The 57,671-nt window shown below is 55.7% G+C and carries 46 protein-coding genes, 1 tRNA gene and 1 pseudogene (2 of these 48 running past the window's edge); 20 read left to right on the forward strand and 28 right to left on the reverse strand.

All coding sequences use genetic code 11. The features are described from left to right. The 5 genes from NR302_RS15910 to NR302_RS15930 all read left to right on the forward strand — a co-directional run. A protein-coding gene (locus tag NR302_RS15910; RefSeq protein WP_258143916.1) for an MFS transporter crosses the window boundary here: on the forward strand, positions 1 to 402 show its 3' portion. Its footprint begins 1,005 nt before the window's first position; 402 of the gene's 1,407 nt are visible here — the last part of the coding sequence; its start codon lies beyond the left edge, outside the window; the stop codon is at positions 400 to 402. 412 nt (positions 403 to 814) lie between these two features. Beyond that, positions 815 to 997, forward strand: a complete 183-nt coding sequence (locus NR302_RS15915) for a general stress protein (RefSeq protein WP_007893075.1) — start codon at positions 815 to 817, stop codon at positions 995 to 997. A 513-nt stretch (positions 998 to 1,510) separates the two neighbouring features. Further along, entirely contained in the window at positions 1,511 to 3,793 is a 2,283-nt protein-coding gene (locus NR302_RS15920; RefSeq protein ID WP_258143917.1) for an autotransporter outer membrane beta-barrel domain-containing protein, read from the forward strand. 168 nt (positions 3,794 to 3,961) lie between these two features. Then, positions 3,962 to 4,579, forward strand: coding sequence for a glutathione S-transferase family protein (locus NR302_RS15925; RefSeq protein WP_258143918.1), 618 nt, complete (start codon positions 3,962 to 3,964; stop codon positions 4,577 to 4,579). 10 nt (positions 4,580 to 4,589) lie between these two features. Beyond that, positions 4,590 to 6,632: a pyridoxamine 5'-phosphate oxidase family protein gene (locus NR302_RS15930; protein WP_258143919.1), complete on the forward strand. Its 2,043-nt coding sequence runs from the start codon at positions 4,590 to 4,592 to the stop codon at positions 6,630 to 6,632. 18 nt (positions 6,633 to 6,650) lie between these two features. Here NR302_RS15930 and NR302_RS15935 read toward each other — a convergent pair whose 3' ends face one another. After that, positions 6,651 to 7,667: an NADP-dependent oxidoreductase gene (locus tag NR302_RS15935; protein WP_258145204.1), complete on the reverse strand. Its 1,017-nt coding sequence runs from the start codon at positions 7,665 to 7,667 to the stop codon at positions 6,651 to 6,653. 91 nt (positions 7,668 to 7,758) lie between these two features. On the opposite strand from NR302_RS15935, the gene NR302_RS15940 reads away from it, so the two are divergent. Beyond that, on the forward strand, positions 7,759 to 8,655 hold the full coding sequence (locus NR302_RS15940) for a LysR family transcriptional regulator (protein WP_258143920.1): 897 nt from the start codon (positions 7,759 to 7,761) through the stop codon (positions 8,653 to 8,655). A 58-nt stretch (positions 8,656 to 8,713) separates the two neighbouring features. On the opposite strand, the gene NR302_RS15945 is transcribed toward NR302_RS15940, so the two are convergent. Both NR302_RS15945 and NR302_RS15950 read right to left on the reverse strand, forming a co-directional pair. Beyond that, a complete protein-coding gene (locus NR302_RS15945; RefSeq protein ID WP_374990647.1) occupies positions 8,714 to 9,628 on the reverse strand; it encodes a hypothetical protein in 915 nt (304 codons plus the stop codon). Between the two features lie 537 nt (positions 9,629 to 10,165). Continuing rightward, a tRNA-Phe gene (locus NR302_RS15950) sits at positions 10,166 to 10,241 on the reverse strand. A gap of 195 nt (positions 10,242 to 10,436) precedes the next feature. Between NR302_RS15950 and NR302_RS23695 the strand changes: the two genes are divergently transcribed. The 5 genes from NR302_RS23695 (at position 10,437) to NR302_RS15980 (ending at position 15,098) form a co-directional block, all read left to right on the forward strand. Next, positions 10,437 to 11,759, forward strand: coding sequence for a PAS domain-containing methyl-accepting chemotaxis protein (locus NR302_RS23695; RefSeq protein ID WP_308713552.1), 1,323 nt, complete (start codon positions 10,437 to 10,439; stop codon positions 11,757 to 11,759). A gap of 453 nt (positions 11,760 to 12,212) precedes the next feature. Continuing rightward, positions 12,213 to 13,436: a SpoIIE family protein phosphatase gene (locus NR302_RS15965; RefSeq protein ID WP_258143922.1), complete on the forward strand. Its 1,224-nt coding sequence runs from the start codon at positions 12,213 to 12,215 to the stop codon at positions 13,434 to 13,436. A 9-nt stretch (positions 13,437 to 13,445) separates the two neighbouring features. Beyond that, positions 13,446 to 13,997, forward strand: a complete 552-nt coding sequence (locus tag NR302_RS15970; protein ID WP_154155184.1) for a SiaB family protein kinase — start codon at positions 13,446 to 13,448, stop codon at positions 13,995 to 13,997. Positions 13,998 to 14,004: 7 nt separating this feature from the next. Next, positions 14,005 to 14,391 carry a DUF1987 domain-containing protein gene (locus NR302_RS15975; protein ID WP_258143923.1) on the forward strand — a complete coding sequence of 129 codons (387 nt, stop codon included), beginning with the start codon at positions 14,005 to 14,007 and terminating at the stop codon, positions 14,389 to 14,391. Continuing rightward, positions 14,391 to 15,098, forward strand: coding sequence for a GGDEF domain-containing protein (locus NR302_RS15980; RefSeq protein ID WP_154155521.1), 708 nt, complete (start codon positions 14,391 to 14,393; stop codon positions 15,096 to 15,098). The genes NR302_RS15975 and NR302_RS15980 overlap by 1 nt, the downstream gene beginning before the upstream one ends. On the opposite strand, the gene mrdA is transcribed toward NR302_RS15980, so the two are convergent. The 11 genes from mrdA to NR302_RS16035 form a co-directional block, all read right to left on the reverse strand. After that, positions 15,099 to 16,973: a penicillin-binding protein 2 gene (mrdA, locus tag NR302_RS15985; protein WP_154155180.1), complete on the reverse strand. Its 1,875-nt coding sequence runs from the start codon at positions 16,971 to 16,973 to the stop codon at positions 15,099 to 15,101. Between the two features lie 188 nt (positions 16,974 to 17,161). Further along, positions 17,162 to 17,875 (reverse strand): purine-nucleoside phosphorylase, encoded by a 714-nt coding sequence (gene deoD / locus NR302_RS15990; RefSeq protein WP_008103284.1) that lies wholly within the window; start codon positions 17,873 to 17,875, stop codon positions 17,162 to 17,164. Between the two features lie 33 nt (positions 17,876 to 17,908). Then, positions 17,909 to 19,132 (reverse strand): phosphopentomutase, encoded by a 1,224-nt coding sequence (deoB, locus tag NR302_RS15995; protein WP_154155177.1) that lies wholly within the window; start codon positions 19,130 to 19,132, stop codon positions 17,909 to 17,911. A gap of 94 nt (positions 19,133 to 19,226) precedes the next feature. Continuing rightward, on the reverse strand, positions 19,227 to 20,549 hold the full coding sequence (gene deoA / locus NR302_RS16000; protein WP_258143924.1) for a thymidine phosphorylase: 1,323 nt from the start codon (positions 20,547 to 20,549) through the stop codon (positions 19,227 to 19,229). A 62-nt stretch (positions 20,550 to 20,611) separates the two neighbouring features. Then, positions 20,612 to 21,391 (reverse strand): deoxyribose-phosphate aldolase, encoded by a 780-nt coding sequence (gene deoC, locus NR302_RS16005; RefSeq protein WP_154155174.1) that lies wholly within the window; start codon positions 21,389 to 21,391, stop codon positions 20,612 to 20,614. A gap of 291 nt (positions 21,392 to 21,682) precedes the next feature. Next, complete coding sequence (locus NR302_RS16010; protein ID WP_258143925.1) at positions 21,683 to 22,462, reverse strand: TatD family hydrolase; 780 nt, start codon at positions 22,460 to 22,462, stop codon at positions 21,683 to 21,685. Beyond that, entirely contained in the window at positions 22,459 to 23,511 is a 1,053-nt protein-coding gene (locus tag NR302_RS16015; RefSeq protein ID WP_154192536.1) for a patatin family protein, read from the reverse strand. Before NR302_RS16015 ends, NR302_RS16010 begins: the two co-directional genes overlap by 4 nt. A gap of 179 nt (positions 23,512 to 23,690) precedes the next feature. Then, entirely contained in the window at positions 23,691 to 23,852 is a 162-nt protein-coding gene (locus NR302_RS16020; protein ID WP_007893192.1) for a DUF1328 domain-containing protein, read from the reverse strand. Positions 23,853 to 23,945: 93 nt separating this feature from the next. Next, the gene (gene osmY, locus NR302_RS16025) at positions 23,946 to 24,560 is read right to left on the reverse strand and encodes a molecular chaperone OsmY (protein WP_008103296.1); all 615 of its coding nucleotides are present in this window, start codon (positions 24,558 to 24,560) and stop codon (positions 23,946 to 23,948) included. Between the two features lie 261 nt (positions 24,561 to 24,821). Then, positions 24,822 to 26,411, reverse strand: a complete 1,590-nt coding sequence (gene prfC, locus NR302_RS16030) for a peptide chain release factor 3 (RefSeq protein ID WP_061720497.1) — start codon at positions 26,409 to 26,411, stop codon at positions 24,822 to 24,824. Between the two features lie 259 nt (positions 26,412 to 26,670). Continuing rightward, positions 26,671 to 27,774 (reverse strand): amidohydrolase, encoded by a 1,104-nt coding sequence (locus tag NR302_RS16035; RefSeq protein WP_258143926.1) that lies wholly within the window; start codon positions 27,772 to 27,774, stop codon positions 26,671 to 26,673. A 238-nt stretch (positions 27,775 to 28,012) separates the two neighbouring features. Here NR302_RS16035 and ftnA point away from each other — a divergent pair, with 238 nt between their 5' ends. Further along, entirely contained in the window at positions 28,013 to 28,519 is a 507-nt protein-coding gene (ftnA, locus tag NR302_RS16040; RefSeq protein WP_008103301.1) for a non-heme ferritin, read from the forward strand. 98 nt (positions 28,520 to 28,617) lie between these two features. Here the strand turns inward: ftnA and NR302_RS16045 are convergent, their stop codons facing one another. The 5 genes from NR302_RS16045 to NR302_RS16065 form a co-directional block, all read right to left on the reverse strand. Further along, a complete protein-coding gene (locus NR302_RS16045; protein WP_258143927.1) occupies positions 28,618 to 31,461 on the reverse strand; it encodes a bifunctional diguanylate cyclase/phosphodiesterase in 2,844 nt (947 codons plus the stop codon). Positions 31,462 to 31,663: 202 nt separating this feature from the next. Next, positions 31,664 to 33,400: an iron ABC transporter permease gene (locus NR302_RS16050; protein ID WP_258143928.1), complete on the reverse strand. Its 1,737-nt coding sequence runs from the start codon at positions 33,398 to 33,400 to the stop codon at positions 31,664 to 31,666. Positions 33,401 to 33,402: 2 nt separating this feature from the next. Then, positions 33,403 to 34,392 (reverse strand): ABC transporter substrate-binding protein, encoded by a 990-nt coding sequence (locus tag NR302_RS16055; protein WP_374990631.1) that lies wholly within the window; start codon positions 34,390 to 34,392, stop codon positions 33,403 to 33,405. A 25-nt stretch (positions 34,393 to 34,417) separates the two neighbouring features. Continuing rightward, positions 34,418 to 35,485 carry an ABC transporter ATP-binding protein gene (locus NR302_RS16060; protein ID WP_258143929.1) on the reverse strand — a complete coding sequence of 356 codons (1,068 nt, stop codon included), beginning with the start codon at positions 35,483 to 35,485 and terminating at the stop codon, positions 34,418 to 34,420. A 274-nt stretch (positions 35,486 to 35,759) separates the two neighbouring features. Continuing rightward, positions 35,760 to 37,460, reverse strand: coding sequence for a lysophospholipid acyltransferase family protein (locus NR302_RS16065; protein WP_258145207.1), 1,701 nt, complete (start codon positions 37,458 to 37,460; stop codon positions 35,760 to 35,762). A gap of 271 nt (positions 37,461 to 37,731) precedes the next feature. Between NR302_RS16065 and NR302_RS16070 the strand changes: the two genes are divergently transcribed. Then, positions 37,732 to 38,352: a response regulator transcription factor gene (locus NR302_RS16070; protein ID WP_258143930.1), complete on the forward strand. Its 621-nt coding sequence runs from the start codon at positions 37,732 to 37,734 to the stop codon at positions 38,350 to 38,352. A 35-nt stretch (positions 38,353 to 38,387) separates the two neighbouring features. Here NR302_RS16070 and NR302_RS16075 read toward each other — a convergent pair whose 3' ends face one another. The 6 genes from NR302_RS16075 to NR302_RS16100 all read right to left on the reverse strand — a co-directional run bounded on the left by NR302_RS16075 (position 38,388) and on the right by NR302_RS16100 (position 44,078). After that, positions 38,388 to 39,092: a proteasome-type protease gene (locus tag NR302_RS16075; RefSeq protein ID WP_154192552.1), complete on the reverse strand. Its 705-nt coding sequence runs from the start codon at positions 39,090 to 39,092 to the stop codon at positions 38,388 to 38,390. Between the two features lie 17 nt (positions 39,093 to 39,109). Further along, positions 39,110 to 39,910 carry a transglutaminase family protein gene (locus tag NR302_RS16080; protein WP_008103316.1) on the reverse strand — a complete coding sequence of 267 codons (801 nt, stop codon included), beginning with the start codon at positions 39,908 to 39,910 and terminating at the stop codon, positions 39,110 to 39,112. Continuing rightward, positions 39,907 to 40,836 carry an alpha-E domain-containing protein gene (locus tag NR302_RS16085; protein WP_008103318.1) on the reverse strand — a complete coding sequence of 310 codons (930 nt, stop codon included), beginning with the start codon at positions 40,834 to 40,836 and terminating at the stop codon, positions 39,907 to 39,909. The genes NR302_RS16080 and NR302_RS16085 overlap by 4 nt, the downstream gene beginning before the upstream one ends. Next, complete coding sequence (locus tag NR302_RS16090; protein WP_008103320.1) at positions 40,830 to 42,269, reverse strand: circularly permuted type 2 ATP-grasp protein; 1,440 nt, start codon at positions 42,267 to 42,269, stop codon at positions 40,830 to 40,832. The genes NR302_RS16085 and NR302_RS16090 overlap by 7 nt, the downstream gene beginning before the upstream one ends. A gap of 110 nt (positions 42,270 to 42,379) precedes the next feature. Next, positions 42,380 to 42,994: a cupin domain-containing protein gene (locus NR302_RS16095; RefSeq protein ID WP_258143931.1), complete on the reverse strand. Its 615-nt coding sequence runs from the start codon at positions 42,992 to 42,994 to the stop codon at positions 42,380 to 42,382. 304 nt (positions 42,995 to 43,298) lie between these two features. Next, positions 43,299 to 44,078 (reverse strand): OmpA family protein, encoded by a 780-nt coding sequence (locus tag NR302_RS16100; protein WP_258143932.1) that lies wholly within the window; start codon positions 44,076 to 44,078, stop codon positions 43,299 to 43,301. Between NR302_RS16100 and NR302_RS16105 the strand changes: the two are divergent. Together NR302_RS16105 and NR302_RS16110 are read left to right on the forward strand one after the other, a co-directional pair. Beyond that, a pseudogene (locus NR302_RS16105) lies at positions 44,077 to 45,789 on the forward strand (flagellar biosynthesis protein FlhA); the annotation flags it as partial. The gene NR302_RS16100 and the pseudogene NR302_RS16105 overlap by 2 nt on opposite strands. A 185-nt stretch (positions 45,790 to 45,974) precedes the next feature. Then, positions 45,975 to 46,457, forward strand: a complete 483-nt coding sequence (locus NR302_RS16110) for a YlaC family protein (protein ID WP_008103330.1) — start codon at positions 45,975 to 45,977, stop codon at positions 46,455 to 46,457. Here NR302_RS16110 and NR302_RS16115 read toward each other — a convergent pair. From NR302_RS16115 to NR302_RS16125, 3 genes are all read right to left on the reverse strand, one after another. Continuing rightward, the gene (locus NR302_RS16115) at positions 46,454 to 47,866 is read right to left on the reverse strand and encodes a PLP-dependent aminotransferase family protein (protein ID WP_258143934.1); all 1,413 of its coding nucleotides are present in this window, start codon (positions 47,864 to 47,866) and stop codon (positions 46,454 to 46,456) included. The genes NR302_RS16110 and NR302_RS16115 overlap by 4 nt on opposite strands. A gap of 83 nt (positions 47,867 to 47,949) precedes the next feature. Continuing rightward, positions 47,950 to 50,040, reverse strand: a complete 2,091-nt coding sequence (locus tag NR302_RS16120; protein WP_258143935.1) for a bifunctional diguanylate cyclase/phosphodiesterase — start codon at positions 50,038 to 50,040, stop codon at positions 47,950 to 47,952. A gap of 156 nt (positions 50,041 to 50,196) precedes the next feature. After that, positions 50,197 to 52,299, reverse strand: a complete 2,103-nt coding sequence (locus NR302_RS16125; RefSeq protein ID WP_258143936.1) for a bifunctional diguanylate cyclase/phosphodiesterase — start codon at positions 52,297 to 52,299, stop codon at positions 50,197 to 50,199. Between the two features lie 548 nt (positions 52,300 to 52,847). On the opposite strand from NR302_RS16125, the gene NR302_RS16130 reads away from it, so the two are divergent. The 5 genes in view from NR302_RS16130 to NR302_RS16150 are tightly spaced (at most 38 nt apart) and all read left to right on the forward strand, a layout consistent with a single transcriptional unit that may run on beyond the window. Continuing rightward, positions 52,848 to 53,417: a spore coat protein U domain-containing protein gene (locus NR302_RS16130; RefSeq protein WP_008103338.1), complete on the forward strand. Its 570-nt coding sequence runs from the start codon at positions 52,848 to 52,850 to the stop codon at positions 53,415 to 53,417. A 38-nt stretch (positions 53,418 to 53,455) separates the two neighbouring features. Then, on the forward strand, positions 53,456 to 53,950 hold the full coding sequence (locus NR302_RS16135) for a spore coat U domain-containing protein (protein ID WP_154155515.1): 495 nt from the start codon (positions 53,456 to 53,458) through the stop codon (positions 53,948 to 53,950). Positions 53,951 to 53,974: 24 nt separating this feature from the next. Then, complete coding sequence (locus NR302_RS16140) at positions 53,975 to 54,673, forward strand: molecular chaperone (protein WP_374990648.1); 699 nt, start codon at positions 53,975 to 53,977, stop codon at positions 54,671 to 54,673. Then, positions 54,673 to 57,108, forward strand: a complete 2,436-nt coding sequence (locus NR302_RS16145) for a fimbria/pilus outer membrane usher protein (RefSeq protein WP_258143937.1) — start codon at positions 54,673 to 54,675, stop codon at positions 57,106 to 57,108. Before NR302_RS16140 ends, NR302_RS16145 begins: the two co-directional genes overlap by 1 nt. Next, positions 57,105 to 57,671, forward strand: partial view of a spore coat U domain-containing protein gene (locus NR302_RS16150; protein WP_154192636.1) — the 5' portion only. The gene runs 399 nt beyond the window's last position; the window shows 567 of its 966 coding nt (coding positions 1-567); it begins with the start codon at positions 57,105 to 57,107; its stop codon lies beyond the right edge, outside the window. The genes NR302_RS16145 and NR302_RS16150 overlap by 4 nt, the downstream gene beginning before the upstream one ends.

Genomic DNA, 57,671 nt, shown 5'->3' on the forward strand with positions numbered 1-57,671 from the left:
TTGATGATCAATGGCGCGATCAGTTTGGTGGCGATGCTCGGCTGCTTACTACTCAATCCTTCACTGGGCTACTTCGCCATTGCCGCGATTCTGTTTATCGGCGGGCTGTCGCGCTCGCTGCAGTTCAGCTGCTACAACAGCCTGGGCTTCGCCGATGTGCCGCAAAACAAAATGAGCGATGCCTCGGTGGTGTTCAGTATCTTCTTCCAGTTCAGCATGAGCGCGGGCATCGCGCTGGCGGCGTTGTTCCTGCGCGCTTCGATGCTGTGGCAGGAACATAGCGAGATCGCGCAGAGCGATATTCATATCGCTTTCGCCGGAGTGGCTTTGTTGGTGCTGCTGTCGCTATTTGACGTGTTGAGACTGGAAAAAAATGCCGGTGCGCAAGTGCTGGTAAAATAATATTCGCGCACTATTTAACGTTAAAAACATTAATAGTGCGCTTCGCTTAAAAATAATCACTTTCACATAAGGATTTATATTTTTTACACCCATTTTAAGATAATGACTAATGATGCGAATGCTTACCAAATCTTAAGTAAAAGACGAAACATCAGGAATGCTGATTAATTTCATCATATTGAAAGAGAAAAAATTTAAAGGCGAAGCGGTAATATATTTATATTGACCAGAGGCTCACGCAAAAATAATTATTACCCGCCTCTTTCACTCCTTTGCAGACAGAAAAATTCCTGAGCATTATCAAGGAAGATGAGATAACTCCTAATTACTCTTTGTTGTGCGTTAGGCTTTAACGACTAACCTTAAGTAGCAAGTGAAATATGCGTTATCCCCTTTATCTGAGGTATTGATTATGACAACACCACGTGGTGGTTCTGGCAATTTTGCCATGGACCCAGAAAGAGCTCGCGAAGCGGGTAAAAAAGGCGGCCAATTGAGCGGCGGGAATTTTCGAAATAATCCTGAACGTGCAATTGAAGCAGGACGAAAAGGCGGTAAGAAAAGCCGTCGTGTCGTCGATAAATCACCCGAATAACTTTGTTGCGGCTATTATAACTTATTAGCCGCAATCTTTTTATTATCAGAAGATAAATGCCGCCGGAAAATAACGCCCCGACTTTATAAAAAAAACACTTTGAGACGTTTCTCGTTGCTAATAATTGAGGTAATTGAATAACAAAAAATATCAAACCGCCATAAACCCTCAAAAAATATCGCACCAAATAATCTTCTTGTTTTTATTTTATCGCTCACCTAAACTCCGCAAAACATAATTCACCGCAACTATCACCACTATAAATCATAACTCTAATTAGTTATTTTTTACTTAAACAGTCTTCTCAGAACGGCAGAAATTTCAACTTCGCCGTGCGGGTGGCTCATATTCTGAATTTCCTGTTACTCATAAAAACATACCTCTGAACGGTGAGTATTCCTGCTGTACTTTTTAAACAACGGAGATCACGTGCACACTCAACGCCGCTTCAGAAAGATTATCAAAAATCACTCTATCCCATTAATTAGCATCCTATTAATAGCGAAAGTGTCCTTGCAAACCGCTAGCGCGGCGAGCAGTGTCATTGCGCCAGATAGCTATAGTCACATACTTAACTATTCGGACGATTACGTTATTAGTTCGGGTGACACTATTAATTCCAACTCAGCGAAAAATGACACACTTTCAATTAACGATCCCAACTTAGCGCTGTATGGTCCTGTTGAATCGGTTTCGTTACACAATTACGGAATCATCAATAATGGATTCAACACTCATAATTTAGCCGCCGTTTCATTTTTCACCAAAGACGGCAAGCTTGATAACAGCGGTAACATCAGCGGCTGGGACTTCAGCGTCATTATGGCTGGCGGAAAAAGCGCGATCGTAAACAACGGGCAAATCATTGCCAATAATGGCGTTGCACTGTTGAGCTTTGCCGATGAAACCGCGCTGCTTAATAACGGGGTAATACAGGGTTACACCAGCGCGATTGATGCGGAAAACAGCACGAGGGTACGGATTACCAACCAAGGCAATATCACTAGCCAGCAGCAGCCCGCTGTAATTCTTCACAGCGATAGCCAACTCCTTAACGCCGGTGTCATCGCCAGTCAAAATGCTCCCGCGCTATTACTAACCGGTTCTGGCAACGCCATTACCCTGAGTAATCACTCTGCGCTCAACGGCGGCAGCAATCTTGCGCTGATGAGCCAGGGCGAAGCTAACCAATTGATTTTGATAGGTGACGGCAGTGAGAACGGCAATTTCAGCGCCGACACATTTCAGCATGGATTGTCTGCCATTACCTCCACAGCCAGCAGCCGCTGGGCGCTTAATGGTGATGTGGCGGCCTGGGGCGCGAGTGATGATGTGATGACCATTGCCGGGCAGTTACAACTGGCGGGACATACGGTGATTGCCGGCGGTGGCGGCGCGACCGTGCAGCCGGGTGGACAATTACAGCTGATGAACGGCGGCACGCTAACGAGCAACCTCGTCAATAACGGCGAGATTAGCGTTAATCCGGGAAACAACCTTCACGGTAATCCCTTTGTGATCAATGGCAATTACACCGGTAATGCCAACAGCCAGCTCACCTTTAGCGGAGCTTTAGCGGGTGACAACTCGGCGCTAAATCCATTGGTGATCAACGGCAACACCGCTGGTACCAGCCAGGTTGCAATGATTAACACCGGCGGCAACGGTGCGCAAACCCAGCAAGGTATAACGCTTATCAAGATTAATGGCACTTCCGCTGCTAATGCCTTCGTGCAGAAAGGTCGTATCGTGGCGGGCAGCTATGAGTACTTTTTGCAGCAGGGAACGCCGAGTGCAGCCAACGATCAAAGCTGGTATCTGCGCTCTTCTTTACCGCCTGCAGCACCAATCATTAGGCCAATGGCTACACCGCAAACCAGCGCGATCCTGCGACCCGAAATGGGCGCTTATGCGGCGAACATGGCCGCCAGCAACACACTCTTTATCCATAGATTACAGGATCGTCTCACTGCGACTGCGGCGGGATCGTCAATGTGGTTACGTCAAACCGGTACGCAGCAGCGTGCGCAAGCGGGAAGCCAGCTTACTGATCGCAGCAACCAATATATGGTGCAGATGGGGGCCGATCTGCTGACGCTGCAAACCAGCGAACAGAGTGCGCTTCACCTCGGCGTCATGGCGGGCTACGGCAACCATCACGGCAAAACCACTTCACGTATCACTGACTTTGCCACTGAACATACACTTACCGGTTACAGCGGCGGTATCAGCGCCACCTGGTATGCGGATGAAGCTCGCCGTTTAGGACTCTACAGTGATAACTGGCTGCAATTTAGCCGCTTTGAGAATCACGTGAAGGGAGACGATTTAAGCGCTGAAACCTGGCGTTCGCAAGGCGTAACGGCCGCAACCGAATGGGGCTATCGGGCAGCATTTTCGCTGAGCGATCAAACCCAACTGCTGCTGCAGCCGCAAGTACAGATCGCATGGATGAATGTGCGCGCCAGCGAGCATCAAGAGCAGAGCGCCAGCTCAGTGCAATTCACCGGTGATGGCAATATTGCGACCCGCGTCGGCGTCAGAGTGGAGCTGCAAACGAGCCGGTTAACGCCCTACGTTGAAGCCAACGCCTTGCACAACAGCCGCGCGTTTGGCAGCCAAATGGACGATCGCGTGGTGGAAATTGAGGGAACGAAGCACATTGCTGAAGTGAAAGCCGGTATTCGCGCCGACCTGTTTTCTGGTCTGGAGATCGCTGTTGAGGGCAACGCGCAGCAAGGCACGGATCATTATCAAAACCTCGGCGGTGCGCTCACGCTACTAGCACATTTCTAAGAGTGCTTATTGCCCTCCGGCTGTTACGGAGGGCTTTATTGCCTCCCGCGATTCTTCCATTTTTCGCAACAATGACTTCGCTGATCAGGCTATTCTGCCGCTGAATTGTCTATGCGAACCTTAGTTATCGCCAGGGATCATCCCGAGCAACACCTAAGGAACCGCAACATGAAACTCTATCACTTCCCGCTTTCTGGTCATGCTCACCGCGCACGTCTGTTCCTGTCGCTGCTGGATTTGCCACATGAGGTTATCGATGTCGATCTCAAATCTGGCGAGAACAAAACGCCGGAATTCCTCGCCATGAATCCGTTTGGTCAGGTGCCGGTGCTGGAAGATGACGGCGTGTTTATTGCCGATTCCAACGCCATTCTGGTCTATCTGGCGAAGAAGAGCGGTCGCAGCGAATGGCTGCCGGAAGATGCACAAGGCGCGGCGGCAGTGCAGCGCTGGCTAACCGTTGCTGCCGGAGATATAGCCTTTGGTCCGGCAGCGGCGCGTTTGATTACCCTGTTTGGCCGCCCGTTCAATCCCGAAGAGGTGATTGGCCGCGCACATCTGGTGCTGTCACGCATTGAGAAGCATCTCGAAGGCCGTGAATGGCTGGTCGGCGATGGCCCGACAATCGCTGATGTCGCGCAATACAGCTATATCGTCGGTGCGCCAGAAGGCAATGTCGATCTATCCGGCTACCCGGCGGTAAACGCGCTACTGCGTCGCATCGAAGCGCTGCCAGGCTTTGTGCCCTTCCCGCAAACTGCGGCTGGCCTGCGCAGCATCGCCTGAGTCCACCATCATGAGCAAGAAACTGCCGGTTTGGCATCAGGGTGAAATCGCGCTGCAGCAGCAGGCGGGCGTGGCGGAACGCATGGCGGAAGTCGGCCAGCGGGTGATCCGCGATCACATGCCCGATCAACATCGAGACTTCTACGCGCAGCTGCCATTTATTGTGGCGGGCAGCGTTGATGCGCACGGCGATGCGTGGGCCACGCTGCTGGAAGGCCAACCCGGTTTTATCTTCTCACCGAATGCCACCACGCTGGATATTGAGGCGCGTCCGCATCAAGGCGATCCGGCGGCGGCGGGCATGCAGGATGGCGCGCCGGTTGGGCTGCTCGGCATCGAGCTGCACACCCGGCGTCGCAACCGCATGAACGGCGTGCTGCAGGCGATTGGTGGCGGTTTTCGCGTGCAGGTGCAGCAGAGTTTTGGCAACTGCCCGCGCTATATCCAGCTGCGTGATTTTCACTATGCACGCGATCCCGCCGAACCTTATCGCGGTGAGGTGGAAACCCTGAGCGCGCTGGATGATGCCGCCCGCGCCACCATCACCGCTGCGGATACCTTCTATGTCGCCACCTATGTCGAACGCCAGGTTGATGCCTCGCATCGTGGCGGTAAAGCGGGCTTCGTGCGCGTCAGCGAAGATGGCCTGCTGACCATTCCCGACTTCAACGGCAATCTGTTCTTCAACACGCTCGGCAACATTCACCAGAATGGCAAAGCGGGATTGCTGTTTATTGATTACACCAGCGGCGACACGCTGCAACTGAGCGGCGATGCAGAAGTGATTCTCGACTCGCCAGAGATCGCTGCCTTTCAGGGTGCCGAACGGCTGTGGACGTTTCGTCCGCGTCACATCGTGCGCCGTCGTGCCGCCCTCGCCTTGCGCTGGTACACGCCGCCGGATGGCGCTGCACCCAGTTCGCTGATGACCGGCGACTGGCAAGCCGCCGAGCAGCGCCTGCGTGCGGCGGAGCTGGCAGCGCGCTGGCGTCCGTTCAAGGTGATGAAGGTGGTGGATGAGAGCGCCACCATCCGCTCGTTTCATCTGATGCCGGATGATGGTGCAGGTTTAGTGCCGCATCTGGCTGGTCAACATCTGCCGATTCGCGTGCACCTGCCTGGAAGCGATAAGCCGCTGATGCGCGCCTATACACTTTCGGTTGCGCCGTCGGATGGGTTTTACCGCATCAGCGTCAAGCGTGATGGCGTGGTTTCGCGATATCTGCACGATCATCTCTACATTGGAGCTACGCTGGAAGCGCGTGCGCCGGCGGGTGATTTTACCATCGATGCCAGCGAACCACGTCCGGCGGTGCTGCTGGCGGCTGGCGTGGGCATCACGCCGATGCTGGCGATGCTGCGACATCTGATATTCGAAGGACAGCGCAAACAGCGCCTGCGCCCAACGTTCCTGTTTCAGTCGGCACGCAGCAAGGCCGAGTGCCCTTTCGTGCGCGAACTCGACCAGTTGCTGGCGGCGGCGCATGGCGCGGTGAGACTGGTGCGCGTGCTGAGTCAGACGGCGGATGCAGAAGCGGATATTGATTACGACTTCGCAGGCCGCATTGATATGGCGCTGCTCTCGCGGGTGCTGCCGTTTAACGATTACGACTTCTATCTGTGCGGTCCACCGCAATTCACGCAAGCGCTGTACAACGGGCTGCGCGCCTTCAATATCGCCGATGATCGCATTCACGCCGAGGCTTTTGGCCCGTCGTCGCTGCAGCGTTCCCGCGATGTGGTGGCCGAAGAAAAACCGCTATTGCCGGTAGCAACACAATCGGTGCCGGTGAAGTTTATGGATTCGCTGAAAGAGGCGCGCTGGACGCCAGATGCCGGTTCGCTGCTGGAACTGGCGGAAGCGCGTGGCCTAAGCCCGGCGTATAGCTGCCGCGCCGGACATTGCGGCAGCTGTAAAACCAAGCTGCTGCAAGGCGCGGTGACTTACCCAACACCGCCGAGCGCGCAAGTGGCGGATGATGAAGTGCTGATCTGCTGCGCAAGACCGGCGCAGCAAGACGGTGAGGTACAGGCGATTCAGATGGCGTTGTGAGACGCCAATTGCCTTAAGTCAGGCGTTAATCAGCACGATTTTTCCCTGAATACTGCCGCGAGAGGCGCGCTTATGCGCGGCTGATGCTTGCGCCAGCGGATAGGTGCTATCAACGATGATACGAATGATGCCTTGCTCAAGCAGGCGACCGGCTTCCACCAGTTGACGGCCACTGGAACGCACTTGTGTGAATGAAACGGTAATCTCGCTTTTGACGGCCTCTTCGTATCCCGAGAAGCCGATAGGATTCATCAGGAACAGCGCACCACCTGGCTTGATGACGCTGAGAAAACGCTCCATATTCGCACCGCCAACGGCATCAATCACCAGATCCACATCTTGTGCAACAGACTCAGCGGCGGTCTTGTTGTAATCGATAAACTCATCGGTACCCAGTTCGCACAGCAGTGATTGATGCTTGCCGGAGGCCACCGCGATGACGTGCGCACCTTGCCACTTTGCAATCTGCACCGCCAAATGCCCAACGCCACCGCCAGCACCATTTACCATCACCTTCCGACCTTTAAGCGGGATCGGAACATGCTGGAAAGACTGCAGCGGGTTCGGAGCATCGTGGCCGAGTTCGATCAGAAACTGCCACACGGTTAGCAATGACATCGGCGCACCGGCGGCCTCAACATGCGTTATCCCCGCCGGTTTCAATGCCAGTTCATTGGCAGGCACGCGCACGTATTCTGCATAAGCGCCGCTGCCGGTCATTATATCCTGCGGAAAACGCACCATCGCATAGACCTCATCGCCGATGCTGAAGCCCGAAACCTCATCGCCTACTGCGGTGACAACACCTGAGATATCGGTTCCCAAAATCATGGGAAAGACGGAGCTGGGTTGCCATTCCGGCGGCAGCGAACGATAGCCCTCACGCAGATGGAGATCCGGCGGATTAAGGCTTGCGGCATGCACGCGCACAAGCACCTCACCGGCTTCGGCAATCGGCCGGGGTGCATCTTCATAATGCAGAACGTCCGGACCGCCAAACTCATGCAATCGCACGGCTTTCATCGTATTAGTCATGATCATTTCGCTCTCTCATTGGTCTGATTGAGAAAGCGTACGACTATTACGCCTGATTGATAATAAGGCTCCATTTCGCTTTAATAGTGCCATGAAGGAACAAATAGGTTTTGAAAGACTCACTGGCTTAATTGCCTTCGCCCGTGCTGGATCTCTCGGCAGTTACAGCGCTGCCGCCCGTTCGCTGTCGGTTTCACCCTCCGCGATTAGTAAAAGCATCCAGCGTCTGGAGACGCATCTCGGCATAACACTTTTCACCCGCACCACGCGTTCGCTCTCCTTCACGCCCGAAGGCCGCGACCTGCATGAACGCGTGCTTAAGTTGCTGCGGGATGCTGAAGAGATTGAACAGATGGCGAAGTCAGCACGCTCCGAACCGGCGGGCACACTGCGCATTGCGACATCGCTGCCAATTGGCGTGCACATCATCGCACCTGCTATAGCCAGCTTTCGCCAACGCCATCCAAAAGTCATGATCGATTTGCGCATAAGTGATCAAATCTCGGATCTTGTGGAAGAGAGAATTGATATTGCGGTGCGCATCGGCGAGCTCGCCGATTCCTCGCTGATCGCCCGCCGACTCTCACCTTACCGACTCGGCTGTTATGCCTCGCCAGCGTATTTAGCCACGCATGGCATCCCGCAACATCCCGATGAGCTGGATAGCCATGAAACGGTCAACCTGCGCTATCAAAGTTCGGGACAAGTATTTCGCTGGCCGTTTCGCATCGGTGAGAAGGAAGTTGAAATCGTGCCGTCATCAGCTGTGATCGTTGATGCCAGTGAAGGCGTGCTGGCGGCAATTGCTGCGGGTGCAGGCATCGGCATGGCGACGAATTTTATGGCGGATGCATGGGTTAAGCGCAACGAATTGGTGCCGGTTTTGACCGATTTCGCCGTGGAGCGACACAATATCACCGCGATATGGCCTCAGAGCCGACGCAGTAATCCGGCGGTGCGTGCTTTTTTGGATATGCTGATGGATTAACGGAAGTTACTAAGACGGGAAAGTAATATTGCGGTAATAGTCAGTGGAAATATTTTCATTAAAAACTCATGGCCAGCCCCACGCCATATCCTTGCGTATTATTTCCGAACATATAACGTGCCACTATTCGTGTACGACTGATAAACACCGGATATTTACTACTATCAAGCTCGAGCCCAACACCCAATGAATTTAAACTATCGAATCCTAATTGGCCACGCTGCTCACCCAAATATTCAGTGCGTGCAGCTTCAAGCACATAGCGCAAAGGACTTCCTAATAACGTCCAATCTGAAACTGGAGCGCGACGACGTAAATAAAGCCCGAGATTTTCCGCAGTAGCACTCCCGCTTACGGCCTCAGAACTATTACCGAAACTATTGAGCTCTTGGTATGAGTATCGCAACTCAACATCAATATCCTGCTCTTTGCTAAATAATTCATAATCCAGCATTAGCGATCCCCCCAAGCCATACGCATTGAGGCGGCCACCATCCAAAAATTTGTAGTCTGCATCATTAAATTTTTTTTGCAGAACAAAAGCGCCAATACGGAGATCACTGGCCATTGTACCTAAGGTGAAATTTGCGATTGGTCGCAGGACCCAATTGCCGCCGAGTTTATCCGTATAAAGTTTTATATCCCAACCAATACCGCCAGTCGCAGTTAAGCTATTCCATTTAACCGGAATTTTTCGGCTTTCATTGCCATTAGAAACAACAAATTGAGGATCATAACGGCTGTAACCGAGTGTACCTTCGAGATAGAGAGGAAATTCCTCACTAAGCGTTGCACCGCCGCCAAACTGAGTAATTGAAAGCGAGTTTTTTTCTTTGGTGTCAGCACCGATATTGAGGTCACTTGCAGTGACATCCGGTACCACCGTATAGCTCATAAGAGAAAGGACAGCATTCGCGCGACTTTTTAGAGGGGTATCATCTGCAGCAAAACTGGTATAACTCGTTAAAAGCATTAAGCTAATTTGAATAATTGTTATACGAGAAATGAAAAGAGCCATGTTTTACTCCAGATGTCACACCCCACGACTGATCGTTTCTTATTGCATTACAGCACCGCATATTTAAATTAATTTTATTTTAGACCGGGCTATGCAACAGAAAGTTATTTTCATCATTATTTTTCTATAAAGTGACAAAAATCATAATAAGTAGTCACTTATTGGTGGGCGTTTAAAGGGGTGTAATTTTTAGAATCGGTGATGATGACTTCAATGATAATTATTTTTCGGTGCATGGTAAGTATTGAGAAGGAATGAAATTGGGAAATTCAGAGGTTTTTGCACAAGCGATGAGAAAGGAATACAAAGACTGTTTTATGCGGGAATGCTGAAAGATTCGCTAAGATTTGTAATACGTTACAGGATCGAAAAAAGGGTACTAGCGTTAACTAGTACCCTTTCTGGAAGGCATTGATGTTTAACTGTTGCTGTGAACACCACCTTCTTTAAGCACCCGTCAGAATTGTTACTTCTAACCAGCGCTTCAATGTATGGTGCCCGGACGCGGAATCGAACCACGGACACGGGGATTTTCAATCCCCTGCTCTACCGACTGAGCTATCCGGGCAACGGGGCGCATTAAACCCTACTCGCGCGGCACCGTCAAACGCTTTTCGGCAAAAATCAGCTGACTGATGCCTTTTAAAGCAACCTCCAGACCAACAGGTAAAAAATTATTCACCTATCGCTGTTATAGGTGAATTTTTAATCGCTTGTGCCGATAACCGAGCTGACATCCTATACCAATAATAAGGTTCGCCCCATGTTCAGCACAATTGCATCAGGAATCTTGTCACGTCTTGCGTGGCAAAAGCGCAGTAATAGCATGGCAACGCTCAGTTCGCTGCAAGACGCTATCGCTATGGTTGAATTCACTCCAGAAGGAAAAATCCTCACCGCTAATGAGCTGTTTCTTGAGCGCATGGGTTATACGCTCAAAGAGATCGTCGGCCAGCATCACAGCATGTTCTGCACCGCAGATTTGCTCAACTCGCCACAATACCGCGACTTCTGGCGACGCCTGAATCGCGGTGAAGGCTTCAGCGACAAATTCCTGCGCGTGGCGAAAAACAGCCGCCCTATTTGGCTGGAAGCCAATTACGTGCCGGTGCAGGATCGCAGTGGTCGGGTGATTAAAATCGTTAAACTGGCGAGCGATATCACCGCGCGCATCATGGATGCCCAAGAGCAGCGCGCCATGACCACCGCGATTGAGCGTTCGATGGCAGTGATTGCCTTCAATCTCAAGGGCGAAGTGTTGATGACCAACGATAACTTCCTGAAAACCATGGGATACAGCGCGTCAGAAGTGATTGGCGTACATCACAGCCAGTTTTGTCCTCCGGAGATGCGTAATAGCGACGAGTATCGCCGTTTCTGGCACAAGCTGAATCAGGGCGAATTTATCTCCGGCCAGTTCCAGCGCGTGAATAAACGCGGCCAAACGGTATGGCTGCGCGCCACTTACAACCCGGTGTTTAACGAAACCGGCGAGCTGTACAAAGTGGTGAAGTTCGCCACCGATGTCACCGCGCAGGTGGAGAAGAATCAGCAAGAGCGCGAAGCGGCGCAGCAGGCGTATCAAACCGCGCTGCAAACCAGCGAAAGTACGCGCATCGGTGCCACGGTGATTGAGAACAGCGTGCAAACCATGAATGATTTGGCGGGCGAGCTGCATGGCATTTCCGGCGACATCAACGATCTGAGCGAATCTTCAGACCGTATCGGCGCGATTGTCGAGAGCATTCGACGTATTGCCGATCAAACCAACCTGCTGGCGCTTAACGCAGCGGTGGAAGCGGCGCGCGCCGGTCAGCACGGTCGTAGTTTTGCCGTGGTCGCCAATGAAGTACGCACGCTGGCGGCCAACATCAATCGCGCCACCACCGAAATTGAGAACATGGTGCAGCAAAACCATACGCTGGCGGAGAAAGCGCTAAAAGGTATCGCATCGAACCTGAAACGTGCCGATCAGGGCGTGGTGCTGGCGAAGGAAGCTGGCGGCATGATGGCGGATATTCGCGGTAGTTCCAGCGAAGTGGTGCGCGCAATTGGGCACGTTACGGCGGCGCTGAAGGAGGAGTGATTTGTAGCCAGGTCGCCATGAATGGCGACCCTACGGGATTTATAGCGATGTTGAGTTAAGAATACGCACGACTGCTGCAGCGACGGTGTTGAGGCGACATCCCAAACCGCTGAACGATTGAAGGATTCCAGGGCGAGCCGCAAGGATGCGGCGAGAGGTGGCGCTGAGCAGGAGCGAATCGACACCGGTCCGTCAGGAATCGTGATTGAGTGAAGGTACCGCGAAGCGGCGGGTTGGGCTGGCGCAAGGCCCGGGAGTGCAGAGGGCGTGGCCAGACGCCCTCTGCTCGGTCGCCGCACGAAGTTACTGCAACTGCCTCAGCGTAGGGCGAACGAAAGTCGCTCGGTGCTTAACTGAGCGGCACTACTCCATGGATGGCGACCCTACGGATCATAAAAGTGTCACAGCCGCACAGTAATCTAAGATAATTCCTAATCAACGTCAGATTCCTCTATGCAGCTGCCTGATTTACGCGCAGGCCTTGCCTCCTTGTCGAGTCGTTCTCGTGCGCGATCGCTGTGCATTGCCGTGCCGTTTGTCAGTCCCGCGATGGACAACACGGCAGTGATGGCGTTGTTTACCGACCACAAAGATCTGATTGGTTTGCCGGTGATCGAAAACGGTACGCCGTTTGGCATGATTAACCGCCATATCTTCCTGTCGCAAATGTCGCGCCCGTTTTTCCGCGAACTCTACGATCGCAAAAGCTGCATCGCCTTTATGGATAAAGAGCCGCTGGTGATTGATGCCGATACCGAGCTCGATCAGGTAGCGCAGCAAGTGGTGGCGACCGGCGATAAATCGGTCACCGACGGCTTTATCCTCACCGAGCAAGGGCGCTACATCGGTATCGGGCTGGGCATCGATCTGATTCGTACTGTGTCAGATTTGCAGCATCAACAGCATCAGCAAATTTTGCAGAGCATCGATTACGCGCGCGTGATTCAGGACGCAATGCTCGATCGCTCAAAGCAGCAGATGGCGCAGCAGCTCAGCGATTGGTGCCTGCACTGGCAGCCGCGCGATGGCGTCGGCGGCGACTATTACGCCTTCCATCAGGATCAACACGGTTGGCTGGCGCTGATTGCCGACTGCACCGGCCACGGCATTCCCGGTGCGTTTATGACGGTGATCCTGCAATCGGCGCTGGAAAATGCGCTGCAGCAGAATCGGCGTGCGCCATCCGATGTGCTGCAATCGCTTAATCGCCATATCAAACAAACCCTTGGTCAGCTCAATGCTTCGCAGCAAACCTCGCTGTCGAACGACGGCTGCGATGCCATCGCGCTGCGCCTCGATAGCGAAAATCATCAGCTTTCATGGTCGAGCGCGCGCATGCACGCGCTGCTGCATAACGCTGGCGGCGAGGCGGAATCGCTGAAGGCCGACCGCGTTGGCGTTGGCTATACCGATACGCCGCAGGATTACGTCTGGCCGCAGCAGCAACGCACGCTCAATCCCGGCGACATGCTGCTGGTGATGACCGATGGCGTCACCGATCAGCCCGGCGGTGAACGTCACATTATGTTTGGCAAAAAGCGCATTCAGACGCTGCTGAATCACTATCAAACGCTGCCGATGCCGGCGCTTTCCACGGCATTCGAGCAGGAATTTCTTCGTTGGCAAGGCAACCAGCCGCGACGCGATGACGTCACCTGGTTTGGCTTCCGCTATTAGAGTCACGTTATGACACCAGCTTCGAACCTCAGCCGCGTCCCGCCCGACAGCGTGGCGCTGCACTACACCGGCCTCTTTTCGCCGCAGAACATCACTGCGATGGGCGAAGTGATCAAAGTGTTTCTTGAGAATCAGCAGGCGCCGGTCAAAGTTCGGCGTCGCTTGTTCTCCAGCTTTGTCGAGATCGTGCAAAACATCCTGCGCTATTCACAAGACAGCCGCAGCACCAGCCACGCCGAGCAGGATTTCCGCTTCGGCACGGTGACGCTGCACGTTGAAGGCGACAACTACGTGCTGGAGAGCAGCAATCAGGTGGATGAAGTCGCCTGTGAGCAGCTGCGCTACTGGCTCGACCTGCTGCGCACCATGAGCAACGAAGAGATTAAACAGGCGTATCGCGTGGGATTGCGTGCCGAGAGCCCCGCCACCAGCAAAGGGGCCAACATTGGATTATTAACGCTGGCGCGCGACGTCAGCGAACCGCTGGAGTATGAACTGCGTCCGTTGGCCTCCAACGGTTACGCCACGTTTTGGCTGAAAGCCACCATTCACCAGGATTGATCGATTGATGCAAAACCTTGTTATTGCTGCCACAGAGAGCACGCCCGAAGTGAGTTTTGATTTTGCCGCCGGCCAGTTTGCCCTGCGCGGTGAATCCTGGCCGGAGAACGCGGCGGCGTTTTACCGTCCGCTGCTGGACTCCTTAGAGAACTGGCAGCCGCAGCCGGGCGGCGACGTTGAAGTGAATATCGCGCTGCGCTACTTCAACAGCTCCAGCACTAAAATGCTGTTCAGCCTGTTTGACCTGTTTAACCAGCGTGCGCAGAGCGGGCAAACCGTGGCGCTCAACTGGTTCTTCGACGCCGAAGATGATGTCTCAGAAGAGTTTGGTCAGGAGCTGGCGTTGGACTTCACCGATCTGCAGGTGAATCTGCAGGCGGAAATGGCATCGTGATGGACCTCAACGAGCTGTTCCGCGAAGAGAGCGATGTGCTTAATCGCTCGCAGGATGTGGCGGCTCAAACCACGCTCAGCGCTGAGGATTATCGCGATGCGCTGCTGATGGTGAATCGCCATTATCAGCGCCTGATGCGTGAAACCTATCGCATGATCTCGCGCAGCGACCGCGCCGAGCGTGAGCTCAATCGCGTCAACGAACAGCTGCATCAGCTGGCGCAGGAGCTGGAGTACAAAGCCAGCCACGATCCGCTGACGGCGGTGTGGAATCGCGGGGCGATTATCCAGCGCATCAGCCAGACGCTGAGTAACGGCGCAGCGGCGCTGATCATTCTGGATATCGACCACTTCAAACGCATTAACGATGAGTTCGGTCATCCGATGGGCGATAAGGTGATTTGCGCTCTGGTGTCGCGCATTCAGGCGCACTGCCCGGAAGAAGCCAGCATTGGTCGCATTGGCGGTGAAGAGTTTACCGTGCTGTTACCGCACTATCGCCTATCCGATGCGGTAATTGTGGCGGGTGCGATTCACGCCTCGCTGAATGCTTCACCGCTGGCGGTGTTGCCCGGCCAGTTGGTGACCGCCAGCCTTGGCGTCAGCTACGGCAAGCCGGGATCCGATTTTGAGACGCTGTATAACAATGCCGATGTGGCACTGTACGACGCCAAAAATCATGGCCGCAATCGGGTGTTCTTCCGCTGATTACTGCGCGGCCGTTGCTACCGGCGGCGGTGTGGCTTCCGGCACAAAGATGTGGTCGAGAATATTACGCATCAGCGGCGCCGCCGTGACGCCTTCGTTGCCACCGTTTTCCAGAATCAACGCCACTGCCACTTTGGGGTCGTTAAACGGCGCAAACGCGGTGTAGAAGATATGGTCTCGCAGGCGCATTGGCGTCATTTTGGCGTTATAGATCTGGTTCTTTTTCAGGCTGAATACCTGCGAAGTACCCGATTTCGCCGCAATGCCGTACGGCGCGGTGTGGAAGTATTTGTAGCCGGTGCCGTTTGGCGCATTCGCCATGCCGAACATGGCGTGGCGCACCAGCGACCAGTACGGCGATTTGGCATCACCAATCTGCGGCTGCGGTAATTTTGCCTGATACGGCTGCACTACCGTGCCGCGCTGCGATTTCTCCAGCAGATGCGGATTAATGACGCGGCCATTATTCAACAGCGCCACCAGCGCTTTCACCATCTGGATCGGTGTCGCCACCCAATAACCTTGCCCAATCCCAACCGAAACGGTATCGCCCTGATACCACATCTTTTTGTGCACTTTTTGCTTCCATTCACGGCTGGGCAATAATCCGGCGTACTCTTCGTTGAGATCGATGCCGGTGGATTTGCCGTAACCAAACTGGCTCAACATGGTGTGGATGCGATCGATGCCCATCATGAACGCCACCTGATAGAAGAAGCTATCCGCCGACTCTTCGATGGCTTTCGTCACGTCCAGCATGCCGTGACCGGTTTTTTTCCAGTCGCGATATTTACGATCGGTGCCCGGCAGCGTCCAGGTGGGCGCGCCAAATATCGTGAAGCTCGGCGTGATGACTTTGGTCAGCAGCGCCGACATCGCCATATAGGGTTTTACCGTGGACGCCGGCGGATACAAGCCTTGGGTGACGCGGTTGATCAGCGGCAGGTCTTTATCCTGCAGCAGGGTTTTATAGGCTTTGTAGCTGATGCCTTTGACGAACGGGTTGGGATCGTAGCTCGGCGCAGAAACCATCGCCAGCACGCTGCCGTCGTGCGGATCTTCAATCAGCGCCGCCGCACGTTGCCCGGCCAGTTGGCTCTCGACATACTGCTGCAAATGCAGATCGAGCGTTAGCGTGATGTTCTGACCAGCAACCGGCGGCACCTCTTTCAGCACGCGCACGATGCGGCCGTGGTTATCCACTTCCACTTCCTGATAGCCGGTTTTGCCGTGCAGCAGCGATTCGTAATAGCCTTCAATGCCCTGCTTACCGATGTTGTGGTCCGCCGCGTAGTTCTCGCCAACGCCTTCTGCATTCAGGCGTTTGTAGTCGTTATCGTTGATTTTCGAGACGTAGCCGAGCACGTGCGCCAGGTCGGCGCCGTACGGATATTCGCGGTCCTGATAGGTATCAACGGTGACGCCGGTAAAGCGGAATTGATTGACGGCGAAGCGCGCCACTTCTTCGTCAGTCAGTTCCGCTTTCAGTTCAACCGGCTTGTAGCGGCTGTTCTGTTTGAGCTCGTGCTCGAAGGTTTCAATCTCTTCCGGCGTGAGATCGACAATCGGCGTCAGCTCTTTCAGCGTTTCCTGCATGTTGTCGATTTTGTACGGCGTGATGTGAATGTCGTACCAGCTGACGTTGCGCACCAGCGGAATGCCGTTGCGATCAAAGATCAGCCCGCGCGTGGGCGCAATCGGGATCATTTTGATGTCGTTCTCGTTGGAACGCGTCTGGTAATAGCTGTGCTGATCGACCTGTAAGCGATACAGGTTGATGCCTAAAATGGTAAAGCAGATGACAACCAGGGCAAAAGCGACAATCGCACGGCGGGCAAACAGCTTTTCTTCTGCTTCGAAATTACGGAAATTCATCAGGTGGGCTTAGTCTCTTTGTTATCACGCTAATGATAAGCAGAGATTGCTTTAGAGCCAGCACGAAGATGCACAAGCCTGGGTAAAAGTGTGTCAGATGTTTACGGGGGGAAGCCAGGTCGCCATTAATGGCGCCCCTACGACGAATGTAGGGTCGGCATTAATGCCGACCTGGTTTAACGCAGTGATTAATCGCCCAGCAGCACGGACTCTAGCGCGATCTTAATCATATCGTTGAAGGTGGTCTGGCGCTCAGCCGCGGTGGTCTGCTCGTGGGTGCGGATGTGATCCGACACGGTACAGATGGTCAGCGCTTTGGCACCAAACTCTGCTGCCACGCCATAAATACCCGCCGCTTCCATCTCCACGCCGAGAATGCCGTACTTCTCCATCACGTCGAACATCTGCGGATCTGGCGTGTAGAACAGATCGGCGGAGAAGATGTTACCCACGCGCGCATCAACGCCCAGCGCTTTGGCGGCATCAACGGCATTACGCACCATGTCGAAGTCCGCAATCGCAGCGAAGTCGTGATCCTTGAAGCGCATGCGGTTGACTTTGGAATCGGTGCAGGCACCCATACCAATCACCACGTCGCGCAGTTTCACGTCTGCGCGCACCGCGCCGCAAGAACCGACACGGATGATCTTCTTCACGCCGAAATCGGTGATCAGCTCTTTGGTGTAGATCGAGCAAGATGGAATGCCCATGCCGTGACCCATCACCGAAATCTTGCGGCCTTTATAAGTCCCGGTGTAACCCAGCATGCCGCGCACGTTGTTCACTTCCACCACATCTTCAAGGAAGGTTTCAGCGATGTGCTTAGCGCGCAGCGGATCACCCGGCATCAGTACGACGTCCGCGAAATCACCCATTTCTGCATTAATATGAGGCGTTGCCATGGTTATTTTCCTTATTAAAATTGGGGCGCTGTTTTACAGCATGCTCTTGCCGTAGTCCATGCTGGACAGGCCGAAATATTTTGCGATGGTCTGGCCGATATCAGCGAAGGTATCGCGATATCCCAGCGATCCTGGCTTCACATTCGGGCCATAGATCAGAATCGGAATGTGCTCACGCGTGTGCTCGGTGCCTTTCCAGCTTGGATCGCAGCCGTGATCGGCGGTGAGGATCAGAATGTCACCCTCTTTCACCAACTCCATCAGCTCTGGCAAGCGACGATCGAAGAACTCCAGCCCGCCCGCATAACCAGCGATATCGCGACGATGTCCCCACGTTGAGTCAAAATCAACGAAGTTAGTGAACACAATCGAGGTGTCCGGTGCTTTCTTCATCTGCTCGATGGTGGCGTTGAACAGCGCGTCTAAGCCGGTGGCTTTGACTTTCTGCGTGATGCCCTGCTCGGCGTAGATGTCGGCGATTTTGCCCACCGAAATCACTTCACCGCCCTTCTCATCCACCAGTTTTTTCAGCATGGTCGGCGCTGGCGGTTCCACTGCCAGATCGTGACGGTTGCCGGTGCGCTCGAAGTTGCCCGCTTTGTCGCCGACGAACGGACGCGCAATCACGCGGCCGATGTTGTAGCCGCCATTGGTCAGCTCTTCACGGGCGATTTCGCACAGCTCGTACAGGCGATCGAGGCCAAAGGTCTCTTCGTGGCAGGCAATCTGGAACACGGAATCCGCCGAGGTGTAGAAAATCGGCTTGCCGGATTTCATGTGCTCTTCGCCGAGCTGGTCGAGAATCACCGTGCCCGATGAGTGACAATTACCGAGATATCCCGGCAAATCGGCACGTTTCACCAGAACATCCAGCAGCTCCTGCGGGAAGCTGTTCTCTTTGTCGCTGAAGTAGCCCCAATCAAACAGCACCGGCACGCCGGCGATTTCCCAGTGGCCCGACGGCGTATCTTTACCGGACGACAATTCGCTGGCGTAAGCGTACGCACCGATGATTTCCGCGTTGGGATCGAGGCCTGGCGGGAAACGACCGGTGGAGAGCTCAGCCGCTTTGCCGAGGCCCAGTTTGGTCAGGTTAGGTAAGTGCAGCGGGCCTTCGCGGCCTTCATTGGCGCGGCCTTCGAAACAGGCTTCGGCAATATGGCCGAGCGTGTCCGATCCTTCATCACCGAATTTATCGGCGTCTTTACTGGAGCCGATCCCGAAGGAGTCGAGAACCATAATAAAAGCACGTTTCATGCAAGTCTCCTGCGCAATGCGCGATGACAAGTCAAAAAAAAGCGATCAGATCAGTATACCCGAACGGCCGCTGCCTGGCACGAAGAAGCGCCAGTTATTCGCTGACGCGACGATAAACCACTGGCGTGATCGCTGGCGCAGTATCGCTCAGCGTAATGGCTGCTTTGACGGCGGCGGCGGCCTGTTGCCACTGCGCTTCAGACGCGGCGTGGATAATCGCCAGCGGACGCTGCGCGTCAACTTGCGTGCCGAGCGTGATCATGTCGCTCAGGCCCACGCTGTAATCAATGCTGTCGCTGGCGCGCTGACGGCCTCCGCCGAGCGCAACCACCGCCATGCCAAGCGCACGCGTATCCATTGAGCTGACGATTCCGGCGCCATCGGCGTACACCGCTTTGCTCAGGGTTGGGGCTGGCAAATAGCTGTCCATGCGCTCGATGAAATCGACCGGGCCATTTTGCGCCGCCACCATACGGGCAAACACGTCAGCGGCTTTGCCGTTATCCAGCACCTGCTGCAGCTTTTTACGTGCATCGGCGTCGTTTTCAGCCAGTTTGCCGGAGATCAGCATTTCCGAGCACAGCGCCATCGTCACTTCCAGCAGACGCGGATTGCGCGCTTCGCCGGTCAGGAACTGCACCGCTTCACGCACTTCCAGCGCGTTACCCGCAGTAGAAGCCAGCACCTGATTCATGTCGGTGAGCAGCGCAGTAGTTTTGCAGCCTGCGCCGTTCGCTACGCCAACAATCGCCTGCGCCAGATTTTCTGAGGCTTCAAAGGTCGGCATAAAGGCGCCGGAGCCCACTTTGACATCCATCACCAGCGCATCCAATCCTTCCGCCAGCTTTTTGGCGAGGATCGACGCGGTGATCAGCGGGATGGAATCCACGGTGGCGGTGATATCACGCGTGGCGTAGAAACGTTTGTCGGCCGGTGCCAGCGAATTGGTCTGGCCAATAATCGCGATGCCGACGTCTTTAATAATCTGGCGGAAACGATCGTCGCTCGGGAAGATATCGAAGCCCGGAATCGCTTCCAGTTTATCCAGCGTGCCGCCGGTATGGCCGAGGCCGCGCCCGGAGATCATCGGCACATAACCGCCGCATGCCGCCACCATCGGGCCGAGCATCAGCGAAGTGACATCGCCAACGCCGCCGGTGGAGTGCTTATCAACAATCGGGCCGTTGAGATTGAGCGATTTCCAGTTCAGCACCGTGCCGGAGTCGCGCATCGCCATGGTCAACGCCACGCGCTCGTCGAGCGTCATATCATGGAAATAGATGGTCATCGCCAGCGCGGCAATTTGACCTTCTGAAACGCTGTTGTCGCGCACGCCGTTGATAAAGAAGCGGATCTCCGCTTCACTCAGCGCCTGGCCGTCGCGTTTTTTACGAATAATTTCTTGTGGCAGGAACACAATGGCCTCCCCGGAATAGAGAGGTCGCCATAAATGGCGACCCTACGAACATCGATATGAACTTAATAACCGGCTTTGCTGGTCGCGGTTTCGTGGCCCAGCGTATTCAGCAGGCTTGCCAGCAGGCTGGAAGCGCCAAAGCGGAAATGACGCGCATCCGCCCAGCCTTCACCCAGCAAGTCGTCCGCCAGCTTCAGATACAGCGCCGCGTCTTCCGCAGTGCGCACGCCGCCAGCCGGTTTGAAACCAACCTGCTGCTTCACGCCTTTATCGCGGATCACTTGCATCATGATCGCCGCCACTTCTGGCGTCGCGTTGACCGGCACTTTACCGGTGGAGGTTTTGATGAAGTCGGCGCCCGCATCAATAGCGATTTCCGACGCAGCACGAATCAGCGCTTCGTCTTTCAGCTCGCCGCTTTCGATGATCACTTTCAGCAGCACGTTTGCCTGTGCGCAGGCTTCTTTGCAGGCTTTCACCAGCTCGAAACCGATGTCACGGTTGCCAGCAATCAGCGCACGATACGGGAACACCACGTCCACTTCGTCAGCGCCGTAGGCGATGGCCGCGCGGGTTTCGGCCAGCGCGATCTCAACGTCATCGTTGCCGTGCGGGAAGTTGGTGACGGTGGCGATGCGGATTTCCGGCGTGCCCTGCTCGCGCAGCGCTTTACGTGCCGCCGGGATGAAACGCGGATAGATGCAGATGGCAGCGGTATTACCGGCTGGGGATTTCGCCTGACGGCACAGCGCGATCACTTTCTCGTCGGTGTCGTCTTCGTTCAGGGTGGTTAAATCCATCAGTTGCAATGCGCGCTGTGCTGCTGCTTTCAGGTCGATCATGATGCTCTCCAAAATTCAGATCGGCGGGCACAACCCACCGGGGAATGTGACAATTCTAACAACTACCGTGACGACGAATTGCGCTTCATGTCACACGAAAAAGAAAACACGTCATTTAAATACAGTTATTTAGTGATGTGAATCACAAATAATCACCAGTCAGGCCGAAATGCGCCGCGATGGCCGTTGTTATTATTATCACAAAAATGGGCGCGAAAGTGTACTCTCAGCTTTATCAATGTAGCTAATCAGGCGTAAGGCAGCGTAAATGCAGAATCTGTCGGGGGAGAATCAGGCAGGCAAGGTGAACAGCTGCTGGCTGTTATGCCACAGCGCGTCGGCAATCACTTCGGGAGATTCACTGCGTAACTGGCACAACACGTCAAACACGTTGCGCGCCCGCTCGGGACGATTGGGCTGGCCCTGAAAACCGTGTAACGGCATATCGGGCGCGTCGGTTTCCAGTAATAACGCACTGAGCGGCAGGCTGGCGATGGTGTTACGGGTTTTACTGGCGCGTTCATAGGTGATGGTGCCGCCCACGCCAATCGCATAGCCGAGCTGAATAAAGCGCTCCGCCTGCTGCTGGCTGCCAGCAAAGCCATGTACCACGCCACGGCGCGGCAGATCGTGACGACGTAAGTGCAGCGCCAGCTGATCGTGGGTGCGACGCGAGTGCAGGATCACTGGCAGATCGTACTGCTTCGCCAGCCTGAGTTGCTTATCGAGCAGCCGCGTCTGTTTGGCGAATTGCGCATCGTCCATATAGAGATCGAGACCAATCTCGCCGATCGCCACACGCTTGCTATCCGGCTTTTTCAGCCAGCGCTCTAACTCATCAAGATGCGCATCTTCCTGATGCTCAGCGATATTGATTGGATGCAGGCCCAGCGCGGCATACAGCGCCGGATGCTGCTGCGCCAACTGCATCACCCGCGCGAAACGGCTGGCGTCCACGCTCGGTACAATGATGCGTTCCACGCCCGCCTGCGCAGCGCGCGCAATGCTGGCGTCTGCATCGTCAACGAACGGCGGGAAATCGAAGTGGCAGTGCGTATCGATAAACTTCATGCCAGCGAGCCTTTATCATAATCCGCATCGTTTTCCGCCAGCGCGGGCGTAATCAGTGGGCGGTTGTCGGGCGAATTCGCCACAGCGGCTGGCGGCGTAACCGTGGTTTGCCGTATCAGCGGCTCGGCATCACTCAGCCATTGACCGAGCGTGGCGAGGAAATAGCGCCCGCTGCGGCGGCCTAAATGGTAATCCTGATTCAGCGATGATAAGCGGCTGCCAAGCGCCATGCTCGCCAGCGGTTTCGGTGGACAGATTTCGATGATGCGCAGGTTATCCGGCGGTTGCTCGATGAACTGCTGAATCTCGCGATAGCTCTCTTCATGCTGATGCAGGATGTTGATCATCGGCTGCAAGGCGCTGTCAGACAAAAAGCGCTCCATGCGTTTGAACCACTTCGGCGTGTATGACACCTGCGATGGCACGGTGCGGATCACGACAATGGTATCCGCGCCGCGGCGTGCGGCTTCGCGTACCGGAATTGCATCGCTGATGCCGCCATCCAGATAACTCACGCCATCCATTTGCACGCCGCTGCGGTAAAAGCCGGGAATCGCGCTGGACGCTTTCAGGATGTCATGCCAGTTGGTGCTGATCGGATTGAAGTACTCGGCGCGGTAGTCATCGCTGCGGCAGGCGCACATATAAAACTCGCTGCCTTTGGCAAACAGCCCTTCGGCGGTGTTGAGCGCCAGCGGGAATTCCTGTTTGGTGATATCGATCAGCCAGTCGAGATCGATAAGATGCCCGCCGCGCACGAATCGTAGCGGATCAAAAAACAGTTTACTGGTGGTGTAACGCGAGATCACGCGTCGCGCGTAGCCAGGCTGGCCACAGACAAACGCCGACAAGTTTTGCGCCCCGGCCGAGGTGCCGAGTAACAGTTGAAAGGGGTTGAAGCCTGCGCGTTGAAACTCATCCAGCACGCCTGCGGTAAAGATGCCGCGCTGGCCGCCGCCTTCGCACACCAAGGCGATTTTACTGGATTTGAAAGGGGTTAAAGCTAGCGGTTCAAGTGAACCTAACGTCAACGGAATACGTGTTCCCAATGGATGTCCCTCAGTGTTGCTTGCTCTGAGGGAGTCGCCGAAGCAGCATCCCGGAGAACCAGTCATTGTCGTTCCCTGACCAATTGCTTCTGCAATCGTTGCGGCTTCATAGTATGCCGCAAATGACCGGTCTCCGCTTTAGGTGACTCGCGGGTTAGCGTCTATTGAGACGCAAGTAGTCAGGGTCGTTTGCGCCCGGTAAACAGGCTCACGAGGAACAGAATAATACCGACAATGAAGACAATTTTAGCTGCCCATGCTGCCGTACCCGCCAGACCGCCGAAACCTAATGCTGCAGCAATCAGAGCGATGACCAGAAAGATAATACCCCAACGAAACATAAGCCTCTCCTTTACCATTGTGAAAATCGAACTGCTTATTTACACCTTTGTTTTTATTACGAAACGGCACCAGCGGGTGCCGAGTCGCTCGCGTTAAGATTTCACCTTCAGGTCATTCTTCACGCTTTTCACGCCTTCAATGGCTTTGGCGATTTTCTCAGCACGATCGGACTGTGCCTGGTTCGCCACTTCCCCTGATAACTGCACCACGCCGTCGGTGGTTTCCACCTTAACGTTGCGTGATGGCACGATGTCATCTGCTAACAGCTTAGCTTTAATTTCGCTGGTGGTTGCGGTATCGCCCGCATAACCTTTCAGAGAAGCATTTTTGCTGTCTTTAACGTGTAGTTTGTCGCTGACGGATTTCACACCTTCGACTTTCTGCACCAGCGCGACGGCTTTTTCAGCCTGATCCTGAGAAGCCACAAAGCCGCTCAGTGTCACCACGCCATCATGCGTTTTGACGGAGATATCCGTGCTTTTAATCGCTTCATCATCCACCAGCGCCGCTTTGGCTTTAGCAGTGATGCCGCTGTCATCCATATAACCATCGACTTTTTTCATAGAGCTATCGATCTTCGCACCCGCGCTGTCGGAGGTTTGCTGTGCTTTCTGCGACAGTGATTCATCTGCGAACGCCGCACCGCTCAGCAGAGCAGAACCGGCCAGGGCAGCAATCAGGGTTTTGGCAATCTTAGTCTTATTCATCGATATCATCCTTCTATCAGTTAACTCATCCGTTATCGCGGATGCGCCAGCAACGAACGGCGTTGCTGAGTTACTGGACGTAATGAAACCCGAAAGGTCTCTTTTCTCGTCCGACAGGATAATAGTAGTAGGGATTACAGCTTTTGCTGGCTCTTGTGGTTGATATATCGCCAAAAAGAGAAAAAAACAGCGGAATTAGGAGGAGTCTGTAACAAATAAAACAGGGCCAGTGAAAATCACAGGCCCTGCTGGCAACGCCGATTAGTGCTCGCGCGTTTTGCGGAATCGCACGTCAGGATAGCGTTCCTGGGTGATGTTGAGGTTCACCATGGTCGGCGCGATATACGTGAGGTTATCACCGCCATCGAGCGCCAGGTTCACTTCGTTTTTACGCTGGAAATCGTCGAATTTCTTCGCGTCATCACACTCAACCCAGCGAGCGGTTGAGACGTTGATGGCTTCGTAAATCGCTTCAACGTTGTATTCGCTTTTCAGGCGCGCCACCACCACTTCGAACTGCAGCACACCAACCGCGCCCACGATCAGATCGTTGTTATGTACCGGACGGAACACCTGCACCGCGCCCTCTTCCGACAGCTGAACCAGCCCTTTCAGCAGCTGTTTCTGCTTCAGCGGATCGCGCAGGCGAATACGACGGAACAGCTCTGGCGCGAAGTTCGGAATGCCGGTGAACTTCATGTTTTCACCCTGGGTAAAGGTGTCGCCAATCTGAATGGTGCCGTGATTGTGCAGACCAATGATGTCGCCCGGATAGGCTTCTTCCACGTGCGAACGGTCACCGGCCATGAAAGTCAGTGCATCGGAAATCACCACGTCTTTACCGGTACGCACCTGACGCAGCTTCATGCCTTTTTCGTACTTGCCGGATACCACACGCATAAAGGCGACGCGGTCGCGGTGTTTCGGGTCCATGTTTGCCTGGATCTTAAACACGAAGCCGCTGAATTTCTCTTCTTTCGCCTCCACCAGACGCGTGTCGGTGTTGCGTGGCATTGGGCGCGGCGCCCACGAAACCAGGCCATCGAGCATATGATCAACGCCGAAGTTACCCAGCGCGGTACCGAAGAACACCGGCGTGAGTTCGCCGCTCAGGAACAGCTCCTGATCGAACTCGTGCGAGGCGCCCTGCACCAGCTCCAGCTCATCGCGCAGCTGCTGTGCCAGATCTTCACCCACCGCTGCGTCCAAATCGGGATTAGCCAAACCTTTAACGATGCGCACTTCCTGAATGGTGTGGCCTTTACCGGTTTGATACAGGTAAGTTTCGTCGTTGTAGAGGTGATAAACCCCTTTGAAATACTTGCCGCAGCCAATCGGCCAGGTAATAGGCGCGCAGGCGATTTTCAGCTCGCTCTCCACTTCATCCAGCAGCTCCATTGGATCGCGGATGTCACGGTCGAGTTTGTTCATAAAGGTGATGATTGGCGTATCACGCAGGCGCGTCACTTCCATCAGCTTACGAGTACGATCTTCAACACCTTTGGCGGCGTCGATCACCATCAAGCAGCAGTCCACCGCCGTCAGCGTACGGTAAGTATCTTCGGAGAAGTCTTCGTGTCCTGGGGTATCCAGCAGGTTCACGAGGCTGTCGCGATACGGGAACTGCATCACCGAGGTGGTGATGGAGATACCACGTTGTTTCTCCATCTCCATCCAGTCCGATTTCGCGTGCTGGTTGGAGCCGCGGCCTTTGACGGTACCGGCGGTTTGAATCGCCTGTCCGAACAGCAGCACTTTTTCGGTGATTGTGGTTTTACCGGCATCCGGATGCGAGATGATCGCAAAAGTACGGCGGCGCGCCACTTCTTCTAAAAAGGGAGCATTAGACATTGAGTGAATTCTTCTTCAAGGGCAACACGCGGGCGGCGCGCTGCGAATAAATCGTTTCGGGGTCATTCCGCAGGATAACGCGGCCAATGGCGACGCAGTGGCGTCAGTTCACAGCAAGAGGTGTGCGATCTACATTGGCGGCAGTTCCGATTATCCCGGCAGCATTGAGGCGGCATAGCATACAATATTTCGCCGAGGGGGGAAATCGTCGCATGGTGTTGCCCTTGTAGGGCCGCCATTCATGGCGACCCACTCACATTCAGCCTAAAACCCGCACCACCGCCGCTTTAAAGATCTTCACGCCAATCTCCAGCGAGTTCAGCTCAAAGCGCATCTCGGGATGATGCAGGCCCGGCACCAGATTGGTTCCCAATCCCCAGAAACCGGCTTTCACCTGCGGATTTTTCACCGGATAGTAGAAGAAATCTTCACTGCCCGGCGTGGTTTTAGTATCCAGCAAACCTTCTTCACCCAGCACATCGACAATCGCCGCACGAATCACCGCCGTGGCCTCTTCATGAATTTCTGCTGCCGGCATCTCTTTGAGTACCATCACGTCAGCCGTGGCACCCAACGCCGCCACGCTGTGCTGAATCGCCAGCGTCACTTTCTCTTTCAGCACATCCATTGGCGCGTTTTCCTGCGAACGCAAATCCCACACCACGCGCGCCTCATCCGGCACCGAGTTGGTCACGCCCGCATCGCACAGGAAGCGCGTGGCTTTCACGCTCCAGGTTAAACCTGGCGGCAGATGGATGGCGTTGACGGCCTGCACCGCTTGCACCGCCGCATCCAGCGCGTTAACGCCCAAATGCGGACGCGCTGCATGCGCCGGCGCGCCTTTGATGGTGGCTTCCAGCGTGCTGCAAGCGGAGTAGATCACCGCTGGCGTCGCTTGCCCAACATGGCACTCTTCCAGCGGACGCACATGGAAGCCGAGAATCATCTCCACATCCTCCAGCGCGCCGCCCTCAATCATCGCCAGCGCGCCAGCACCGAGTTCTTCCGCTGGCTGGAACAGCAGCTTCAGCCGCCCTTTCTTGATCGCGCCCTCTTTCAGCAGCTCTTGCGCCGCCGTCAGCACCACCGACGAATGACCATCGTGGCCGCAGGTGTGACGCGCACACGCCACGCCGTCAATGATATGACCGAGCGCATCCATATCCGCACGCAGCGCCAGCACCGGACCGGGCACGCCACTGTCGATTTCCGCCACCATGCCAGTGGTATTATTGATGCCGCGCGTCACCTTAATTCCGGCGCTTTCCAGCTGATCGGCAATATAAGCAGAGGTTTTGAATTCCTGAAAACCCAGCTCGGGAATTTCATGCAGAAAATGGTAATGCTCTAAGACGTTCGACACCGCTAAGCTCCTGACAAGTAAAGGCAAGCCTCAGCATCGCCCGATGTGCAGCTATAATCAATCCGGCGTGAATGAAAATTAGTCAAAAGTGAGAACTCTTCGCATTCAACATGTGGAATAATTCCATTTACAATCAATAAGATAAATTCAACTTTTTTAAGGAAAGTCCTTCACAAAAAAGTATAGATTGATGCATAATTCGCCGTACTTCACCTGACAAATTAAAAAGGACTCAGCCATGTTAACTGCTGAAATGACCTCGCGTTTAAACGACCAACTGAACCTCGAATTCTTCTCTGCCAACCTGTATCTGCAGATGAGCGCCTGGTGCAGCGATAAAGGCTATGAAGGCGCCTCTTCATTCCTGAAAATGCATTCTCGCGAAGAGATGCAGCACATGCAGAAGCTGTTTGATTACGTCAGCGATGCCGGTGCTTTGCCGGTACTGGGCAGCATTGCTGCACCGGCCATTAGCTGGACGTCACTGAACGACGTGCTGGAAGAAGCGCTGAAGCATGAGCAGCTGATCACCAAAAAAATCAACGAGCTGGTGCACACCGCATTGACCACGCAGGATTACTCAACCTTCAACTTCCTGCAGTGGTACGTTGCCGAGCAGCATGAAGAAGAGAAGCTGTTCAAAACCGTGCTGGATAAACTGGCGATGGTCGGCACCAAAGGCGAAGGCCTGTTCCTGGTGGATAAAGATCTCGGCCACATGTCTGTCGACGGCCACGGCGCATAATAATAAAGATTACACACAGCAAAACAGAGAACGCCCGACATGTCGGGCGTTTTTTTTTATGCATTTTGTAGGGTCGCCATTTATGGCGACCTACTTGCCTATTCCAACTCCTTCAACCGCAACTCCGATGGCTGCGGACGGCCAAAGAAATACCCCTGGAACAGCGTACAACCCTCTTCACGCAGCTTGGCGTACTGCTCGCCGCTCTCCACGCCTTCGGCGGTGATCTGAATATCGAGGCTGCGGCTCATGCCAGTAATGGCGCGGATAATCGCCAGTGCCTCGCGGCTATCGCCCATATCGTTGATGAACGACTTGTCGATTTTGATTTTGTCGAACGGGAACGAGCGCAGATAGCTGAGTGATGAGTAGCCGGTGCCGAAATCATCCAGCGCAATCTGCACGCCAAGCGTTTTCAAACTCTGCAGCGTACGTATATTACCGAGCGTATCGTCCAGCAGCACCGATTCGGTGATCTCCACTTCCAGCCGATGCGGCGCCAGTCCCGATTCACGCAGCGCGCCTTCCACCACCGAAACCAGCGAGCTGTTCTTAAACTGCAGCGGCGACAGGTTTACCGACACCGATTGTTCGGTGTTCCAGCTTTGCGCTTCGCGGCAGGCTTCGTACAGCGCGTAGGCGCCGAGCATATGAATCAAGCCGGTCTCTTCGGCGATCGGGATAAAATCGTTCGGCATGATCAGCCCTTTAATCGGGTGGTGCCAGCGCATCAGCGCTTCATAGCCGATGATGCCCTTCTCGTCGGTGATCGGTTGATAATAGAGTTTGAGCTGACGGCCGGAGATCGCATCACGCAGATCGTTCTCAATCACGCGACGACTGCGCGCCTGATCGTCCATTTCAATGGTGAAGTGTTCGAAGCGGTTGCGGCCATTACGTTTCGCTTCATACAGCGCCATATCGGCGCAGCGCAGCATGTGTTCCGGCGTGTTGGTGGCTTGCGAGGTGAGCGCGATACCGACGCTCAAGCCCACCGACAGGTTATGTCCTTCAACGTTAATTGGCGGACGGATTCCCTCGATCAGCCGCTGCGCCACCACCGCCGCTTCATCGGCAGAACGGACATTCGGCAGCACGATGGCAAACTCGTCGCCGCCAATACGCGCCAGCGTATCGTGATCGCGCAGCGCGCTGCGCAGGCGTTTCGCCACCACGCGCAGCAGGTCATCACCAATCTGGTGGCCGAGCGCATCGTTGACGTTTTTGAAGTTATCGAGATCGAGACACAGCGTGGCGCTGACCTGGTTGTTCTGATTATCAACGCGCAAGGCTTCACTGAGTTTCTGACGGAACAGCACGCGGTTAGGCAAGCTGGTGAGATTATCGTGATGCGCCATATGACGGATGCGCGCATCGGCTTCGCGCTGGTCGGTCACGTCCTCGACAATCAGCATCACGTAGTTCTGACGCATATCTTTGCCGCTGATGGTGGTGGCACGCGTATGCAAAATACGCTCGCCGCCCGCCGTCAACAGCAGCTGTTCACGCGAATGAATACCTTCGCTGCGCAGCGCCACATCCGCCAGGCTATTGAAGTAATCGCCCAGTTCCGCCGACATACATTCGTGCGGGCGTTTATGCATGATCAGCGCTTTGTTGACACCAAACAGCTGCTCGGCTTTGTCATTCACCATCAGGATTTCACGGCTGATGGCATCTTCCACAATCACGCACGATGGAATATTGCTGATGATGGTGTCGAGAAAGCCCGACAGCTCCGACATTTTCGCACTCTGCGACTGCGCCAGATCGCGCGCGCGCAGCAGCTGCTGTTCGTTCTCACGGCGTTCAGTGATATCGCGGGTAATTTTGGCGAAACCGATCAGTTTGCCGCTCTCATCCCGGATTGCCTCAATGACGACATGCGCCCAAAAAGCCGAGCCATCTTTGCGGTAGCGCCAGCCCTCATCTTCGAAACGGCCGGTTTTCAACGCAATGCCAAGGTTGGCTTCGGGCGCGTTAGCATTACGTTCCGCTGAACCGTAAAACACCGAGAAGTGCTGGCCGACAATTTCGTCAGCCACATAACCTTTGGCGCGCTGCGCCCCGTTGTTCCAGTTCACCACGCGGCCCTGCACATCCAGCATATAAATGGCGTAATCGCGCACCCCTTCCACCAGCAGGCGGAAATTCTTCTCCTGCTCGTACTGTTTACGCAGCAGCGCCTGCTGTTCGGTGCAGTCGCGGGTAATTTTGGCGTAACCGATCAACTTGCCCGCATCATCGCGGATCGCATCAATGATGACATGCGCCCAAAACGCGCTGCCATCTTTGCGGTAACGGTAGCCTTCATCTTCGAAACGGCCGGTTTTAAAGGCGGTGGTGAGATTTTTTTCCGGGATATGGTTTAGTCGATCCTGCGCGCTGTAGAAGCGTGAGAAGTGCTGTCCAACGATCTCTTCGGCCACGTAGCCTTTCGCGCGCTGTGCGCCTACGTTCCAATTTTCAACGTTGCCGTCCAAATCGAGCATGTAGATGGCGTAATCACTAACGCCTTCCACCAGCATGCGGAAACGCTGTTCCTGCTCGCGCTGTTTGCGTTGCTGCTCTTGCTGCTCGGTGCAGTCGCGGGTGATTTTGGCAAAGCCCAGCAGCTCACCAAATTCATCGCGGATGGCGTCGATCACCACATGCGCCCAAAATGCGCTGCCATCTTTACGATAGCGCCAGCCTTCGGTTTCGAAGCGCCCGGTCGCCGTCGCTATCGCCAGCCCGCGCTGCGGCGCGCCGTTTTTGCGATCCTCTTCGCTGTAGAACAGCGCAAAATTCTTCCCCACGATTTCATCGGGCGTGTAGCCTTTGGCACGCTGCGCGCCGGCGTTCCAGTTCGCCACGGTGCCATCGGGTTTGAGCATGTAAATGGCGTAATCCACCACGCTCTGTACCAAAAGTCGGTACATGACGTCAGAGTTATTATTCATTGTTATTCGCCTATTGCTGGCCTGGTATCGTCGAGACTATTAAGAAAATTCTTAATTATCGTGCAGACTTAAGCGCAAATACGCAGCGCTGACAAGCGCTATTCATCCGCAGACAAATGTTGGTAGGTAAGTTATCGGCAGTGGCGAGAAAATGTTCAGCGGGATACTTCATAAATCATCATGCGTTGACGGCAGGCTGGCGTTACGCTTGCCACGGCAAAATGCCGTGCGGCAGGCGCCGGGTCAGGCGAGTCGCCAGCGCCATTAATAAGCACACCACCACAATCATCAGGCAGCCGACCGCCGCTGCCAGCGAAGCGGATCCTCCTTCATCGAGAAACACGATGGTCGGCCCGATGGTTTGCGTTTGCGAGGTGACCAGCAACACCGAAACCTGGATTTCATTCAGCGCGGTGAGAAACACCAGCACGCTGCCCGCCAGCGCGGACGGTGCCGCCAGCGGCAGCAAGATGTCGCGCATGCGGCGCAGAAAACCGGCGCCGCACAAGCGTGCGGCTTCATCCAGTGCCGGTTCCAGTTGAGCAAATCCGGCTAACGTCGGGCGCAACACCAGCGCGAGGAAGTTCGCCAGATAGGCAGCGAGGATGATCCACACCGTGCCATACAGCGAAACGTTGACGATCGGCAGCGGACGAAGAAAGAACAACATCGCCGCCACGCCGGTGACAATGCCCGGCAGCGCATAGGTGAGTTCACTCGCCAGCCACAAACCGCGCACCAGTTTGGTTCGACGCCAACTGAGGAAGTAGGCAAGAAACAGCGCGCAAACCGTCAAAATCAGCGCCGCCAGCGTGGTTAATCCGAGGCTGGTAAGAAACGCGTGTCGCACCGCCGGATAACCCCACAATGCGGCGCGGAAGTTCTCCAGCGTCAGTGTTTGCCAGCTGAGCACCTGGCCAAAGCCGCTGGTGAGCGCGGTGATTAGCAGCGCGCTGAGCGGTAACAGCAAGGTCAGCGCCATCCACAGCCAGGCGACGCCTTCAATCGCCACACGCCCGCGCCCCAGCGATTGCTGCCACAGACGCGGCGCGCCGTTTACGCGCACATCATGGCGTCCGCCCAACCAGGCGCTGGCCGCCATGCCCGCCAGCGTGATCACCGCGATCAATAACGCATACACCGCCGTGTTCGGCAGCGCGCTCGGGCCAATACCATTCAGCTGCTGATACACCAGCGTGATTAGCGTGGGCACGCGTGCCGGAATGCCCAGCATCGCCTGAATACCGAAGTTGCCCGCCGCCGCGACAAAGGTCAGCGCGGCTCCGGCAAAGATCGCCGGGCGCGCCAGCGGCAGTACAATGGTGAACAGAATGCGTGCGCGAGACGCACCGCTGGCCTGCGCCGCTTCCACCAAATCAGCAGGTAAACGGCGCAAACCGGCGCGCACGGTGAGAAACACTAAAGGCGCATTGTGCGTGCCGAGCAGCAGTACAATGCCGGTTAAGGAGTAAAGCGGCTGCTCGCCGGGCGCAAACCACGGCAATCCTAGCGTGGCGAACAGCAGCGCCAGCGGACTGCTCGGTGCCAGCGCCTGCAGCCAGGCCAGCGCAGTCACCTGCGGCGGAATCATCAACGGCAGGATAAACGCAAACACCCACGCGGTTTTAGCGCGCAGATCGCTGAGCGCCACCAGCCATGCGGCGGCGGTGCCGAGCACCACGGAAATCAGGGTAGAACTGAGCGCGATGAGCAAGGTATTGCCGCTGGCGATCAACACACGATCGCTCGCCAGCAGACGCGTTAAGCGCGCGATGTCCGGCACGCCGTTGGGCGCAATGGCGGTCCACACCAGCCGCATCAGCGGCGCCACCGACAGCAAACCAATCAGCAGCACCATCAGCGCCAGAATCAGCCGTTCGCTGTTAACGCGCGGCGCTTTGCGCGCCCCGCTACGCCATTCGTTGCTCAACACGCTCATGCTTAGCCGCCGAACAGCGCGGTGAACTGATCGCGCACTGCCGCATCTTCTTTGATCGCTTTCGCCACGTCCGGCGACAGCAGCTTGATTTTGTTGATCGGCGTGAAGCCTTCCGGTGCTGAGACGCGATCATCCACCGGACGGTTGCCCTGCTCGACCACCAATTTCTGGCCTTGCTCGGAGAGCATAAAGTTGACGAAGGCTTTGGCGGCCGGCAGGTTGTGCGCAGTTTTCATGATGGCAACCGGCTCGGTGACATAGGAAACGCCCTCTTTCGGATAGACCAGATCCACCGGCGAACCCTTTTTCTTCGCCAGAATCACGTCGGCGTCGGTGATGATGCCGTACTTATCCAGCCCGCTGGCGACCGCTTTCAACGCCGGGCCGTTGCCGCCCTGCGGCGCAACGCCGATAGCCGCCAGCTTCTTATAGAAGCTCCAGCCAATCGACGGCGTGTTGATATCGGTGTGCAGCTTGTAGAGCGCCGCGCCGGAGTAGAGCGGGCTTGGCACCGCAATCTGCCCTTTATTGGCTTCCACCGCCAGCGCGTTCCAGCTATCAATCGGCTGCGCGTGCTGGGTGTTGTAAGCAATCACCGTGGCGATGATTTTAGTGCCAAAGAAGGTTTTGTCTTTATCGTAGAACGACGGATTGATGTGGCTGAGTGGCGCATCGCTGTAGCTATAAAGATGATTTTCGTTTTTCAGCGCGCCAAGGTTGATGGCGTCGGCAATCAGCAGCACATCCGGCTTGGCTTCGCCGCTCATCATTTCGGTACGCAGCACGTTCATTAACTGCGTGGTGCCGTTGCGCGTCCACTCGACCTGCACATTGGGATAGGCGGCTTTAAAGGCATCCATGGTTTGCTGGGCAATTTCCGGTGCCTGCGAGGTGTAAACCACCAATTTTCCTGCCGGTGCCTCGTCGGCAAAGCTGGCGGCAGAAACTAATAATCCACTGGCTAACATCAACACGTTGAACGACGTACGCATAGCATTTCCCTGAAGGTTTAAGAAGTTAAGAAGGAAGAATCCAGCCGTCGCGCACTGCCACACCTACAGTGGCATCGACAGCGGGTAAAGGTTGATCGGCCAGCAGCAGCGTAATGCTGCATTCCGGCGCATCCAGCGGCACCACATTCAGTTGGTGATGACCGCCGCGATAGATCACCCGCTGCACGCGTGCGACAAACTGCGGTTCGCCCGGCGCGGCTAAGTGGAAATCGACTGCATGAAAACTGGCTTGCGCCTGCGGCTGCGGGCGTTGATCCAGCGCGCAGCGCAACGGCACGCGCAGGCCGCACAGCGTGGCAAAGGCGCGGCCATCGCCAAGCGGCTCGATATCGCTGATCGGCAGCACTTTGCCGTCATCAATAAAGCGCGCGACCATGGCATTCGCCGGTTCACGCCACAGCGTTTGCGGCGTGGCGAACTGCATCACGCGGCCGGCATCCATCACCACGATGCGATCGGCCAGCGCCATCGCTTCATGTTGATCGTGGGTGATGTAGAGCAAGGTGGCGCGGCTGTGATGATGGAAGCGGCGGAACTCCTCTTCCATGGTGGCGCGCAGATGGACATCGAGGTTGGCGAGCGGCTCATCGAGCAAAACCAGCGTTGGCTGCGCGACTAAACAACGCGCCAGCGCCACACGCTGACGCTGGCCGCCGGAGAGATCGGCAGGACGACGTGCGGCGAACGCTTCTAATCCCACCAGTTCCAGCGCCTGCTGCGTGCGGCGCTCGCGATCGGCATGCGCTACGCCGTTGACTTTCAGGCTGTAGGAGACATTCTCCGCCACCGTCATATGCGGCCACAGCGCGTAGCTCTGGAATACCACGCCAAGCTGGCGATCTTCCGGTGGCAGATGCACGCCCGGCGCAGCGAAGCAGCGGTCGCCAACGTGGATTTCTCCGGCATCGGCGGTTTCAAATCCGGCCAGCAGGCGCAGCAAGGTGGTTTTGCCGCAGCCCGACGGCCCCAATACGGCGATGAATTCTCCCTGCGCAATCTGCAGCGAGATGTCTTGCAATACCGGCTGCGCCGCAAAGGATTTGCGCAGCCCGCGCAGTGTGATTGATGCCATGTTTCTGGCCTTTCGCTAACAGTCCGGCTAAGACCCTACGACACTGTGATGACGATTCCATGACATTGGGCTAGGTCGCCATAAATGGCGCCCCTACGAATGCATGCTTCAAACCAGGTCGCCATAAATGGCGACCCTACAAATGCTGGTATCCCGTCGTAGGGTCGCCATTTATGGCGACCGATTCACACAATGCAACCAACCAGGTCGCCATGAATGGCGACCCTACAAAAGTTCGGGTTCCGTCGTAGGGTCGCCATTCATGGCGACCGATTCAAAGGTGCATGCCGATATAGCGCTCATAACGCGCGGGCTTCACCCGCGTTAGATCCACTAGCACCAAACCATCGATACAGTTATTGAAATCTGGATCGCTGCCGAAATCGATAAACTGCACGCCGCCCGGCTCGCACACCTCGGAATATTGCTTGTAAAGCGTCGGAATGGCGGTGCCGAGGTTCGCCAGCAGATGCTTCAACCGCCGTAAATCTTCGCTGTAGTTATCGCCGGTGAATTGGGCCAGCACTTCCGGCAGCGAGGCCGGATAAGGGCGGCGCGAGGTGGCCAGCGGCAGTTCGGTGGGGAAATACATGCGATAGAACGCCACCAGCAGATCGCGCGCCGCCAGCGGCATGCCGCCCGAGATCGAGACCGGACCAAACAGATAGCGGGTTTCCGGATACCTGGCGATGTAGGCACCAATGCCCATCCACAAATAATCGAGGCCGCGTTTACCCCAATAGGCAGGCTGAATAAAACTGCGGCCCAGCTCCAGACCTTGATTGATGATTGGCAGCATGCGCTCGTCGTAGTGGAACAGGCTGTCGCTATAAATACCTTCCAGCCCACGGCGCTCCAGCTGCTCAGCGCCGGGAATAAAGCGATAGGCACCAACGATCTCCAGCGCATCGTCATCCCACAGAATCAGGTGATAGTAATCGTCATCGTATTTATCGAGGTCGCGACGACGGCCGCTGCCCTCGCCTACCGCGCGGAACGCCACTTCGCGTAAACGTCCAAGCTCACGCAGCAGCGGCACCCAGCTAGCGCCGTTACGTCGCCACAGGTAGATCTGCTTGCCATCCGGCAGCGTGCCGAGTCGCTCGCTCTCCATCAGCGCTTTTTTCAGCTCGGCGCGATCTTCCGGGCGCGCAATCGCCGCTTCGGTCTGGAACAGGCCACGCCGCCCTTGTCCAATGCGATACAGATGTTTGCGCAGCCGCTTCGCCAGCTCTTTGCCGGGCGTGTGGCCATCATGCCAGTTGGCAAACGGAATCTGCTCGCCAATATGCAGCTTGATGCGCGAACCGCGCTGGCGAAACATTTCGCGCACCAGCATCAATAACGCCAGCGGCGAGGCAATTTTGGCTGCGGCATAGAACGCCAGGCTGTTACGCCCCACCACATGCACCGGCACGATCGGTGCGCGAGCGCGCGCGGCGAGGCGTAAGAAGCTGTGATGCCAGTGACGATCGCGTACGCCACGGCTGGAAAGCCGTGACACTTCGCCCGCTGGGAAGATGATCAGCACGCCCTGATTATCGAGATGTTGCTGCATGTGCGTCAGCTGTTCGCGGCTGGTGCGGTTGCCCATGTTATCCACCGGCAGCATCATGTTGTTGATCGGTTCCAGCATCATCAACATGCGGTTGGCAACAATTTTCACATCGCGCCGCACCTGCGAAACCGCCGCCAGCAGCGCCAGGCCGTCCAGCGCACCGAGCGGATGATTAGCAACAATCACCACCGGGCCGCGCGTGGGAATCTGCTCTAAATCGCGTTCGCTCAGTTCACAACGCACATCCAGGTGCTCCAGCACTTGCTCCACCATATCCACGCCTTTCAGATGGCGATAGCGGGCGGCAAACGCCTGGAATTCATGTTCGCGAACCGCCCATTTCAGGGCTCTTTTCTGCCAGTTCGCCGGTTGATGGCCAGGCCAGTAAGTATCGAGAAGCTGATCAACTGAAAACATCATTCACCTTTTTATGCGCAGCGGTTTATCGCCTCGACGTTAAAACGGCTTGTTTTCAGATTTATGACTGCCGCCCAGTAAGAATGGATAAATCAGCAAGGCGCATTGTTCTAACGCATAAAAACCATCGATTGATCTTAAAAGGAGAAATTCAAGACATGGCTTAAATCTTAATGTTAAGCCCCGTGAATTAATCTGGTCACACCTCTGGTTGTGTTTTTTATGAGTGTTTTAACCCTTGGGTTTTTTCTTTTTTTTCTGGGCTACACATATGATTCATTCGGTATTTATTGTTGATGACCATCCGCTAATCTGTGCGGGTATTCAGGCACTATTAGATTCTTATCACTATGCAATTGTCGGCATTGCGCAGAAAGGAGATTTACTGATTACCGAGTTACACCAAATCCGTCCGGACGTTTTACTGCTTGATCTCACCATGCCCGGTCGTGCCGGTATTCCGCTGATTGCGGATATCAAGCGCACGATGCCAGAACAGAAAATCATCGTATTTACCGCATCAGAAAGTCTTTTTTATCAACGATGTTGCTTGCAATTGGGTGTTGAAGGTTATGTCTATAAGCGCGGGAATTTGGATACGCTGATAACGGCTATAAAAGAAGTGGAGCGAGGTAAACGCTTTTATCCCGTCACTCATGCCGCTGCTGACGCCGGCGAATTGATTGAAAGCGAGAAATTGATGAGTTTGACGCGACGTGAATTGATTGTTTTAGTCAAACTCGCGTCGGGAATGAGTAATAAAGAGATCGCTTCACAATTGCAGTTGAGTAGTAAAACTGTGAGTACCTATAAAATAAAAATCCTGCGCAAATTAGGATTGAAAGGGATTAGCGGAATTAATATGACTGCGAAGATGAATGAGTTAGTGTGAAAAGCCAGGTCGCCATAAATGGCGACCCTACTGAGTTAGAGCTTCAACGGCGGCAGCTGTGAAAAGACACTTAACAGGCCTTTACTCCACAGCTGACGAATTTGTGAAAAATAGGGATGATGTTCGGTGATGTGATATTGCTCGCTGTCACTGAAACTGTCGGTGCGATAGACCATCACATCCAGCGGTAAACCCACCGAAATATTACTCGCCAGCGTCGAATCCATCGAAATCAACGCGCACTGCATCGCCTGACTCAGCGGCGTTTCGTAACGCAGCACGCGGTCAATGATCGGTTTACCGTACTTACTTTCACCAATCTGAAAATACGGCGTATCGATGCTGGCTTCGATGAAGTTGCCCTGCGGGTAGATCTGGAACAGTCGCGGCTCCTCGCCACGAATCTGCCCGCCCAGCAGCAGCGTGCCGCCAAACTCTTCGCCATCGCGCTTGATCACCTCGCGCAGCGTTTCGCCCACCATCAGCGCAATGTCATACAGCGATCGTCCATTCAGTAAATTCGGTTGATCGTTATCGCCGTTGTTGCGTCGCAGCAGGCTCAGCACGCTCTGCGTGGTGGCCAGATTGCCGGCGCTTTGCAGCACCAGCGTGCGTTCATCATCGACCTGAAACACATGCAATTTGCGGAACGAGGAAATATGATCAACGCCCGCATTGGTGCGTGAATCGGATACAAAAATCATCCCTGACGATAAACGCATTGCCACACAATAAGTCATAGTCACGCCTGTTCTGATTACTGCTGCGCATGCACCTGAAGCACCGCAGCCACCGCCAGCATATCTTCACCGCCGCCGCCCAGCCGCATACCGCGCACCGGACACGCATCGAGATAATCCACGCCGACCGCCAGGCGTAAATGCTGGCGCGTGCTGCGAGTATTATTGGTGATATCAAAGCTGTGCCAACTGCCATCCAGCCAGGCTTCAACCCAGGCGTGAGTGGCGACGTGCTCAACGTTTTCAGTATAGAGATAGCCGCTTACATAGCGCGCCGGAATCCCTAAACTACGACAGCAGGCGAGAAACACGTGACTGTGATCCTGGCAAACGCCGCTGCCGGCGGCAAATACTTTCGTGGCGGCATCAGTGACCAGAGTGCTACCGGGACGATACGGCATCTTCAGCAACAGTTCATCCATGAGTTTTTCCAGGCTAGCCAGCGGTTTTTCCGGTCGCCAGTAGCGCTTGGCGAACTCACGGATTTCACCGTCAGGCTGCGTCAGCGGCGATGAGCGCAGAAACACCAACGGCGACAATAACGATTCAGGATCGGGCGCCCATTCGCCATCATCAAGGATCTCCACCACACCACGCGCGGCGATATCCAACTGCTGATGCGGCGTATCCAGCGTCAGCACATGCATCACATTGCCGTACGCATCCTGCGTGCAGGTGGCTTCACACGGCAGCTCGAGATCCCACGAGATTATCTGCTGATGCACCGAATTTTGCGGCGTCAGGCGCAGATATTGGGTGCTGAGTGTCACCTGATGCTCGTAGGCGTAACGGGTTTTATGCTCGATGTTCAGTCTCATTTCGCCTCCAGATAGGTGTGATTAATGCTGTCTGCCAGCGCATTCAGGCGCGTCAGGAATTCATTGAGCCAGTGATACAAGCCTTCCTGTGTCAGGCTTTCCCAGGTACTGAAGCGCATCTCGGCCAGCAGCACGGTGATCAAATAGCGCGGGCGATCTTCGCCGCTGCTGCCGATGTTCTCTAACTGCGTGGCGATCTCATCAATACAGGAGTGCAGCGATCGCGGACTTTCGCTGCGCAGGATCAGCATCTCATTGACCAGATCGGGCAACAGCTGCTGCTTGAAGATGGCGTTGTAAGCTTCACGCGCCGATACCGCGCGCAATAAGGTGTCGAGGCAATAATACTCGCGTACAGAATCCGACTGCTGCTCAAGCAATTGCTGATTCACGCTCAGCAAACGCGCGGTGCCGTCGCTGCGCTCCATCAAGGTGCCGATACGGATAAAACTCATCGCATCGCCGCGCAGCAAGGTGCCGAACATCGCGCCACGAAACAGGTGCGAGCGCTCTTTCACCCAATCGAAAAAGGTGTCGGCGTTAGCGCTAGTAATGCCGCGCCGCCGGGTGTTGCGCATCTCAATCCACGTCGAGTTGATGCTCTCCCACACTTCCGACGACAAACTGCCGCGCACCGCATGCGCGTTGTTCCACGCCTCCTGCCAGCAGCTAAAAATGCTGCACGGATTGCGGTCGTCGAGGGCGAAGAAGTTGAACAGCTGCGGCATGGTGAAGCGGCCATTCAGGGTTTCAAACAGTTCACGTGTGCCGGTGAGATTGAGCGGCAGCAGCAGCTCATCGCCCTGGCTGCCGCGAACCGGCATTAATGACAAACGGTTGGTCACGTCCAACACGCGTGCGAGTTGTTCTGCGCGTTCGAGATAGCGCGCCATCCAATAAAGGCCACTGGCCGTGCGGCTTAGCATGATGCGTCATCCTCCAGAACCCACGTGTCCTTGGTGCCGCCGCCCTGAGACGAGTTCACCACCAGCGAGCCTTCGTTCAGCGCCACGCGGGTTAAACCGCCGGGCACCAGACGAATATCCGCGCCGCACAGCGCAAACGGACGCAGATCGATATGGCGCGGCGCGAGGCCGTTATCGATAAAGGTCGGGCAAGTCGAGAGCGACAGCGTGTCCTGCGCGATGTAGTTTTCTGGCCGCGCTTTGAGGCGATCGCGGAAATCACTCAGCTCCTGCTGGCTCGCCACCGGCCCAATCAACATGCCGTAACCGCCCGCGCCGTGTACCTCTTTCACCACCATTTTCGCCAGGTTGGCGAGCACATAGGTGAGATCCTGCGGTTTGCGGCATTGCCAGGTCGGCACGTTATTGAGGATCGGATCCTCGTCGAGGTAGAAGCGGATCATGTCCGGCACATACGGGTAGATCGATTTGTCATCGGCGACGCCGGTGCCGATCGCGTTCGCCAGCACCACGTTGCCAGATCGATATACCGATAATAAGCCCGGCACGCCGAGCATCGAATCCGGGCGGAACGCCAGTGGATCGAGGAAGGCATCATCCACGCGGCGATAGATCACATCGACTTTGCACGGCCCGGCTGTGGTACGCATCATTACTGCGCCATCTTTCACAAACAGATCGGCGCTCTCCACCAGCTCAACGCCCATCTGCTGCGCAAGGAAGCTGTGTTCAAAGTAGGCGCTATTAAAGCGGCCCGGCGTCAGCACCACCACCACCGGATCGTTAACCGGCGAACTTTCCCGCAGGGTTTGCAGCAGATGCGAGGGATAACGCTCAACCGGCGCGATGTGCTGACCGGCGAACAGTTCCGGATAGAGGCGCATCATCATCTTGCGGTTCTCCAGCATGTAGGAGACGCCAGACGGCGTGCGCAGATTGTCCTCCAGCACGTAATATTCGCCATCGTTATTGCGCACCATATCCACGCCGACAATGTGCGCGTAGATATTGCGATGCAGATCGACGCCTTGCATACAGGGCTGATATTGATCGTTCACCAGCACCTGTTCGGCAGGCACGATGCCCGCTTTGAGGATCAGTTGCTGATGATAGATGTCGTGCAGGAAGGCGTTGAGGGCCTGCACGCGCTGGCGAATGCCGCGATCGAGCATTGCCCACTCGCTGGCAGGAATAATGCGCGGCACGCTGTCGAAAGGAATTAAACGTTCCGCGCCGCCATCATCACCGTAAACGTTAAAGGTGATACCGACGCGATGAAACAGCAGTTCCGCCTCTTCGCGCTTGCGCGCCACTGCCTCTTTGTCCGCCTGTTGTAACCATTCCCAGTATTGCTGGTAGTGAGCGCGGTGTTGGCCATCGCTCAGCAACATCTCATCATAGAAGTGCGATGCTATCTGGTAGCTTTCTTTCATGATTTACCCGGCGCTTGTCTAGAGATATTTCTCTCCTGCACAAACTGTGCCAGAGGCTTGCCCCCGGCATGGCACACGCGCCGCGTAGATGGAAATGGCTGTTTTGCACTTTACTGGTGCATCAGCTGCTGCGCGATTGGCAGCCAGATCTCCGTCATCGCGCCTTCGCCACCGGTAAAGGGATCGCGGTGCGGCAGTGGAACATGCTGGATCTTCTCCTTCGACGCACGTAAACGCGACGGCTCATCACGCACGGTTTCCGGGGACATGCCTTCAGGATAGGCGCCAACGGTGAAAAAATCCTCTGAGGCAAATACCTGTTTATGGCCGACGCCCGCGGGGATCAGCACCGCATCGCCTTCACGCAACGTCACCATGCGACCGCTGTCGCCGCCGAACAGTACTTCCGCCCAACCGGCAGCCACGCCCAGCACTTCATGGGTGTTCGGGTGATAGTGCGTATACGGGAAGATCGGCGCACGCCACGCGGCGGGCCAACCGTTGCGGGTAAAGGTGGTTTCAAACCAGGCCGCGCTGTCTTCGGTTGGATTTTCAGCGTCATACGGCACGATGCCGGGCCAGATGATCAGCGGCAGCGGGCTGTTGGGCACGCCGCCGGAGGGCAGCGATAGCATCAGATGTTGCGGATTGCTGGAGGATCCAGCAGAAAAGGTGCCGGCGGCGAAAGACATCAGTAACAGCAGGCTGGAGTGGTTGGCAGTCATACTCTTTCTCCGGTTAATCACGATGCTTAATTGTGGCTTACCAAAGCGGCATTGCAATGTGCGCCCGGCAACAAAATTCACAAAAAAGAATGATTTAGCTAACTAAAGTCAAATTTATTGGCAACATAATTAACATGGCGTGCGGGTGATTGATGGTCGCCATAAATGGCGCCCCTACGGTGATTTTCGTAGGGTGCGCATTTATGCGCACCTGGCCGCAAAACGCACAAATCTCAAACGAAAAAAAACCGGTGGATTTCGCCACCGGTAGAATCAAAAAAAGCGATTCAAAGGCACTGACAGGTTATCGCAGGCGCTCAGCGATGGGTTTCACAACGTTCTCCCCTTCGCGGCCATAAAATTGGAATAAGGTTTCAGCAGCGGCATCGGTTAACACCAGAATTTCGATGCGACGATTGCGCGCACTCATTGGATCGTCATGATCGCGTGGCATGCGTGACGCCATGGCGTTGACCTGCAACACGCGCGCACTTTCCAGCCCGCCACGCTCCAGCGCACGGCGTGCCGCCAGCGCACGATCGCCAGACAAGTTCCAGTTGTTGTAAGCGGCGTTGCCGTTGTACTGCGCGGCATCCGTGTGGCCGCTGATCATGATTTTATTGTCGATGCGGTTAAAAACCGGACCGAGTTCGGTCAGCAATTTCTGGAAGAACGGGGTTAACACCGCGCTACCGCGTGGGAACATCATGCGATCCTGATCGTCCTGAATCAGAATGCGCAGCCCCTGCGGCAAAGTTTCCAGCATCAGATAATTTTGCGCGTTATAGCTGTTGATCATCCGCTGCAGCTGGCTATGTAACAGCGCCAGTTCCGCATCCGAGCGTGACAGCACGCTGTCTAAATCTTCCTGCGGTTGGTTGCCGGCGCTTAAGCTGATGTCATCCTGTGATGCACTCACTGACGCCGCTTGCGTTGGAGGAGAAATCGCCATGGTTTCGCCGATAATTGCCGATCCTCGCGAATTTTCAACATCGAACGGATTGAAGCCGGAGCCCTCAAATACCGAAGTACCGTTTAACTGCGCGACGATCTCTTTGCGTTCTTCCTCGCTGACCGAGCCCATAATCAACTTTGTGGTGGTGACCAAAGGTGCCGAGCGTATCTCCGAAGTGTCGGCGCGCTTTACCCTCGATGCGTTGCCGGGCAAACAGATGGCGATCGATGCCGATCTGAATGCCGGTTTGATCAATCAGGAACAGGCCGGTCTGCGCCGCAAAGATGTCGCTAACGAAGCTGACTTCTACGGTGCGATGGACGGTGCCTCTAAGTTCGTGCGTGGTGATGCTATCGCCGGGATCATGATCCTGATGATCAGCGTGATCGGCGGGATCTTGATAGGCATGTTCAAGCACGGTTTACCGGCGGGACAAGCGTTTGAGCAATATGTCCTGCTGACCATCGGTGATGGTTTGGTGGCACAGATTCCATCGCTGCTGCTCTCAACCGCAGCGGCTATTATCGTGACGCGCATCAGTGATGGCGCGGACATGGGCGATGACATCAAGACGCAGCTGCTGGCGCGTCCGGGCACGCTGTATACCGCCGCCGCCGTGATGTTTGTGCTGGCGATTGTGCCGGGTATGCCGCATATGGTGTTCCTGATCTTTACCGCCATGCTGCTGTTCGCCGCCTGGCGTCAAAGTCGTAACGTGAAAGCACCGACGCAAGATCACAACGATATGGCAGCGATCAACCAGGCGCTGACGCAGCCGGAAGATCAGCCCGCCATCGGTTGGGACAATATCCCGATGGTTGAGCCGATCGGCCTGAATCTCGGCTACAAGCTGGTGACGCTGGTGGATAAAGGCAAAGGCGCACCGCTGACGCTGCGTATGCGCGGCGTGCGACAAGTGGTATCAGAAACCAGCGGCGTGCTGCTGCCAGAAATTGCGCTGCGCGAAGATTTCCACCTCAAACCGGCGCAGTACGCGATTAAGATCAACGGTGTGCGTACCGCTGTCGGCGAAGTGCATGCCGATCGTTTAATGGCAATCCCCACGCCGGAACAGTACGGTGAGATCGATGGCGTATTGGATACCGATCCTGCTTACGGCATGGCGGTAACGTGGATTCTGCCCGAGCAGAAAGCCAAAGCGCTGAACCTCGGTTATCAGGTGGTAGATTGCGCCAGCGTGGTAGCCACCCATGTGAATAAAGTGGTGCGTGAGAATCTGCCCGAGCTGTTTAACTATGATGACATTACCCAGCTGCATCAGCGTCTGGCGAATGTGGCGCCTAAGCTGTCTGAGGATGTGAATGCGGCGGTGAACTACAGTTTGCAGCTGAAAGTGTATCGTCTGCTGCTGAACGATCAGGTCTCGCTGAAAGACATCACCACCATTGCGACGACATTGCTGGAGAGTGCGGCGATCACCAAAGATCCAATCCTGCTGACTTCCGATGTGCGCTATGCATTGCGCCGTGCGATGGTGGCGGCGATTGCGCCAGACAATAAACCGTTGTCGGCGTATACGCTGGAGAACAGTCTTGAGAACCTGCTGCTGGCGGCGCTTAATCAGGCGCAGCAAGCCGGCAAAGTGGCGCTGGATAGCTTCCCGGTGGATCCGAATATCCTGACGCAGCTGCAGAGCACGCTGCCGGTGATGATGGAGCAGCTGAAAGCGCAGAACCTGACGCAAGTGCTGCTGGTGACGCCGCAGCTGCGTCCTCTGATCGCGCGCTATGCACGTCTGTTTGCTAACGGGCTGAATGTGCTGTCGTATAACGAAGTGCCCGATGAGGCGAATTTGCAGATTGTGGGTCAGGTGAGTTAGCAAATGCCTGACCGTTGCATTTTTCGGTCACCATAAATGGCGACCCTACTCATGTTTGATACGGTTTTTGTAGGGTGCGCATTCATGCGCACCTCAACTGTTATAAAAAATCACACCAAATCTGTCTCTAATTCGCTTCACTGTTATGTGCTTTACTGGCAGGCAGTGATAATTAGAGGTGAACAATGGACGCGATCAAACAAATTCTGCTCGACGAAATCGCCACGCTGAACCGTGAAGGGCAGCGTGATAATTTGCCGCGCTTTAGCTTTTCCTTCCTCAAAACCCATCCGGGACTCTGGGCCATCATGTATCTGTGCTACGCGCTGTGCGTGGCGCTGATCTTCTCAACTGACATGCTCGGCTGGCCGGCTTTCTGGTTTGCCACGGCGTTTGTGGTGGTGATGAGCGTGCTGATGCTGATGGATATCAACCCGAAATATCGCTTCGAAGATATCGATACGCTGGATCTGCGCGTGTGCTACAACGGCGAGTGGTATTACGTGCAGCCGGTTTCGCAGCAGGCGCTGGACAAAATTCTCGATAATCCGCACACGCCGGATCGCGTGCGCAGCGGCATTGATCGTCTGATGAAGCAGAAAGGTGAAGTGGATTTCTACGACGTCTACTATCTCACCTGGGGCCACCAGCAGGCGGCCCACGTTTAACCGTTTAACCCGGCAATCAGTTTTCCCAACGTCTCTACCGCCGTTTCGGCGCGTGCATCCCACGGCCAGGCGGTGTTAAAGCGGAAACAGTGACTGAAACCTTCGCTGCTGGAAAACAGCTGGCCGGGCGCGATGCTAATCCCCTGCTGCAACGCCAAATGATAGAGCTCTGTGGTATTGATCTGCGCAGGCAGCGCAACCCAGAGAAAATAGCCGCCCGGCGTGTCGCTGATGCTGGCATCGGCAGGTAATACGCGGCGCAGCGCCTGTTGCGCCAGCTGCTTACGCTTTGCCAGCGTCTGACGCAGCTTCTTTAAATGGGTATCGTAGCTGCGCGTGCTGAGGAAATCGGCGAGCGCCAACTGCATCGGAGCACTGGTCGATAGCGTGCTCATCAATTGAATACGCTGCACGCGCTGCGCGTGTCGTCCTGCTGCCACCCAACCGACGCGAAATCCCGCCACCAGATTCTTCGAAAAACTGCCGCAGTGCAGCACGTTGCCGTCGCGATCAAAGGCTTTGGCCGGCAGCGGTTTGTCATGGCCTTCATACAGATCGCCATACACATCGTCTTCAATCATCGCTACGTTGTAGCGCGCCAGCAGTGCCACCAGCTGCTGCTTGCGCTCGGCGCTCAGGGTAAAGCCGAGCGGATTTTGCCGGTTGGTCATCAGCCAGCAGGCTTTCACCGGCCAGCGCTGCAGCGCCTGCTCCAGCTCCTGCAGATCCATGCCGTGTTCCACATCGCTGGCGATGGCAATCGCGTTCAACTTGAGACGTTCAATCGCCTGCAGCGCGCCATAAAACGACGGGTTTTCGAGGATCACCCAATCGCCAGGTTCAGTGACCGCTTGCAGGCTCAGATTGAGCGCTTCCATTGCACCGTTGGTGATGACGATGTCATCCGGCGACAGCGTGATGCCCTGCTGCGCATAGCGCTGGGCGAGAATTTTACGCAGCGCTTCATTACCTGGCGGCAGGTTGTTGAGTGCATCGGTGGGCTTCAGGTTGTGCGAGACTTTAACCAGCGAGCGCATCAGCTGGCGCTGCGGGAAGAGTTCGGGATCGGGAAAGGCGGAGCCAAACGGCATGATGGCGGGATTGCGCGTGGCCTGCAGCACGTCAAACACGAAGCTGTTGGTATCGGCCTGATCGGTTTTAGCGATCTCCTGGGTTGGCAGGCGAGGACGGCTCTCGGCGGCACGCGGCGCCACGTAGTAGCCAGATTGCGGCTTTGAGACGATCCAGCCCTGACTCTCCAGCACTTCATAGGCGTGCATCACCGTCATCAGGCTTAATCCGCTTTGTTCCGCCTGCTGGCGTAAAGATGGCAGTTTTTCGCCCGGCGGCCAGATGCGGGCCTCGATTTGCGTGCGAAGCTGCTCCACCAACTGCTGATATTTCGCCACCCTAACTCCGATGTAGAGGATTTGGCGGCTAGTTTCCCTCACCCTAACCCTCTCCCGCAAGCGGGAGAGGGAATGAATCGGCGTTAAGGCATGCGCTCCAGCTCTAACACTTCTTCGTAGAAATTCGGTAGCTCAGCAATACGCTCCGGCGGAACCGGTTTACCCAGCAAATAGCCCTGCAAGGTATCGCAGCCCAAGCCGGTGAGGAACGCCTGCTGATCCTGAGTTTCCACTCCTTCAGCCACCACTTTCAGGTGCAGCGACTGCGCCAGCGCAACAATCGCGGAAACGATGGTGGCATCTTCGGAGTGCGCCTGCAGTTCGTTAACGAAGGCGCGATCAATTTTTAGCTCGCTGGCCGGTAACCGCTTGAGATACAACAAGCTGGAGTAGCCAGTGCCGAAATCATCAATCGAGGCTTTCACGCCCATATTGGTGAGCTCGGTGAGGATACGCACGCTCTCTTCGGGATCGCGCATCGCCGTGGTTTCGGTGACTTCCAGCGTCAGCAGCTCAGCCGGAATCTGGTGCTGCGCCAGCGCCTCGGTAACGGTTTCGACCAGGTTATTCTGCTCAAACTGCAGCGCCGAGAGGTTAACCGCCACCGACCAGTGCGGATGGCCTTGCAGATGCCAGGAACGCAGCTGGCGACAGGCTTCGTTGATCACCCAGTTGCCGATGTTAATGATCATGCCGGTCTTTTCCGCCATCGGCAGGAAGGCGTCCGGTGCCAGCAAGCCGCGTGAAGGATGCTGCCAGCGCAACAGCGCTTCAAAGCCAAGGATCGGGCCGCTCGGCGCGCAATATTTTGGCTGGTAAAACAGGCGTAACTCTTCGTTGTCCAGCGCTTGCCACAGATCGTTGTTCAGCTGCAATTGCGACTGCGCCAGCGTGTTCATCGACGGCTGGAAGAAGGTGTAACCATTGCGACCATTGTTTTTGGTGTGATACATGGCGGCATCGGCGTTGAACATCAGTTCGCGCTCATCTTTGCCATCGCCCGGATAGACCGCAATACCGATACTCAGCGACACCACCAGCTCATAGCGCGAGATATCGAACGGACGATCCACCGCTTTCACCAGCGTATCGGCAACTGCTGCGGCATCGTTGGGATCATCAATTTCCAGCAGCAGTACAAACTCGTCGCCGCCCATGCGCGCCAGCGTGTAGTGCCCTTTCATCTGTTCGGTCATGCGCTCAGTCACACCGATCAGCAAATTGTCGCCAACGTGGTGACCAAAGGCGTCGTTAACTGCTTTGAAGCCGTCGAGATCCATAAACATCAGCGCAAACTGCGACTTCTCGCGGTTGGCTTTATTGAGGGCTTGTTCGAGGCGATCTTCCAGCAAAATACGGTTGGGTAAGCGCGTCAGGTTATCGTGCAGCGCCAGCTGCGCTAATTCGCGGTTGGCCTCGGCCAGCGAATGGGCAAGGATGGAAGTGCGTGCCTGCAGACGCGCATCCAGCATCGAGACCAGCAAGGTAATGCCGAGGATCGCCAGCGTTACCACTGTCACCACAATCGCCAGCCAGTTGCTGTTAACGCCCATTTGCGTCGCGTGGCTGTGCATCGGGAAGTTGGCCGCCGCCATGCCGGTGTAGTGCATACCCGCAATCGCGCAGCCCATCACCACCGATGCGCCTAAACGCAACACGGTGACGCGGCCGTGGCCTTCGCGCAGGTTAAACGCCAGCCATAGCGCGGCACCCGACGCCACCAGCGCAATCGCCACCGATGCCGCCACCCAACCCCAATTCCAGGTGATGCCGGGCGCAAACATCAGCGCCGCCATGCCGGTGTAATGCATCGCCACCACGCCGGAACCCAGCACCAATGCGCCGCCGCACAGTCGCGGCCACGGCAAGGTCGGCGTTGAACACACCAGCCACAGCGCAAATACCGACGCCAGCACCGCCACCACCATTGAGGTGACGGTAAGTGTGGGATCGTAGCTCATCACCATATCGACGCTCATCGACAGCATGCCGATGAAGTGCATCGCCCAGATGCCGACGCCCATAGCGAATCCACCGCCAAATAACCAAACCAGCGCCACCTTGCCAGTTGAGGAAGCCACGCGTCCTGCCATATCTAGTGCAGTAAACGAGGCCAGCATTGCCACCAGGATCGAGACGATGACGGTAAACGAGTCGTACGAAGTCACTAACATAGTGATTTCCCAAGTAAAAGCCGGTTTGAGTCAGCTGTGGTGTTGTTGTTAAAAGTGAGATCTATTGGTTTTATTGTAGGAATTATCGGCAGCGTAACTGCCGATCTGAGTTTTTGAACGATGAAACCTTCCGATGCGGAAGAAAATAAAAACTGTTTATTGCGCGCCAGCCAGCGGCACCACGTTATCGCTAAACGCCAGCGGCACGGTAAGCGCAGCGGTAAATTCACCGATGCGATCGGCTGGCGTGGGCTTGCCGAGCAGATAACCTTGCAGTGTGTCGAAGCCTAAACCAGTGAGCAAACGCTGCTGTTCTTCTGTTTCGACGCCTTCCGCCACCATGCGCAAGTTGAGCGTTTGCGCCAGCGTCAACATCGCTGTCACCACCGTGGCGTCTTCACTGCCGGCGCGCAAACTGTTGATAAAGGCGCGGTCGATTTTTAGCTCGCTGGCTTCAAGATGTTTCAAATGCAGCAAGTTGGCGTAGCCGATGCCGAAGTTATCGATCGCCACTTTCACCCCAAGACGATGCAGCTCGGCAATGCGTTGCTGGCTGAACTGCGGATCGCGCATCGCGATGTTCTCGGTAATTTCCAGCATCAACGCCCCTTCCGGGATCTGATGGTGCTGCAACGCCTGACGCAGGCTCTCAATCAAATCGCGCTGCTGGAATTGCAGAGCTGAGAGATTGACCGACACCGTCCAGTCGCCGTTGCCTTCATCGTGCCACTGCCTGAGCTGGCGGCAGGCTTCGTTGATCACCCAGTTACCCAGCGCGACAATTTGCCCGGTTTTCTCGGCGCGCGCCAGGAACATATCCGGCATCAGCAAGCCGCGACGCGGATGCTGCCAGCGCAGCAGCGCCTCAAAACCGATTAATACCGTGCCGCCCGCGCGGAATTTTGGCTGATAGAACAGGCGCATCTCATGATATTCCAGCGCGTTCCACAAATCGTTGGCCAGCGCCAGCTGATGCTGCGCCACCGCGCTCATCGCCGGTTCAAACAGACACCAGCCGTTACGGCCACTGTGTTTGGTGTGATACATGGCGGAATCGGCGTTGAACATCAGCTCCTGCTGGCTGCGGCCATGCAGCGGGAAGATAACAATGCCAACGCTGAGCGAGACGCGCAGCGAATAGCGATCGAGATCGAAAGGCGCATCAATCACCTGTACCAGCCGCTGCGCCAGTTTGGTGGCTTGATGAAGATGGAATTGCGGACACAGCAGCACGAATTCATCACCGCCCAAACGCGCCAGCAGAATCTCTTCACTCAGTTCATCCCGCAAGCGATCGGCTACGGCAATCAGTAAGCGGTCGCCGACGTGATGGCCCCATGTATCGTTAATGGCTTTGAAACCATCGAGATCCATGAACATCAGCGCAAAATTCTCATCCTGCAGCGTCGCCTGTTTGATCTCCGTGGTGAGTTGCTGCTCCAGCATCACGCGATTTGGCAGCGCGGTGAGGTTGTCATGCATCGCCAGCTGGCGCAGCTCGCTGTTAGCGCGCTTGAGTTTGGCGGCGAGACGCGCGGCGCGTAGCTGCGCATCCAGCATCGAAATCAGCAACATCAGCCCGAGAATACTCAGCGTGATAATCGTGACCCACACCGCCAGTCCCTCTTCACTGGCACCGTGATGCTGCATGCTCACCGGCATAACGAACTCTGCCGCCGCCATGCCGGTGTAATGCATTCCGGCAATCGCAATCCCCATCACCAGCGCCGCACAGGCGCGCAGTAACAACAGGCTTTCACCCTGACGCAGATGAAACGCCAGCCATAACGCCGCGCCCGATGCGGCATAGGCAATCAGCACCGAGAGCGCTACCAGCGGCAGATTCCAGTTAATGGGGGTTTCAATCATCAGCGCGTTCATGCCGAGGTAATGCATGACAATGATGCCGCTGCCCATGATCAGGGTGCCGCGCACCAGGCGTCGGCGGGTGAGATGACTGCCCTGCACGCCCTGCGCAAAAGCGAAGATGGCGGTGATAATCGCCACCAGCAATGAGATGGCGGTGAGCTCGACGTCGTAGCGCATGGTCATTGGCATCATCATCGCCAGCATGCCAATAAAGTGCATCGCCCACACGCCGATGCCCATCGCGGTGCCTCCGCCGATCAACCACAGTTTTGCCAGACAGCCGCGTGAAACGGCAACGCGCCCGGCGGTATCTAAGGCGGTAAACGCGGCAATGAAGGCCACGATCAGTGAAACGGTAACCAGAACGCTATCCCAGGTAACCAGCAGCATGTGCGCTCCTAAATTCCACCCGCTGCGGAGCAGGTGCGGTGTCGTCAAATTAGAACAAGGATGATAAAGCGCCGATCAAGGGCGATTAATGACCGCCTGCGGCGAAACTCAACAAAAAGTCGATCCAGACAAATCTGGAGTCGTCGTGCGGATTTTTTTTATTTTCATCGTCAGTCGTTAAGCGAAAAATTAATAATATCTGATTAATGCACGAACATAACATTGAACCGAAGCGCGCGGTAGAGGGAGAAATCATCGGCTGTTTAGTTTTTTTAACCGCTCGCCACCCCTTGTGATTACTGAGTTATCGGCGAAAAGTGTGAATTGATTAGGGAAAAATTGAACCATCGGCGTACAAGGGCCGATTTGCTGATCTATAGTAAAGAAAACTGATATAAATCATTAATCCACCATCTAGGATTTTTCTTAGATGGCAGGCGCTTACGCAGTCGAGCCGATTGCGGCTCTTGTTTGATTTCGGATGTATTTCCATAAATGTATGACCAGGTGAAAAAGCACTGACCTTGGATAATCAGTAAGGAATGATTATGAAACTCAAGCTTTTTCTTGTGGCTACTAGCCTAAGCGCCGCGCTAGCCCCTACTGCTGTTTTTGCCGCCACCACAACGGGAACCATCAATGCAACGTTGACGCTGACCACCGGTTGTTTGGTGAACGGTCAATCGGCAACGACAGGGGTGAACTTCGGTACCCTGAACTTTGGTAGCAGCGCAGCCACCTTTGATACCCTCAACGCCACGCTGGTCGGCGCCTCGGGTAACGGCATCTTTGTCCGCTGCACCACCGGACAAACCTTTAACGTGCAGGTCACCAGCAGTAATGCCGCTCCGGCGACCATTTACGGCACGGTGAGCGGCCAGCCACGCTACCTGATCCTCGGCTCCAACAATACGCAGGGCATTGCCTATACGCTGTATAGCGACGCCGCCTTTACCACTGCTATCGCCAACAACACCAATATTGCCGCCAGTGGCACCACGGATCCGACGCTCGGTACCAACTACGCCATTTATGGTCGCGTGGTGGGCGGCGGCTTTAACCCGTTGATTCCCGCAGGCACCTACACCGACACCATTAACGTGGCGGTGAATTACTGAGGGAAAGGATAATCAGGGTGGCCGTGGTGCAGCGGTTGATGCACAGTGCAGGCGGCCTTGCCCTGCTGATAGGGAGCGTCTCCGCCTGGGGGTTGCCCACTGCAACGTTTCAGGTTTCAGCATCAGTAGTGGCAGGCTGTGTTGTCTCCGGTACCAATACCGGGGTCTTTGGCACGCTTGATTTTGGAACGCAGTCTGGCGTGGCTTCCAACAGCGTTAGCGCTAGCTATGTGCAAAGTACCACTATCACTCTCGCCTGCACGCCAGGCACCGCCGTGAGCATGAGCATTAACGGTGGCAACAATTACACCTCCACGCGCAACCTCAAAAATACCAGTAGCACCAATACCGTGGCTTACAGCCTCTTTACGAATGCCGCGCATACCGTGGCGATCCCGGTGAGTAGCGCTGTGGCGTTGAGCTACAGCAATGCCAATAACATCACTTTGCCGATTTACGGCTTATTAACGCTGCCCGGCCCCACGCGCGCCGGGACTTATACCGACACCTTAACCGTCACGCTGAGTTGGTGACGGCGTCAATAAGAAGGATGAATGATGATGAACCTGCGCGCCCTGATTCTGTTGTTATGCGTGGCACTAACGCCTGCGGCACACGCCGCCAATTCACTGATGGTGTGGCCGATCGATCCGGCAATCGATCCGCAAGATAAAGCCAGCGAGCTGTGGCTGGAAAACCGTGGCAACGCCACCACCATGATGCAGGTGCGTATCTTCAGCTGGCAGCAGGTCAACGGTCAGGAGCAGTATCAAACCCAGCAGCAAGTGGTGGCGAGCCCGCCAATGGTACGGCTTGAGCCAGGGCAAAAGCAGCTGGTGCGTTTAATCAAGCAAACGCCGCCCGAAGCCGGACGTGAGATGTCCTATCGCGTGGTGCTGGATGAGATCCCCACGCCGCGCACGCCGGGCGAGAATCAGGCTGGACTGACGTTCCAGATGCGCTACTCAGTGCCGCTATTCATCTATGGCGACGGCGTAACACGCGACACGGCGAAACCGCAGCTGAGCTGGCAGGAAGTGAACAGCGGCGGCAAGCGCTGGCTGGAGCTGACCAATCACGGTAACGGCCACGCGCGTTTAAGCAACGTCACCATTGGCGGACGCAGAATGGGCAACGGCTTGTTTGGCTATGTGCTGGCCAACAGCAGCAATCGCTGGCCGTTAACCAGCAGCGTGAGCGGTGAACTGTCGGCCGAAATGAACAAAGGACACTGGAGCAGCGCTGCCGCGCGTTGATGAAGTTAACGCCGCATCCCTGCGCGCTGGCCGTTGCCAGCGTGCTCTGTATCAGTCCGATGAGTAGCAGTGCGGAAACTTTCTCCGAACTGCCACCGCCGCCTGCGCTGGAGAATAACGCCAGCGGTCAGCAATACATGCTGGAGCTGGTGGTGAATCAAGGCGAACGCGGCGACATCGTGCCGGTTGAACGCAAGAACGGTGATTTCTGGCTGCGACGCGGCGATCTGCAACGCGCCGGTATTCCGGCCGAGAAACTGCAGGGGCAGCGGATCGATATCAATCAACTGAGCGGAGCGAAAGTGGAGTATGACGAACGACGCCAGCGCCTGTTATTGACGGTGCCGCCCGCCTGGCTGCCGGGTCAAACCATTGGCCAACTGCAGAATGCACCGCGATTTCCCGGCCGCGCCAGCAACGGCGCCCTGCTCAATTATGACTTCTACGCCACGCGTACCGATAACGCCGGTTCGCGCCTCTCCAGCTGGAATGAATTACGCTTCTTTGGCCCGGTTGGGCAGTTTTCTACCAACGGTGTTTATGTGCAGCAACTGGAAGGTGGCGTTGCCGGTCAGCAGGAAGGCTACATCCGCTACGACACCTGGTTCAGTAATGAAAACGAGAATGCGGCGATCAGCTGGCGCGCCGGCGATTTGGTTACAGATGCGTTGAGCTGGAGCAACAGCGTGCGGCTGGGAGGCGTGCAGATTGGCCGCGACTTCAGCGTGCGTCCGGATCTGGTGACCTATCCGCTGCCGGCGTTTTCCGGCCAGGCGGCGGTGCCCTCTTCGGTAGACCTGTTCATCAACGGTTACCGCAGCACGCAGGCCGATGTGCAGCCGGGTCCGTGGTCGCTCACTAACGTGCCTTTCGTTAACGGCGCTGGCGATGCGGTGATCACCACCACCGATGCGGTGGGCAGACAAGTCACCACCACGCTGCCGTTTTACGTCTCCAGCAGTTTGCTGAAGAGTGGGTTATCCGATTACTCGTTCTCCGCCGGTGCCATTCGCGAAAACTACGGCATCAACAATTTTGATTATGGCGCGGCGGCGGCCAGCGGTTCGTATCGCTACGGTATCAACGATTGGCTAACGCTGGAGAGTCACGCAGAAGGCAGCGACAGCGTGGCGATGGGCGGCGCAGGTGGCCTGGTGAAGCTCGGCAGTTTTGGCGTGGTGAATGGTGCGCTGGCACAAAGCCAGATGGACGGCAATCCTGGTACGCAATACAGCTGGGGCTATCAGTACAACAACAGCTGGTTCAGCCTCGGAACTCAGCACATCATTCGCAGTGCCGATTTCGGCAACCTCGCGCTGGTTGGCAGTCGTGGCGACAGCGCGAACACCAGCTATTCGCTGGCACGACGCAGCGCGCAGTACACTGCCAGCGTGTCGCTGAATGATTACGGCAGCCTGGGATTGGCCTATTTTGATATCTCCGGCGGCAACGGTGACCGCACACGTTTACTGAATCTGTCGTGGAGTAAAAATCTGTGGGGCAACAGCAGTTTGTACATTTCCGCCAGCCGCGATCAGGAGCAGGGCAACTGGAGCGGCGCGATTTCGCTGGTCATCCCGTTTGGCGAGCAGAGCAGCGCCTCGGTCAGCACCGAACGCGATCAGGAGGGCAATAACAGCCAGCGTCTTTATGTATCGCGTGCCATGCCAACCGACGGTGGCTTCTCCTACGATGCCGCGTGGGCCAATCAAGCCAGCGACAGCGGCGATTATCGCCAGGCCAGCCTGCGTTATCGCAACAACAAAATTGATACCTCAGCCGGTTTCTATGGCGACAACGACAACACCACGCAATGGGCCGATTTCACTGGTTCGGTGGTGTTGATGGATAACCGCGTGTTCGCTGCCAACGATATCAACGATGCCTTTGTGATGGTGAAAACCGATTATCCCGACGTGACGGTGCGTTATGAAAACCAGACCATGGGCCGCACCGATAAACAAGGCTATCTGCTGGTGCCCTCAATCAGCAGCTATTACGGCGCGAAGTACGATATCGATACGCTGGATCTGCCTGCCGATCGTACCGCGCCGAAGGTCGAACAGCGCTTTGCGGTGAAGCGAAAGAGCGGTTATCTGCTCAACTTCCCGGTCGAGCGCCTACGCGCCGCCAGCGTGGTACTGCATGACAGCAACCATCAGCCGCTGCCGATTTCCAGCCAGGTACTTCGTCCGAATCAGGCCACCGAATATGTCGGCTGGGACGGCATTGTGTGGATGGAAGATCTCGCTGCCAGCAACCCGATTCACGTGGTGACGCCAGATGGACGCAGTTGCGATACGCAATTGGACATCAGTGACGGCCAGCCAAAAGCGCTGGAAACCTACGGACCGCTTACCTGCCCGCTGCCACCGCCGCCGCAAGGTTCGGCGGTGAGTAGCGCGGATAATTCACAGTCAGGGATTTCACCATGAGAAAGCTTCTGCTCCTGCTGGCGCTATTTATATTGCCGGGTACCAGCTATGCGCTTTGTACCTTATCAGCGCCTACTGCGACCTTTGGTTCGGTCACCACATTTTCGGTGGCTTCGACGGTGAATAACACCTCCAGCACCACCAACGTGAATTGCGGCTCTGGCACGCTTTCGCTGTTGGGCTCCGATAACATCACCTATGCCTTTACCACCGCCTCTAACCTCAGCGGCACACGCGCCGTGTTGAAAACCGCCAGCGGCGGCACCGATAACATTCCGATTCAGATGTGTATCGACAGCGCCTGTGCCACCGAATTACAGCAGGGCGGCAGCTATCGCTGGAGTTCCGCATCGCTGCTGGCGTTGGGTAGCACCCTTAACTTTAATATTCCGCTCTACTTCCGCACCCTTACCGGACAGGTGATCGCCGCCGGCACCTATACCACCACCATCACGCTGACCGTGAGTTATACGGTGTGTGCCGGGTTGAACGTGGGGGGATTGTGCGTGGGAACGGTACAGAGCAGCACCGGTACGGCGATGCCGATTACCGTGAATCTGGTG

This window comes from Pantoea sp. SOD02, assembly GCF_024707505.1.
GTDB classification, from domain to species: Bacteria; Pseudomonadota; Gammaproteobacteria; order Enterobacterales; family Enterobacteriaceae; genus Pantoea; species Pantoea symbiotica.

Excerpts from the sequence above, each read along its gene's own strand:
- NR302_RS16020 (WP_007893192.1), bottom strand. The coding sequence starts at position 23,852 with ATGTTTCGTTGGGGTATTATCTTTCTGGTCATCGCTCTGATTGCTGCA.
- ftnA (WP_008103301.1), top strand. The coding sequence starts at position 28,013 with ATGTTAACTGCTGAAATGACCTCGCGTTTAAACGACCAACTGAACCTC.
- NR302_RS16135 (WP_154155515.1), top strand. The coding sequence starts at position 53,456 with ATGCACAGTGCAGGCGGCCTTGCCCTGCTGATAGGGAGCGTCTCCGCC.
- NR302_RS16145 (WP_258143937.1), top strand. The coding sequence starts at position 54,673 with ATGAAGTTAACGCCGCATCCCTGCGCGCTGGCCGTTGCCAGCGTGCTC.
- NR302_RS16090 (WP_008103320.1), bottom strand. The coding sequence starts at position 42,269 with ATGAAAGAAAGCTACCAGATAGCATCGCACTTCTATGATGAGATGTTG.
- osmY (WP_008103296.1), bottom strand. The coding sequence starts at position 24,560 with ATGAATAAGACTAAGATTGCCAAAACCCTGATTGCTGCCCTGGCCGGT.
- deoC (WP_154155174.1), bottom strand. The coding sequence starts at position 21,391 with ATGATCGACCTGAAAGCAGCAGCACAGCGCGCATTGCAACTGATGGAT.
- NR302_RS16095 (WP_258143931.1), bottom strand. The coding sequence starts at position 42,994 with ATGACTGCCAACCACTCCAGCCTGCTGTTACTGATGTCTTTCGCCGCC.
- NR302_RS15980 (WP_154155521.1), top strand. The coding sequence starts at position 14,391 with ATGGACCTCAACGAGCTGTTCCGCGAAGAGAGCGATGTGCTTAATCGC.
- NR302_RS15930 (WP_258143919.1), top strand. The coding sequence starts at position 4,590 with ATGAGCAAGAAACTGCCGGTTTGGCATCAGGGTGAAATCGCGCTGCAG.
- deoD (WP_008103284.1), bottom strand. The coding sequence starts at position 17,875 with ATGGCAACGCCTCATATTAATGCAGAAATGGGTGATTTCGCGGACGTC.
- NR302_RS15970 (WP_154155184.1), top strand. The coding sequence starts at position 13,446 with ATGACACCAGCTTCGAACCTCAGCCGCGTCCCGCCCGACAGCGTGGCG.
- NR302_RS23695 (WP_308713552.1), top strand. The coding sequence starts at position 10,437 with ATGTTCAGCACAATTGCATCAGGAATCTTGTCACGTCTTGCGTGGCAA.
- NR302_RS16125 (WP_258143936.1), bottom strand. The coding sequence starts at position 52,299 with ATGCTGCTGGTTACCTGGGATAGCGTTCTGGTTACCGTTTCACTGATC.
- NR302_RS16060 (WP_258143929.1), bottom strand. The coding sequence starts at position 35,485 with ATGGCATCAATCACACTGCGCGGGCTGCGCAAATCCTTTGCGGCGCAG.
- deoB (WP_154155177.1), bottom strand. The coding sequence starts at position 19,132 with ATGAAACGTGCTTTTATTATGGTTCTCGACTCCTTCGGGATCGGCTCC.
- NR302_RS16080 (WP_008103316.1), bottom strand. The coding sequence starts at position 39,910 with ATGAGACTGAACATCGAGCATAAAACCCGTTACGCCTACGAGCATCAG.
- NR302_RS16075 (WP_154192552.1), bottom strand. The coding sequence starts at position 39,092 with ATGACTTATTGTGTGGCAATGCGTTTATCGTCAGGGATGATTTTTGTA.
- NR302_RS16120 (WP_258143935.1), bottom strand. The coding sequence starts at position 50,040 with ATGTTAGTGACTTCGTACGACTCGTTTACCGTCATCGTCTCGATCCTG.
- NR302_RS15935 (WP_258145204.1), bottom strand. The coding sequence starts at position 7,667 with ATGACTAATACGATGAAAGCCGTGCGATTGCATGAGTTTGGCGGTCCG.
- NR302_RS16045 (WP_258143927.1), bottom strand. The coding sequence starts at position 31,461 with ATGAATAATAACTCTGACGTCATGTACCGACTTTTGGTACAGAGCGTG.
- NR302_RS15945 (WP_374990647.1), bottom strand. The coding sequence starts at position 9,628 with ATGCTTTTAACGAGTTATACCAGTTTTGCTGCAGATGATACCCCTCTA.
- NR302_RS16100 (WP_258143932.1), bottom strand. The coding sequence starts at position 44,078 with ATGGGCTCGGTCAGCGAGGAAGAACGCAAAGAGATCGTCGCGCAGTTA.
- NR302_RS16065 (WP_258145207.1), bottom strand. The coding sequence starts at position 37,460 with ATGTTTTCAGTTGATCAGCTTCTCGATACTTACTGGCCTGGCCATCAA.
- NR302_RS16110 (WP_008103330.1), top strand. The coding sequence starts at position 45,975 with ATGGACGCGATCAAACAAATTCTGCTCGACGAAATCGCCACGCTGAAC.
- NR302_RS16050 (WP_258143928.1), bottom strand. The coding sequence starts at position 33,400 with ATGAGCGTGTTGAGCAACGAATGGCGTAGCGGGGCGCGCAAAGCGCCG.
- NR302_RS15975 (WP_258143923.1), top strand. The coding sequence starts at position 14,005 with ATGCAAAACCTTGTTATTGCTGCCACAGAGAGCACGCCCGAAGTGAGT.
- NR302_RS16130 (WP_008103338.1), top strand. The coding sequence starts at position 52,848 with ATGAAACTCAAGCTTTTTCTTGTGGCTACTAGCCTAAGCGCCGCGCTA.
- prfC (WP_061720497.1), bottom strand. The coding sequence starts at position 26,411 with ATGTCTAATGCTCCCTTTTTAGAAGAAGTGGCGCGCCGCCGTACTTTT.
- mrdA (WP_154155180.1), bottom strand. The coding sequence starts at position 16,973 with ATGAATTTCCGTAATTTCGAAGCAGAAGAAAAGCTGTTTGCCCGCCGT.
- NR302_RS15925 (WP_258143918.1), top strand. The coding sequence starts at position 3,962 with ATGAAACTCTATCACTTCCCGCTTTCTGGTCATGCTCACCGCGCACGT.
- NR302_RS16085 (WP_008103318.1), bottom strand. The coding sequence starts at position 40,836 with ATGCTAAGCCGCACGGCCAGTGGCCTTTATTGGATGGCGCGCTATCTC.
- NR302_RS15940 (WP_258143920.1), top strand. The coding sequence starts at position 7,759 with ATGAAGGAACAAATAGGTTTTGAAAGACTCACTGGCTTAATTGCCTTC.
- NR302_RS15915 (WP_007893075.1), top strand. The coding sequence starts at position 815 with ATGACAACACCACGTGGTGGTTCTGGCAATTTTGCCATGGACCCAGAA.
- NR302_RS16010 (WP_258143925.1), bottom strand. The coding sequence starts at position 22,462 with ATGAAGTTTATCGATACGCACTGCCACTTCGATTTCCCGCCGTTCGTT.
- NR302_RS16070 (WP_258143930.1), top strand. The coding sequence starts at position 37,732 with ATGATTCATTCGGTATTTATTGTTGATGACCATCCGCTAATCTGTGCG.
- NR302_RS15965 (WP_258143922.1), top strand. The coding sequence starts at position 12,213 with ATGCAGCTGCCTGATTTACGCGCAGGCCTTGCCTCCTTGTCGAGTCGT.
- NR302_RS16140 (WP_374990648.1), top strand. The coding sequence starts at position 53,975 with ATGATGAACCTGCGCGCCCTGATTCTGTTGTTATGCGTGGCACTAACG.
- NR302_RS16055 (WP_374990631.1), bottom strand. The coding sequence starts at position 34,392 with ATGCGTACGTCGTTCAACGTGTTGATGTTAGCCAGTGGATTATTAGTT.